A 56,709-nucleotide genomic window follows, 5' to 3' on the forward strand; every position below is an offset into this window, starting at 1 on the left:
GAGCGTTCTTGCAATCCATCATGCCGACGCCGGTGGTTTCGCGGAGGTCCTTGACCATCGCTGCAGTAATCGTTGCCATCGTTGAACCCTTTGCCTGTCAGGGCGCCTGCGAGCCAGCCGGTGCTGGTCAATCGCGTTACGCCGCAGGAACTATCATCGAGAGAAGTGTAGAGATGGAAAGTGCGGCCGGGATGACGGCCGCACAATAGTTTCTTGGCTGTCGCATCGGCATGATTTTGTCCGGAACCGGGACACCGGTTCCGGATCACGCCTGCGCGTTACTCAGCTTCCGCCGTCAGACCCTTGGCCTGGGCGACCCAGCCGTCGGCACGGGCCGGAAGACCAACTTCTTCGCCAATCTTGTGGGCGGTGTCGTGATCGAGTTCGGCCAGCTGCCAATAGTGGAAGATGCCGAGGTCGTTGAATTTCTTCTCGATCGCACCGGACACGCCGGTGAGCTTCTTGAGATCGTCGGCGGTGCCGCGCGGACCGGCCAGGCCCTGGAAGCCTGCTTCCGGAGCCGGGATGGCCTCAGCCACCGGGGCAGCCGATGCGCCGATATCGAAGCCCGAGTCGCCCTGGGCGCGCGAGATGCCGTCGATGACAGCGCGTGCGATCAGGTCGCAATACAGCGACAGCGCACGGCCGGCGTCGTCGTTGCCCGGGACCACATAGGTGATGCCCTTCGGATCCGAGTTGGTGTCGACGATCGCCGCGACAGGGATACCCAGACGCTGGGCTTCCTGGATCGCGATGTCTTCCTTGTTGGTGTCGATCACGAAGATCAGGTCGGGCAGACCGCCCATGTCCTTGATGCCGCCCAGCGAGCGATCGAGCTTGTCGCGCTCGCGCTGCAGCGTCAGACGCTCCTTCTTGGTGTAGGCCGACGCGTCGCCGGAGTTCAGCACTTCGTCGAGGTGGCGCAGACGCTTGATCGAACCGGAGATGGTCTTCCAGTTGGTCAGCGTGCCGCCGAGCCAGCGCGAATTGACGAAGTACATCGCCGAGCGCTTCGCAGCTTCGGCAACGACGTCCTGCGCCTGGCGCTTGGTGCCGACGAACAGGATGCGACCGCCCTTGGCGACGGTGTCGCTCACAGCCTTCAGCGCGGTGTGCAGCAACGGCACGGTCTGCGCGAGATCGATGATGTGGATGTTGTTGCGTGCGCCGAAGATGTAATTCGCCATCTTCGGATTCCAGCGGTGCGACTGGTGGCCAAAGTGGACGCCAGCTTCGAGCAGTTGACGCATAGAAAATTCGGGTAGTGCCATAGTATCAATTCTCCGGTTGTTTCCTCCGGAAGCGTGTGAGCAAACGAGCGTTCGGGCAGAGGATTCTGCCGTGCAGCCCGGATGCCACCGGACGGCGATTAAGCCATGCTTCCGTGTGAGATGGGCCGGTTTATAGCCGGATTCCCGGGATAAGCAAGGAAATCCGGTGGCTTCGGCCGGTTTACCGCGCGGGTCGCCAGCTCAAAGCGTTTCGACCATTTCCACGCCCGAAACCGCTTTAATGGCGCCGGCGATCTGCGGGGACACCTGGAACCGGCCTTCGAGCTTGAATTCGACCTCAGTTTGCAGGTCGAGGCGCAGGATCAGCGAGACGTCGCCTCCGCCGGCGGCATTGCTCGGCTGCGGTTGGAGGCGTTTTACCAGCGAATCCAGTGCCTTGGTGTCCTTCATGGTCACCCTGAGCCCCTTCTGGGTCTTGGCAGCGGCGGCATCCAAAGGCTCCGCGTGGAGAACCCGGGCCCGAACGTCCTCGCCCTGGAGTTCGGCACCGAGTTGCAGCAGCACCGCGGTACCCGGTTCCAGTACGTCGCGGTATTGGGCAAGTCCTTCGGAGAACAGCACCGCCTCGAAATGGCCGGTTGGGTCGGACAGACCCATGATGCCCATCTTGTTGCCGGTCTTGGTCCTCCGCTCCATGCGCGACACGACCGTTGCCGCCACCCTGCCCGCCGTAGCGCCAGTTTTGACGGCGCGGCAGAACTCGGCCCAGCTCTGCACCCGCAGCCGCTTCAGTGCGGTGGCGTAATCGTCAAGCGGATGGCCGGACAGGAAGAAGCCAATAGCGTCGTATTCCTTGCGCAGCTTCTCCGCCGCTAGCCAGTTGTCGATCTGCGGCAGCATGATGGTCGGCGCATCGGCCGCGCCGCCAAACATGTTTCCCTGACCGATTGTCGTATCCACGTGGGCGCTCTGGCAGGCGGCCAAAATAGCATCCGCTCCGCCATGCACGCGGGCACGATGTGGATCGAGCGTATCAAAGGCGCCGGCCGCAGCGAGTGTTTCGATGATGCGCTTGTTGACCGCGCGTGGGCTCACGCGCGACGCAAAGTCGGCAAGCGACGTGAACAAACCATTCTTGTTGCGCTCGGCGACGATCAGCTCGACGGCGCCAGCGCCGACGCCTTTCAACGCGGCCAGCGCATAATAGATCGTGTTGTCGCTGACCTCGAAGGTGACGCCCGAACGATTGATATTCGGCGCCTCGACCTTGATACCGAGCCGCTGCGCCTCGGCGCGAAATTCCGACAGCTTGTCGGTGTTGCCCATGTCGAGCGTCATCGACGCCGCAATGAACTCCACCGGATAATGCGCCTTCATATAGGCGGTGTGATACGACACCAGCGCATAGGCCGCCGCGTGGCTCTTGTTGAAGCCATAGTCGGCGAATTTTGCCAGCAGATCGAAGATCGTATCGGCCTGCCCCTTCGGCACGCCGTTCTTGACAGAGCCTGCAACGAAGATCTCGCGCTGCTTTTCCATTTCGGCGCGGATCTTCTTGCCCATCGCGCGGCGCAGCAGGTCGGCGTCGCCGAGCGAATAGCCCGCCATGACCTGTGCGATCTGCATCACCTGTTCCTGATAGATGATAACGCCGAAAGTTTCCTTCAGGATCGGCTCGATGATCGGATGCAGATATTCCGGCTCTTCATCGCCATGCTTGCGCGCGCAATAGGTCGGGATGTTCGCCATCGGGCCCGGACGATACAACGCGACGAGCGCGATGATGTCCTCGAAACGGTCGGGGCGCATGTCCACGAGCGCGCGCCGCATGCCCTGGCTTTCCACCTGGAACACGCCGACCACTTCACCGCGCGCCAGCATCTCGTAGCTCTTGGCGTCGGTAATCGGCGTGGTCGCAAGATTGACGTCAATATTGCGCTGCTTGAGCAGCTTCACGGCGACATCGAGCACCGTCAGTGTCTTCAGGCCGAGGAAGTCGAACTTCACGAGACCTGCTGGCTCAACCCATTTCATGTTGAACTGGGTGACCGGCATGTCCGATTTCGGATCGCGATACATCGGCACGAGCTGCGACAGCGGCCGGTCGCCGATCACGATGCCTGCGGCGTGGGTCGAAGCGTGGCGTGTCAGGCCCTCGAGACGCTGCGCAATATCGAAGGCTTTGGCGACGATCGGATCCTCGTCGCGGAGCGCCTGGAGTTTCGGCTCGCCCTCGATCGCGGCTGCAAGTGTCACCGGTGCGGCCGGATTTTGCGGCACCAGCTTGGTCAGCTTGTCGACCTGGCCATAGGGCATCTGCAGCACACGGCCGACGTCGCGCAACACGCCGCGCGCCTGCAGCGTACCGAAGGTGATGATCTGCGCGACCTGATCGCGGCCGTAGCGCTGCTGCACATAGGAGATCACCTCGCCGCGACGATCCTGGCAGAAGTCGATGTCGAAGTCCGGCATCGAGACGCGTTCCGGATTGAGGAAGCGTTCGAACAGAAGATTGAACTGCAAGGGATCGAGATCGGTGATGGTCAACACCCAGGCGACCAGCGAGCCGGCGCCCGAACCGCGACCCGGCCCCACCGGAATGCCCTGTGCCTTCGCCCATTTGATGAAATCGGACACGATCAGGAAGTAACCCGCATAGTTCATGCGGGAGATGACGTTGAGTTCGAAGTCGAGCCGCGCGTGGTATTCCTCCTCGCTCTTGCCCTGTGACACGCCGTGGATCTCGAGACGCTTGCGCAGCCCCTCCTCGGCCTGACGGCGCAACTCGTCGGATTCCTCCTGGGCCGCACCTTCGGCGTTACTGCCGGCGCCCACCGTGAAGCGCGGCAGGATCGGCTTGCGCGTCTTTGGCCGGAACGAGCAGCGCTCGGCGATTTCGACGGTTGACGCCAATGCCTCAGGAATATCGGCAAACAGAACCGCCATTTCGGCGCGGGTCTTGAAGCGATGATCGGTGGTGAGCTGCTCGCGGTCCGTTTCGGCAATGATCCTGCCACCGGCGATGCATAGCAGCGCATCATGGGCCTCATAGTCATCCGCGGCGGCAAAATACGGCTCGTTAGTTGCCACCAACGGCAGGCCCTTGGCGTAAGCCAAGTCTATCAAACCGGCTTCGGCGCGGCGCTCCTTCTCGGCGCCATGACGCTGCAGTTCGATGTAGAGCCGATCGCCAAACAGCGACGCGAGCCGGTCGCAACGCGCAGCGGCAAGCGCGGATTGATCGGCAAGCAGCGCCTGATTGATCGGACCGTCCGGACCGCCGCTCAACGCGATCAGGTCTTCGGTTTCCTCCAGCAGCCATTCCAGCTTGATGTGAGGCGCGTGATTGACCGGGGTTTCCAGAAACGCGCGCGAGTTGAGTTTCATCAGGCTCTGATAGCCACGCTCCTTGGCAGCCAGCAGCACGATTCGCGGCATCACGGCGTTCAGCGCATTACGGGCGTTGGGATCCTGGTCGCCGAAATCGATGGCGACCTCGCAGCCGGTGATTGGCTGGATGCCGTAGCCCACCAGCTTCTCGGAGAATTCCAGCGCGCCAAACATGTTGTCGCTGTCGGTCAGCGCCAGCGCCGGCTGATGGTCGGCCTTCGCCAGTTCCGCCAGTTTTTGGATCTTGATCGAGCCCTTCAGCAGCGAATAGGCCGAATGCACGTGCAGATGGACAAATCCGGCATTCGACGCGGCGGCGGGCTTCTGACTCATGGCGTGGGGCGTTCCGGACTTTGCAGCGCCCGATCTGGGCAGTCATCGACACTGGGGATCGCGGCAGCCTGTTCAGACCGACTCGCTGCCCCATGGTGATGCCTGCCCCCGGCCAAGTCCATGTGAAACCCGCTCGGGCCCGGAAGCGTCCCCGCATTCCCTAGGGAATGCCTGTCATTCCCTAGGGAATGCTTGTCATTCCCCGGGAGCGTTCCCGTATCCACCGGAGAGTGCTTCCCCGGTGTTCCGGCGCCAGCTTCGCAGCCAGCGTCCGGGAGCAGGATCACAGCTGGGGGATCAGTTGCGCCCAAACCGCAATCATGCCGACGAACAGAACGATCGATGCCAGCGCAGCGGCTTCTTCAACAAAGGTCTTCAACATGGTGGCCTCCGTGATCTCTGGAACATATGAAGAACATTGTTCTCATTCTGTTCCTGAGTCAAGCAGCCGATCCGGGCGCGTCGCGCCTCATATTCGGGATGGTTAAAATGGCAGGCCGGCACGCTTTACGCCCAGCCAGCCAAGGCCATCCCTCGCCGGCGATCACCTACGCCGTATTGCGTCGCTTGTGCCGAACAAGCCCTGTTACGGCATGTTTCCGGCGCCAGATGCGGAGCGGAATCCGGCTTTGTGAGTTGACGAATACCTCTCGGACCGGCTTTGTGCCGGTCAGAGATCACACGCAGCCGGCCATCTGAGTCGGCAGGAGAATTCGATGCGCGCAGCCCTGCTTGCTCTGGTCGCCTTCGGCGCCCTCTCGGCCCTCACCGTCACGCCCGCCGCAGCACAGCGCACCGATCCCGGCCCGTTCTCGTTCAACACGCCGAGCGGTTATCCGTTCTGCATGCGCTCGCTCTATGACGACGACGACTGCAGCTACCGCACCTATGCGCAGTGCGCCGCGACGGCATCGGGCATCGGCCTGACCTGCTTTGCCAATCCGGCGCTGGCCTATGCGCAGACCTACGCGCCGCAGCAGCCGCGCGTGAAGCGCAAGCGTAAGAGCAGCTACTGAGCGACGCGCCGTCCGCGGCGCCCCGCTTTTTCTCTCTCAAATGAAACGAGTGGCGGGGTCAGTCGAGTTCGACGACCTTGCCGTTTTCCAGCGACACCCGCCGATCCATGCGGCCAGCCAGTTCCATGTTATGGGTCGCGATCAACATCGCCACCTTGGTCGCCTTCACCAGCTGCATCAGCGCCTTGAAGACATGATCCGCGGTATGTGGATCGAGATTGCCCGTCGGCTCGTCGGCAAACAACACGCGCGGTGCATTGGCCACCGCGCGGGCAATCGCAACGCGTTGCTGCTCGCCGCCCGACAGCTCCGCAGGGCGATGGGTGATGCGTTCGGCCAGACCCAGATAGGCCAGGATTTCCTTGGCGCGAGCGACCGTCTCGGAGCGCTTCAGGCCGCGGATCATCTGCGGCAGCATGACGTTTTCCAGCGCGGTGAATTCCGGCAGCAGCCGATGTGACTGGTAGACGAAACCGATATCGGTGCGGCGGATCTGGGTACGCTCGGTGTCCGACAGGCCCGAGGTCGCGGTGCCGCCGACATAGACCTCGCCGTCATCCGGGCTCTCGAGTAGGCCGGCAATATGCAGCAGCGTCGACTTGCCCGAGCCGGACGGCGCCACCAGCGCGACCGACTGCCCCGCCCACAATGCCAGCTTGGCATTGTCGAGAATGGTCAGAACGCTTTCGCCCTGGGTGTATTGCCGCTTGATGTCGTGGAGATAGACCACCGGTACATCATCTGCCCCTTGCGCCATATCAGTCACTCACTCGTATCTTAGCGCATCGACGGGATCGAGGCGCGCGGCGCGCCACGACGGGTAGAGGGTCGCCAGGAACGACAGCGTCAACGCCATGATGACCACCGCGCTGGTTTCGCCGACGTCGACCTCGGCCGGCAGCTTGGACAGGAAATACAGTTCCGGCGAGAACAGCTCAGTGGATGTCATCCAGGAGATGAATTGCCGGATCGTCTCGATGTTGAAGCAGACCAGCAGTCCAACGAAGAAGCCGACCAGCGTGCCGACCACGCCGATCGCAGCACCCGTGATCAGGAACACCCGCATGATCGAGCCTTGAGAGGCGCCCATGGTGCGCAGGATCGCGATGTCGCTGCCCTTGTCCTTTACCAGCATGATCAGGCCGGAGACGATGTTCAGCGCCGCCACCAGCACGATCAGCGTCAGGATCAGGAACATGACGTTACGCTCGACCTGCAGCGCATTGAAGAAGGTCGAGTTGCGCTGCCGCCAATCGACGATGAAGATCGGCCGCCCGGCCGCCTCGGTCACGAGCTTGCGATACTCGTCGATCCTGTCGGGATTGTTGGTGTAGACCTCGATCGAGGTCACGTCAGAGGGGCGATTGAAGTAAGTCTGCGCCTCGGCCAATGGCATGAACACGAAGGTCGAGTCATATTCCGACATGCCGATCTCGAAGACGGCAGCAACCTTGTAGGGCTTGATGCGCGGCGTCGTGCCCATCGGGGTCACCGCCCCCTTCGGCGAGATCAACGTGATCATGTCGCCGGCGTGGATCGAGAGTTGATCTGCCAGCCGCCGACCGATCGCCACACCCTGCCCGTCATCGAAGCCTTCGAGCGTGCCCTGCTTGATGTTCTTGGCGATCGACGTGAGGTTATTGAGATCGCCAGAGCGAATACCGCGGATAAAGATGCCGGCAGCACCGAACGCGGATGATCCCAATCCCTGGCCATCCACGACCGGCGCCGCGAGACGAATGCCATTCACGCCGCTGATGCGGTCGGCGACATCCTTCCAGTCGGTCAGAGGACTTTCCAGCGGCTGCACCAGCAGATGCCCGTTGAGACCCAGGATCTTGTCGAGCAGCTCCTTGCGGAAGCCGTTCATCACGGCCATCACGATGATCAGCGTGGCAACGCCGAGCATGATGCCGAGGAACGAGAAGCCGGCAATGACGGAGATGAATCCCTCTTTACGGCGCGCGCGGAGATAGCGTCCGGACAGCAGCCATTCGAAGGCGGCGAAGGGTGGGGTTCGAACTGGCTCGCTCATGGCATCATCCATCGCCCGACTCCCATACGAATCGGGCTTATTCTAGCCGCATCGTGAGTGATGCGGCGACCACACAGTGGATAAGTCGTCAGGACGTCAGCTTTGCGACGACCTCAGCGGCACTGATATTCTCACGCGAACCGTCATCGCGCCGCTTCAGCTCGACCTTGCCTTCGGCCAGCCCCTTCGGGCCAACGAGGATCTGCCAAGGCACACCGATCAGGTCAGCGGTGGCAAACTTGCCGCCGGCGCGCTGGTCGGTGTCGTCATAGAGCACATCGACGCCCTTGGCCGAGAGCTCCTTGTAGAGCGCCTCGCAGGCCGCATCCGTATCGGGCGAGCCCTGCTTCAGGTTGAGGATCGCAGCACGGAACGGCGCCACTTCCTCGGGCCACTTGATGCCGTTCTCGTCGTGGCAGGCCTCGATGATCGCGCCCAGCAGCCGCGACACGCCGACGCCATAGGAGCCGCCATGGATCGGCGTCTCCGCGCCATCGGCGCCCGCAACGGTCGCCTTCATCGCGTCGGAATATTTGGTGCCGAAATAGAAGATCTGGCCGACTTCGATACCGCGGGTGTTGAGCCGCCGCTCGGCCGGCACTTCGCTCTCGAACCGCGCGGCGTCGTGGACGTCTTCGGTTGCCGCATAGATCGAGGTCCACTGATTGATGATGCCCGTGAGATCACCGCTATAATCGACATCGGCCGGCGGGATCGGCAGATCGAGCACGTTCTTGTCGCAGAACACGCCGGACTCGCCGGTCTCGGCGAGCACGATGAATTCGTGGGAGTGATCGCCGCCGATCGGTCCGGTCTCGGCGCGCATCGGGATCGCTTTGAGGCCCATGCGCGCGAAGGTGCGCAGATAAGCGACGAACATCTGATTGTAGGAATGTTTCGCCGCGGCTTCGTCGATGTCGAACGAATAGCCATCCTTCATCAGGAATTCGCGGCCGCGCATCACGCCGAAACGCGGACGCTGCTCGTCGCGGAACTTCCACTGGATGTGGTACAGGTTCAGCGGGAGGCTCTTGTAGGACTTCACATAGCCGCGGAAGATCTCGGTGATCATTTCCTCGTTGGTCGGCCCGTAGAGAAGCTCCCGCTTGTGGCGGTCGACGATGCGCAGCATCTCCGGCCCATAGGCGTCGTAGCGCCCACTTTCGCGCCAGAGATCGGCGAGCTGCAATGTCGGCATCAGGAGCTCGATGGCGCCCGCCCGGTTCTGCTCCTCGCGGACGATCGCCTCGATCTTCTTCAGCACCCGCAGGCCCAGCGGCAACCAGGCATAGATGCCGGCGGCCTCCTGCCGGATCATGCCCGCGCGCAGCATCAGCCGGTGCGAGACGATCTCGGCTTCCTTCGGCGTTTCCTTGAGAATGGGCAGAAAATAGCGCGACAATCGCATGGTTAGGCCTGGGAATCGGAGGGACACGGGAGAACGGGAGTGAAACCGGATCGGCCGCCAAAATACAAGGGCGACGGGTCGGACGCCGGGCAGTCTAGGACATGGAGCCGGCAATCGGGGCTTAATTCCGTTCGCCTGGCGAATTGCTTCCCAGGCTGTCAAATATCTCCATTTCCGATGCCGGCCAGGCGACCCCAGCGTGACCGGAAATAGCGTGAAAGGCCGCGATTCTACCCTTGGCCTAAATTTTGAACACACATTGCCGAAATTGGTGACAAACAAAAAAAGTTAAGCTACGACTCACAGCTCAGGCGGTTCGTAAGGACAGAGTCTGGTGGTCCAAGTCTCGGGAGGAGCCCTGACGCGCTCAAGCAGCGTCAACCCGCTAAGCAAGGATAAAATCCAAAGTTTGGGGTAATAGGGTCGACACAATTTTCCGAGCAGGGCTGCGGCCCTGCTCTTTTTTTTCGGCAGATTCCCGACAACGATAGCGACGCTTCATATCGTCCGAGACGCAAAAAAGGCCGGCATCCATGCCGGCCTTTTTTCGGAGATGCAAAGCGCCGCGTATTACAGCGCACCACCCTTCGGCTTGATGCCCGACAGCCACGAACAGACCAGGCCCTGTACCGCGCCGACGATCCCGAATGTAAGAATCTGACGCAGCGGAATCGACACCGACGTCCAGATCAACATCATCCCGATACTCACGACATAGCCAGTAAGCGCCGAGGTCAGCACCTTCGGCCACAGCTGCATCTTGTCTTCAAGGAACCAGTCCTCAAGCCACATCACCAGCGACGGGATCAGCCCGAACCAGTAGGCAAAGGGCAATCCCATAATGAAGCCGGGAAAGCCGCCGATGATCCTGCCGCTGGCAATTTCGCGCAGCTCGAAAACCGCGAAACCGACAGCCGGCCCAAGCAACAGAAAAAGCAGAAAGCGCTTCATGCGTCAGCTCCGTATCGACACCTGAAAGGACAGACTCCGTAGGTTAAAGATCGCTCTCAGATCGGCACGCCCATCAGCTTCGAGAGCCTCTCGATGTTGAAGTAGCCCATGCGATACGCATACATGCCGCCCGCGAATAGCACCGCGGAAATCACCGTGGTCCAGATCAGCTTGCGCCCCATCCGCGCCAGCACCGGCGCACCGGGATCGGTGCCGTCGGTGCCCTTGCCATCCTCATGCTGGCTGCGCACGCCGAACGGCAGCGTCAGGAACAGCGTGATCCACCAGATGACGAAATAGACCGCGAGCGACGTCGAGATCGTATAGGCCATCGCGTCCTCAGGACTGTTCGATTTCGGAAGCTTGTTCGATCTCTACCAGCGCGCCCGAGAAATCCTTGGGATGCAGGAACAGCACAGGCTTGCCGTGGGCGCCGATCTTCGGCTGGCCGTCGCCAAGCACGCGCGCGCCTTCCTTGATCAGGTTGTCGCGTGCCGCGATGATATCCGGCACTTCGTAACAGATGTGATGAATGCCGCCGTCAGGATTGCGCTCGACGAATTTGGCGATCGGGGAATCCGCGCCCAACGGCTGGATGAACTCGATCTTGGTATTCGGCAGCGTCGCGAACACCGTGATCACGCCATGCTCCGGCAGCGGCACGGTCGCGGAAATCTCGGCACCGAAGGCGGTGCCGTAGATCTTCGCAGCTTTCTCCGCATCGGCGACGGCAATCGCCACATGATTGAGCCGGCCCAGCATCGTGTTTCCTCCGTAGTCTTTGTTTCTTTGCTTTTAGTCTTCGACCTGCAGGATGTGAACGTAGCACATCGTCTTCTTGCCCCATTGATCGGCGAGTGACGAGCGGACAGCGCGTCGCACCGACTCCGCCATCGCATCCGGATCGCGCTTGCGCGCCTTGGGCAGGTTTTCGACGATGTTGACGACGATGTCGAACACGACATCCTCCATCACCTCGCCCTTGAGGTTCTTTTCGGGAATGCCGATCAGATCGACCGCAGGATCGTCGACCAGTTCGCCCTTCATGGTCACGGCCAATGCCACGAACGCACAGCCGGCAAAGGACAGCCGGCGCCGCTCGCTTACGGCGCGGGACTTGGAATCCTCGAGAATGAGGCCGTCCTTGAACATGCGGCCCGACGGCAGTTCGTCGATGACGGCAGCATCGCCGGGCGCAAGGCGCACCAGGTCGCCGTTCTTGACGATCATGGTCCGCGGCACGCCGCAGGCGCGCGCCAGCTTGGCATGCTCGTGCAGATGCAGCGCCTCGCCATGGACGGGGATCAACAATTGCGGCCGCACCCAGGAAATCATGTCGCGCAATTCGTCGCGGCGCGGATGGCCGGACACATGCACCAGCGCATCGCGATCGGTGATCACCTCGATGCCCTGCGTGACAAGACCGTTGATGATGGTGCCGACCGCCTTCTCGTTGCCCGGAATGGTCCGCGACGAGAAGATCACCGTATCGCCCTTGTTGAGGGTCACCATCGGATGATCGTCGCTGGCGATACGCGCCAGCGCCGCGCGCGCTTCGCCCTGGCTGCCCGTGCACAGCGCCACCACCTTGTCCGGCGGGAAATGGCCGTAATAGTCGGCGTTGCGGAACGCCGGCAGTCCATCGAGATAGCCGCATTCGCGGGCCACCTGCACGACGCGCTCCATGGCGCGGCCGACCAGCACCACTTCGCGGCCCGCGGCCTGCGCCGCTTCGGCAACGGCCCGCAACCGCGCCACGTTCGATGCGAAGGTCGTAACGGCGACGCGGCCCTTGGCAGCCTTCACCAGTTTGGTGAGCGTGGCGGCAACCTCCGTTTCGGAAGGTGAGCGGCCATCGCGCACCGCATTCGTGGAGTCGCCGATGATGGCCAGCACGCCGGCATCGCCGAGTTCGCGCAGCCGCTTTTCGTCGGTTGGCAGGCCGATGATCGGCGTCGGATCGATCTTCCAGTCACCGGTATGCAGCACGGTGCCGAGCGGCGTGTGCAGCGCGATCGCATGGGATTCCGGAATCGAATGCGCAACCGGAATGAACTCGATATCGAACGGGCCGAGATTGATGCGGCCGCCCGATGGCACCACGGTGACGGGGATCTTCGGCGGATTGCGCTCGCTGGCGCATTTGGCTTCGAACAATGCGGCGCTGAACTGCGTCGCATAGATCGGGCATTTCAGCTTGGGCCACAGATCGATGATGGCGCCGAAATGGTCCTCATGGGCGTGGGTGAGCACGAGACCAACGAGATTCTTCTTTTCCTTTTCCAGGAAGCGCACGTCGGGCATCACCAGATCGATGCCGGGCAGATGTTCCTCGTCGCCGAAGTAGACGCCGAGGTCGATCGCCAGCCACTTCCCGGCTAGGCCATAGATCGACAGGTTCATGCCAATCTGGCCGACGCCTCCCAGCGGTGCGAAGGTCAATTCGTTGGGTCGCGTCATTTGCGTGCTGTCCTTGTCGACGCGGCCGATCCGAAATGAACGTCGCCGGCGGTAATAGGGATTCGCCGGCGATCCGCTGTCGCGACAATCATACAACCGGCCTCATCAATGGTGTCGAAAATTCCCGAAATCGTCTGTACCCCGTTGTCCACGGACACCGGCTGACCGATCCCTGCTGCGCGCTCCAGCCACTGTCGCCGGATCTCGGCAAACCCGCGGCCGGAATCCCAGATGCTGCGCATCTCCTGCCAAGTGTCCGAAAGCGCCGCAAACAGGTCTTCGGCGCTGGCGCTGACACCCATCGCATGCAGGCAAGCAACCGGATAAGGCATATTGTCGGGGGCCGCCACCACATTGGTGCCGATGCCGACGACAACAGCAAGCTGGCCGTTCGGCGCTGCCTCCGCCTCCAGATTCATTCCGACCAGCTTGTGCCCGCCTGCCAGAACGTCGTTCGGCCATTTCAGCCGATAATCATTCGCGGCCGACTGCGGCGCCCGCATCGCGGCTTCGACGCTGATCTGTCGGAGCGCCTTCTCAACGGCGACGCCGGCCGCAAAGCCCAGCGTCGCCGCAACTGAGGGCGTCACATCAAGAACTTCCAGCACCGAACTGGCGAGGTTCCCGCGGGGAGCGACCCACGGCCGATGCCGCCGCCCACGTCCCGCGGTCTGTTCTGTTGTGACAAACCACATCGGACCGCGCTCGCCTGCGCGCGCGCGGTCCATGGCTTCCGTATTGGTCGAACCGGTTGTGTCGAATGCGGCGAGCTTCGTGCCCGCCGCGAGGGCTCGGGGACCGAGCGAAAATACCATCTAGAACAGCGACTTCGCTGCGAATGCCGCCGCGCTGACCAGAGGCGCCGGATAGACGAAGAACAACACGTTGAAGAGACCCGCCACTGCCAGCACCGTGCGCAGTTCAACGCGCATCGGATCGAGCTTCCCGACCGGCTCGTCGAAATACATCAGCTTCACGATGGACAGATAGTAGAACGCGCCCACCACGCTGGCCAAGACACCGACCACGGCCAGTACGAACAGGCCCGACTTGATGGCCGCCATGAAGACGTAGAACTTGCCGAAGAAGCCGGCCAGCGGCGGGACGCCTGCTAGCGAGAACAGGAACATCGCGAAGAAGAAGGCGATGATCGGATTGGTGCGCGACAGGCCAGCGAAATCCTTGATCGTCTCAACGGGCTGGCCACCCCGCTTCATGGTCAGGATGATGGCGAAGGTGCCGAGGGTCATCGCGACATAGATGGCGATATAGACCAGCACGCCCTGCGCACCCTCCTGCGTGCCGGCGGCAAGGCCGACCAGCGCGAAGCCCATATGGCCGATCGACGAATAGGCCATCAGGCGCTTGATGTTGGTCTGGCCGATGGCGGCGAACGAGCCCAGCACCATCGAGGCCAGCGACACGAACACCACGACCTGCTGCCATTGCACCACGATGCCCGGGAACGCGGTCAGCGTGACGCGGGTGAACACGGCGAGTGCTGCAACCTTCGGGGCCGAGGCGAAGAAGGCGGTGACGGGCGTCGGTGCGCCTTCGTAGACATCGGGCGTCCACATGTGGAACGGCACGGCCGAAACCTTGAAACAGAGGCCAGCAAGCAGAAACACCAGGCCGAACACCAGGCCGATATTGCCGGTCTTGGCTTCGGCGGCGATGCCGGCGAAGGACACCGTGCCGGTAAAGCCGTAGATCATGGAAGCGCCGTAGAGCAGCATGCCGGACGACAGCGCGCCCAGCACGAAATACTTCAGGCCGGCTTCGGTCGACTTTGCATTGTCGCGGTTGGAGGCAGCGACGACATAGAGCGCAAGACTCATCAGTTCGAGGCCGAGATACAGCATGATCAGGTCGCCGGCCGAGATCAGCACCATCATGCCGAGCGTCGAGAGCAGCACCAGAATGGCGTATTCGAAAATGCGACGGGACTGGTCCGCGAGGAATTCCCGCGACAGGATCAGCGTCACGGCCGATGCGATGATCGCCAGCACCTTCAGGAAGCGCGCATAATCGTCGACGATGAAGCTACCGCCGAAAGTGACATGCTTGCCCGCAGGCAGCATGATTTCAGCCGCACCGACCACCACCAGCAGGCAGACGGCGAGCGTGGTGACGAGACCCGTGACCTTCGGTCCGTTGAAGGCACCGATCATCAGCAGCACCATGGCGCCAACCGCGAGCATCAGCTCCGGCAGTACGGGCAGCAGGGAATATCCGGCGGTCGTAATCGTCATTGCGCGTTATCCTGATCTGCTGCGGTCATTGCAGCAGCGCGGCTGCCTTCACGGCAGACGTTGCAGCAGCGTAATTGTTAACGAGGAGCTGGATCGAAGCCGCCGACATGTCGAGCACCGGCTTCGGATAGACTCCGAACAGAATGGTGAGAATGACCAGCGGCACCAGCACCAGGCCTTCCCGGAACGTGATGTCCTTGATGCCCTGCAACGCAGGCTTGGTCAGTTCACCGAACACGACCTTGCGGTACAGCCACAGTGCATAGGCCGCCGACAGGATCACGCCGATGCTGGCGAATGTCGCCGTCGGGATCGAGACCTTGAAGGTGCCGATGAGCGTCAGGAATTCACCGACGAAGCCGGAGGTGCCGGGCAGACCGACATTGGCCATGGTGAAGACCATGAACAGCGCCGCATAGATCGGCATCCGGTTGACGAGGCCACCATAGGCCGCGATCTCGCGGGTATGCAGCCGGTCGTAGACGACGCCGACGCAGAGGAACAGCGCGCCCGACACGATGCCATGCGACACCATCTGGAACACCGCGCCGGAGACGCCCTGCGTCGTGCCGGCGAAGATACCCATAGTGACGTAGCCCATATGCGCGACCGACGAGTAGGCGATCAGCTTCTTGATGTCTTCCTGCATCAGCGCGACCAGCGACGTGTAGACGATCGCGATCACGGAGAGCGTCCAGACCATCGGCGCGAAATAGAGAGAGGCATCCGGGAACATCGGCAGCGAGAAGCGCAGGAAGCCGTAACCGCCCATCTTCAGCATGATCGCGGCCAGCACGACCGAACCTGCCGTCGGCGCTTCCACGTGTGCGTCAGGCAGCCAGGTGTGTACCGGCCACATCGGCATCTTGACCGCGAAGGATGCGAAGAATGCCAACCACGCCCATGTCTGCAGGCTGCGCGGCACGGCCGTGTGCATCAGCGTCGGAATGTCGGTCGTGCCCGCATTCCAGTACAGCGCCATGATGGCCAGCAGCATCAGTACCGAGCCGAGGAACGTGTAGAGGAAGAACTTGAACGAGGCGTAGACGCGGCGCGGGCCGCCCCAGATGCCGATGATCAGAAACATCGGGATCAGGCCGCCTTCGAAGAACAGATAGAACAGCACCAGATCCAGCGCCGAGAAGGTGCCGATCATCAGCGTTTCCAGGAACAGGAACGCGATCATGTATTCGCGAACGCGCTTGGTGACCGACTTCCAGCTGCACAGGATGCAGAACGGCATCAGGGCTGTTGTCAAGATCACGAAGGGCAGCGAAATGCCGTCCACGCCCATGTGGTAGTTGATGGTCGCGGCCAGCCACGGCGCCTTTTCGACGAACTGAAAGTCGCCGTTCGACGGGTCGAAGCGCATCACCAGGATCAGCGAGACCGCAAAAGTGATCAGCGTGGTCCAGAGCGCGATCCAGCGCGCATTGCCCTGCGCAGCCTCGTCGTCGCCGCGGCTGAGATAAATCAGGATCGCACCGACGATCGGCAGGAAGGTGACGACCGAAAGAACCGGCCATGTCATGACGGACGCCATTGTTACTGGCCCCCCAGGCCGAAGATAAACCAGGTGATCAACCCGGCGACGCCGATCAGCATCGCGAAGGCATAGTGATAGAGGTAGCCGGTCTGCAGCTTGACCACGCCGCGCGTGATATTGAGCACGCGGGCCGAGACACCATCAGGCCCGAGGCCGTCGATGATCATGCCGTCGCCCTTCTTCCACAGGAAGTGGCCGATCCACTTGGCCGGACGAACGAAGATGATCTCGTAGAGCTCGTCGAAGTACCACTTGTTGAGCAGGAACTTGTAGAGCAGCGGATGCTGGTTTGCGAGCTCGACAGGCAAATACGGCTTGCGAACATAGAACAGGTACGAAATCAGGAAACCGAGCACCATCATCACAGTCGGCACATAGGGCACCCAGCCCGGTATGTGATGCATCTCCTCGATGATGTGCGGGTTCATCTTCAGCGATTCCCGGAAGAACTCGCCGACGTGATGACCAGCAAACAGCTCCTTGAACGGGAAGCCTGCGGCGAATGATCCGATGCCCAGCACGGCAAGCGGGACCAGCATCCACAGCGGCGCTTCATGCGCTGCATCGTAATGCTTCTTGTCGTGCGGCTCGCCATGGAACGTCTTGAACACCAGACGCCATGAATAGAATGAGGTCAGCAGCGCCGCGACCACGGTCATCAGGAAGCCGTAGAAGGCGAACTGGGTGTGCGAGGCGTAAGCCGCTTCGATGATCGCGTCCTTCGAGAAGTAGCCGGCCGTGAACGGGAATCCGGTCAGCGCCAGCGTGCCGATGGTCATCATCGCGTAAGTGAACGGGATCTTGTTCCACAGGCCACCCATCTTGCGGATGTCCTGTTCGTGATGCATCGCGTAGATCACCGAGCCTGAGCCCAGGAACAGCAGCGCCTTGAAGAAGGCGTGCGTGAACAGGTGGAACATGGCGACCGAGTAAGCCCCCGTCCCCAGCGCTACGAACATGTAACCGAGCTGCGAACAGGTCGAGTAAGCGACGATGCGCTTGATGTCGTTCTGCACCAGACCGATGGTCGCGGCGAAGAATGCAGTGGTCGCGCCAACCAGCATCACGACGGCCTGTGCATTCGGTGCGAGTTCGAACAGCGGCGACATGCGCGCCACCATGAACACACCCGCGGTGACCATGGTCGCCGCATGGATCAGCGCCGACACAGGCGTCGGGCCTTCCATCGCGTCCGGCAACCAGGTGTGCAGCAGAAACTGGGCTGACTTGCCCATCGCGCCGACGAACAGCAGCAGACAGGTCAGTGTCAGCGCATCGGCGTGCCAGCCGAAGAAGTTGATCGTCTTGCCGGTCAGTCCGGGCGCGCTGGCGAAGATGGTGTCGAGATCGGTCGAGCCGACCAGCATGAACAGCGCGAAGATGCCGAGCAGGAAGCCGAAGTCGCCGACGCGGTTGACCACGAAGGCCTTGATCGCCGCCGCATTGGCCGAGGGCTTCTTGAACCAGAAACCGATCAGCAGGTAGCTGGCCAGACCCACGCCTTCCCAGCCGAAGAACAGCTGCAGCAGGTTATCCGCCGTCACCAGCATCAGCATCATGAAAGTGAACAGCGACAGATACGCCATGAAGCGCGGCCGGTTCGGATCATCTTCCATATAGCCGAGCGAATAGATGTGCACGAGCGACGACACCGTGGTGACGACGACCAGCATCACGGCGGTCAGCGTATCGACGCGCAGCGTCCACGATAGCTGCAGGTCGCCCGAATTGATCCAGTTCAGCAGCACGATACGGGCATCGTGATGCATGAAGGCGACGTCCACGAAGGTCATCCAGGACAGCACCGCCGACACCACCAGCAGACCGGCGGTGATCAGCTCGGCTGCACGCGAGCCGAGCGCGGCCGGCTCGGCAACGTGGTGATGGTCGTCGTGATCATCGTGACCATGATCGTCATGCCCATGCGCAGCATGTGCATGCGCGCTGGCATCGCCGTGACCGTGGTCGTCATGCGCATGGTCCATCTCGTCGCCGCTCGGGTTACGCCCATGCGCCCCCAGAATGGCGATGAAGCCTGCGATCAGCGCGCCGATCAGCGGCAGGAATACAAGAGCCTGGATCATAACTGGCTCAGCCCTTCATCAGATTGACGTCTTCAACCGCGATCGAGCCGCGGTTGCGGAAATAGACCACCAGCACGGCGAGACCGATCGCTGCTTCCGCAGCGGCCACGGTCAGCACAAGCAGCGCGAACACCTGCCCGACGATGTCGCCGAGGAAGGTCGAGAACGCCACCATGTTGATGTTGACGGCGAGCAGGATCAGCTCGATCGACATCAGGATGACGATGATGTTCTTGCGGTTCAGGAAGATGCCGAGAATGCCCAGCGTGAACAGGATCGCTGCGACCGCCAGATAGTGTCCGAGACCGATCGTCATTTGACCCAGCTCCCCGCGTCGGCGTCCTGCAGGCCCTGCCCGGTCGCGACCTTGCGCACTTCCATCGCCAGTTCCGGATTGCGCGCGTTCTGAACATTGATGTCCTGGCGCCGGACTTTGACCTTGTGACGCAGCGTCAGCACGATCGCGCCGATCATCGCCACCAGCAGCACCATGCCGGCCAGCTGGAAGTAATGGATGTACTTCGTATAGAGCACGAGGCCGAGCGCCTCGGTATTGCTCACATTGGTCGGGATGGCCGCCGTGATCGACTTGGTGACGTTCGGGTTCATCACCCAGCCACCTGCGACCAGCAGCAATTCGGCGAGGAAGATCGCGCCGATCACGAGACCAAACGGCAGATACTGAATGAAGCCTTCGCGCAGCTGCGTGAAGTCCACGTCGAGCATCATGATGACGAACAGGAAGAGCACCGCGACGGCGCCGACATAGACGACGATCAGCAGCATCGCCAGGAATTCGGCGCCCATCAGCACGAACAGGCCCGAGGCGTTGACGAAGGCCAGGATCAGGAACAGCACGGAATGCACAGGATTGCGCGAGGCAATCACCATGACCGCGGAAGCCACGCAGATGCTGGCGAACAGATAGAAGAACAGTGCGGGAAGGATCATCTGGTCACCTTACCGGTACGGCGCGTCGAGTTCGATTGACTTCGCAATCTCGCGCTCCCAGCGGTCGCCGTTGGCGAGCAATTTCGCCTTGTCATAATAGAGTTCCTCACGCGTCTCGGTGGCGAACTCGAAGTTCGGTCCCTCGACGATCGCATCCACCGGACAGGCCTCCTGGCACAGTCCGCAATAGATGCATTTCACCATGTCGATGTCGTAGCGCACGGTGCGGCGCGTACCATCGTTGCGGCGCGGGCCGGCTTCGATGGTGATGGCCTGCGCCGGACACACCGCTTCGCAGAGCTTGCAGGCAATGCAGCGTTCTTCACCGTTCGGATAGCGGCGCAGCGCATGCTCACCGCGGAAACGCGGCGAGATCGGCCCCTTCTCGAACGGATAGTTCAGCGTCGGCTTCGGCTTGAAGAAATACCGCATGGCGAGGACGAACGCCGAAACGAACTCCGCCAGCAGAAGCGAGTGAGCTGTTGCCCTGATATTCATAGTGACCTCATTTCGGAGCAAGGCCCCCGAATTGCAGCACGGCAGCGACGATGATGACGTACGCCAACGACAGCGGCAGAAACACCTTCCAGCCCAGACGCATCAGCTGGTCGTAGCGGTAGCGCGGCACGATCGCCTTCGCCATCGCAATCAGGAAGAACATGAACATCACCTTGATGGCGAACCAGATGATGCCTGGCACCCAGGTGAATGGCGCGAACGGGATCGGCGACAGCCAACCGCCGAGAAACAGGATCGTTGCCAGCGCGCACATCGTGACGATGGCAACATATTCGCCGAGCATGAACAGCAGATACGGGGTCGAGCCATATTCGGTCATGAAACCCGCGACCAGTTCCGATTCCGCTTCGACGAGGTCGAAGGGCGGACGGTTGGTTTCAGCTAGCGCCGAGACGTAAAAGATCACGAACATCGGGAACAGCGGGATCCAGTACCAGCCGAGGATGCCCCACTTCGAGTCCTGCGCGGCGACGATGGCCGTCAGGTTCAGCGAACCGACGCAGAGCAGGACGGTGATGATGACGAAGCCGATCGAGACTTCATAGGACACCATCTGCGCGGCGGCGCGCAGCGCCGACAGGAACGGATATTTCGAATTCGACGACCAGCCGGCCATGATGATGCCGTAGACCGACAGCGACGAGATCGCGAAGATATAGAGCACGCCGACATTGATGTCGGAGATCACCCAGCCGAGATCCATCGGGATCACCGCCCAGGCCGCCAGCGCGAGCACGCAGGACACCAGCGGCGCCAGCAGGAACACGCCCTTGTTGGAGCTGGAAGGAACCACCGGCTCCTTCAGCACGAATTTCAACAAGTCCGCGAAGGATTGCAGCAGGCCGAATGGCCCGACCACGTTGGGGCCACGGCGGATCTGTACCGCCGCCCAGATCTTGCGATCAGCCAGCAGGATGTAGGCAATCGCAATCAAGAGCACCACGAGCACAAGGAGGCTCTGCGCGACCATGATGATCAGCGGCCACAGGGTGCTTGTCCAGAATTCAGCCATCGGTTTACTCCGCCGCCGTCAGCATCTGGCCGGAGGCCAGGCGGGAGCATTCCGCCATGATGGCTGACGCACGCGCGATCGGGTTGGTCAGGTAGAAGTCCTCAACGGAGGCCTTGAACGGTGTCTTGTCGACGGTGCCGCCCTTGCCCGCAAGGGTCTTGATCGCACCGGCATCGCCGGCCTCGATCTGATCGATGCGCATCAGGTGCGGTGCAGCCTTGAAGATCGCCTGTCGCAAGGCAGCCAGCGAATCGTAAGGCAGCTTGTGGCCGAGCACGTCGGACAATGCGCGGATCACCGCCCAGTCCTCGCGGGCATCGCCCGGCGGGAAACCGGCGCGTTCCGCCATCTGCACGCGGCCTTCGGTGTTGACGAAGATGCCGGACTTCTCGGTATAGGCCGCACCCGGCAAGATCACGTCAGCGCGATGCGCGCCGCGATCACCATGGGTGCCGATATAGACGACGAAGGTGCCGTCGGCGACTTTCACGTCGTCGGCGCCGAGCGAGAACAACACGTCGAGCGAACCGGCCGACGTCATCTGCGCGAGGCTCAGGCTTCCTGCGGTCGGTGCGAAGCCGATATCGAGCGCGCCGACCGTCGAGGCCGCCGTCTGCAGCACCGCAAAACCGTTCCAGCCGTCCTTGATAACACCGAAGTCCGAAGCGAGCTTGGCAGCGGCCGCGAGTACCGCAGCGCCATCGGCACGTGCGGCTACGCCGGCGCCCACCAGCACGATCGGATGCTTGGCGTTCTTCAGCACATCGGCGAAGGCGTTCTTGCCGGCGGCGAGCTCGGCCAGCGAGTCCGTGCCGGCGCCGAGATAGTCGTAGCGATAGGTCAGATCGGCCTTCTCGCCGATCACGCCGACCTTCAACGCACCGGTGCGCCATGCCTTGCGGATGCGCGCGTTGAGAACGGCGGCTTCCTTGCGCGGATTGGCGCCCACGATCAGCAGCGCGTCGGCCTGCTCGATGCCGGCGATGGTCGGGTTGAAGATATAGGACGCGCGGCCGGCGGCCGCATCGAAAGCGCCTGCGCTCTGGGTCGCCAGATTGGTCGAGCCCATGCTTGCGAGCAGTTGCTTCAGCGCGAACATTTCCTCGACGGCGGCGAGATCGCCAGCGATGGCGCCGATCTTCTTGGTGCCGGCAACCTTCGCAGCGATGGCACTGAACGCTTCAGCCCAGGTCGCAGCGCGCAGCTTGCCGTTGTCGCGGATATACGGACGATCGAGGCGCTGCGTGCGCAGGCCGTCGACGATGTGGCGCGTCTTGTCGGAGATCCATTCCTCGTTCACGGCCTCATTGACGCGCGGCAGGATGCGCATCACTTCGCGGCCACGGGTATCGACGCGGATCGCCGAACCGACGGCATCCATGACGTCGATGGACTGGGTCTTGCCGAGCTCCCATGGACGCGCGGCGAAAGCGTAAGGCTTCGAGGTCAGCGCACCGACCGGGCAGATATCGACCAGGTTGCCCTGCAGTTCCGAGGTCAGCGCCGTTTCGAGGAACGAGGTGATTTCCATGTCCTCGCCGCGACCGGTGGCGCCCATTTCCGGCACGCCGCAGATTTCTGCAGCGAAGCGGACGCAGCGCGTGCACTGGATGCAGCGGTTCATCGAGGTCTTGACCAGCGCGCCGAGATACTTGTCCTCGACGGCACGCTTGTTTTCGGCAAAGCGCGACGTGTCGACGCCATAGCCCATCGCCTGGTCTTGCAGATCGCACTCGCCGCCCTGATCGCAGATCGGGCAATCCAGCGGGTGGTTGATCAGCAGGAATTCCATCACGCCTTCGCGTGCCTTCTTGACCATCGGCGAACGGGTCGAGATTTCCGGCGGCTCGCCCTTCGGACCCGGACGACAATCGCGCACGCCCCAGGCGCAGCTCGCGACCGGCTTCGGTCCGCCCTTCACTTCCACCAGACACATGCGACAGTTGCCGGCGATCGACAGGCGCTCGTGGTAGCAGAAGCGCGGGATTTCGGCGCCGGCGGCTTCACACGCCTGCAGCAGCGTGAACTCCGCGGGAACCTCGATCTCTTTGCCGTCGATGATCAGTTTCGTCATAGCCATGCGCCCTACTCCGCCGCGACCAGATGCGCGGGATCGAGGATGCCCTGATCGTCGAGCGTCGCCTTGCGGCTAAACTCTTCGATGCGGCGTTCGATCTCCGGGCGGAAGGCGCGGATCAGGCCCTGCACCGGCCACGCGGCGGCATCGCCGAGCGCGCAGATGGTGTGGCCTTCAACCTGCTTGGTGACTTCGAGCAGCATGTCGATCTCGCGCTTGTGGGCGCGGCCTTCGACCATGCGGCTCAGCACGCGCCACATCCAGCCGGTGCCTTCGCGGCACGGCGTGCACTGGCCGCAGCTCTCATGCTTGAAGAAGTAGCTGATGCGGGCAATCGCCGCGACGACGTCGGTGGACTTGTCCATGACGATGACGCCGGCGGTGCCGAATGACGACTTCACCGCGCGGGTACCGTCGAAATCCATGATGAGTTCTTCGCAATCCGCAGCCGGGATCAACGGGCACGATGCGCCGCCCGGGATGATCGCGAGCAGATTGTCCCAGCCGCCGCGAATGCCGCCGCCATGCTTCTCGATCAGCTCACGGAACGGAATGCTCATCGCGTCTTCGACGACGCAGGGCGTGTTGACGTGGCCGGAGATGCCGTAAAGCTTGGTGCCGACATTGTTCGGACGACCAATGCTGGCGAACCACGCCGCGCCGCGACGCAGAATGTCCGGCGCAACCGCGATCGACTCCACATTGTTCACCGTGGTCGGGCAGCCGTAGAGACCGACATTGGCCGGGAATGGCGGCTTCAGGCGCGGCTGGCCCTTCTTGCCTTCAAGGCTTTCGAGCAGTGCCGTCTCTTCGCCGCAGATATAGGCGCCGGCACCGTGCGCGACATAGAGGTCGAACGGGAAGCCGTGAATGTTGTTCTTGCCGATCAGATTGGCCTCATAGGCCTGATCGATCGCCGCCTGCAAATGCTCGCGTTCGCGAATGAATTCGCCGCGCACATAGATGTAACCGACATGGGCGCCCATGGCGCAGCCCGCGATCAGGCAACCTTCGACCAGCGTATGCGGATCGTGCCGCATGATCTCGCGGTCCTTGCAGGTGCCGGGCTCGGACTCGTCAGCATTGACGACGAGATAGCTCGGACGGCCGTCAGCATTGTCCTTCGGCATAAAGGACCACTTCATGCCGGTCGGGAAACCTGCACCGCCACGGCCACGGAGGCCCGACGCCTTCATCTCGTTGACGATCCAGTCGCGGCCCTTGTCGATGATGGCCTTCGTGCCATCCCAGCCGCCGCGACGGCGTGCGCCGGCGAGGCCCCAGTCGTCGAGGCCGTAGAGATTGCGGAAGATGCGGTCGTTGTCGTCGAGCATGGCTTCCTCGATCAGCGATTGGATTGCTTGTAGGCGAGCATCGCGGCGCAACCGCCGAACACAACGGCCCACAACAGACTGGATTCAAGCGTGGCGTTCAAAAAGAAACGCTGCAGCGAGAAAATGAACGCAGCTGCGACCATCGTATGCAGTGCGATGTAGAGCCACTTGTTCATTGCCGCGTCCCCCGACAGCGTTGCAAATTTCATCGACAGCACGCGCGTCATTTCTTCGGCTCCTTGGGAGCACCACCCTTCGGCGGATTAGCCTTGGTCGCGTCGGCCGCCGGCGGCTTCGGCGCCGGGCGCTCCTGCACATTGGCCGACTCGGTCTGCTTCTTCGGCTCGGCATCGGCGAGCGCGGGTTCCTTCGGCATATCCAGAACCTTGGTGTAACTGGCGGCGCCACCGCTCGTCATCACGCGCGCGCCGCCTTCGGGCGCTGCAAACTGACGGCCGATCTGCGAACCCGGCTTCGGCGGCGTGCCGGCAGCGAAACCGTCGATCAGCTTGTTCATGCTTTCTTTGGTGAGGTCTTCGTAAGTGTCGCTCCAGATCATCGCCATCGGGGCGTTGACGCAGGCGCCGAGGCACTCGACCTCTTCCCACGAGAAATCGCCATCTGCGGACAGATGGAACGGGTCGTGATGGATGCGATGCTGACAGACGTCGATCAGATCGCCGGCGCCGCGCAGCATGCAAGGCGTGGTACCGCAGACCTGAATGTGAGCCTTCTTGCCGACCGGCTGCAGCTGGAACTGGGTATAGAAGGTCGCGACTTCGAGCACGCGGATATAGGGCATTTCCAGCATGTCGGCGACGACGCGGATCGCGGCTTCCGAGACCCAGCCGGCCTGTTGCTCCTGTGCGCGCCACAGGATCGCGATCGCGGCTGATGCCTGACGGCCGGGCGGATAATGCGTGATCTGCTCTTTCGCCCACGCCAGATTCTCGGGCGTGAATTCAAACGAAGCGGGCTGAACTTCTTTCGGAGCCAAACGGCGGACGGACATGTCTAGTCTCTCAATGAGTGCGGCGCGCCGCGCTCGCATTCAGGCTGTTGATGCGGTCGAGCCAGAACGCACTCGATGTGCCAAACACGTTGTAGCCAACATGTGTGGACACCTTGATGCGATCGAGGATCGACAACTCGGTCACGGTTTCGAAACGGTTGGTGGCGGGATCATGCACGATCAGCTTGAGCGGCGTTTGATCCAGGATAAAGCGTGAGACGGTGTGATGCGGGTCATTGCCGTGCTCTTCGCACATGATGACCGAGTCGCCCTGCAGCAATCGTGCGCCGCCCTTGATAGCCTCGATCTCGACGCCTTCGACGTCGAGCTTGATCAGATATTTACCCGACATCGACACCTTGCCGTCGTCGAGCAGATTGTCGAGCGCGATCACCGGCACTTCCTCGCCGCCGGCATTCGGATCGCCGGCGATGCTGAAAGCTTCGTGCTTGGTGCCCGACAGATGGGCCGTGCCACGCTGCGAGCCGATCGCGCATTTGATGACGTCGAACCGATCACCATTAATCCTGGCGTTAGTGGCGAGTTTGGCGAAATTGTCGAACGACGGCTCGATGGCGATCGCCTTGTGCGAGCCGAACGGCGCGCTCGACACCAGCACCGACCAGTATCCGTAATTCGCGCCACAATCGAGCAGCGTGTAATCGACATCGATCGAGTTCCGGAACAACACCTCAAGCTCGTCTTCATAGGAGAACGTGCGGTTGAGCAACTTGCTCCAGTAGCCATCGCCGAACGGGAACGCGAACAGCGCATCCGCATTCAGCTTAACCACGAGATCGCGCGCCGGCAGCACAGTCCTGCGCATCAGATTGGCGCACATGTTGTAGCCGCGATGCGAGAACGACGACGAGATCTTCGAGCCAACCACCAGCGCACAGGCCATCGCACGTTCCCAGAGATTCACGCTCTGGAGAACGCCGGACGCCCGGTCAAACTGTATGGGAGGCGTCAGCGTCACCGATCGACCTCTCCGAACACGATGTCGAGCGAACCGAGAATGGCGGAGACGTCGGCGAGCAGATGGCCGCGGCACATGAAGTCCATGGCCTGCAGATGCGCAAAGCCCGGCGCGCGGATCTTGCACTTGTACGGCTTGTTGCTGCCGTCGGAGACAAGATAGACGCCGAACTCACCCTTCGGCGCTTCGACGGCCGCATAGACCTCGCCTTCCGGCACGCGAAAACCTTCGGTGTAGAGCTTGAAGTGATGGATCAGCGATTCCATCGAGCGCTTCATCTCGCCGCGGCGCGGCGGGAAAATCTTGTTGTCTTCGACAGCAACGGCACCCTGCCCGTCCGGCGCGCGCATCTTGGCGATGCACTGCTTCATGATCTTGGTCGACTGCCGCATCTCTTCGACACGAATACAGTAGCGATCGTAGCAGTCGCCGTTCTTGCCGATCGGAACGTCGAAGTCCATTTCGGCGTAGCACTCATAAGGCTGCGACTTGCGCAGATCCCAGGCAGCGCCGGAGCCACGCACCATCACGCCGGAGAAGCCCCACTTCCAGGCGTCTTCCAGCGAGACCACGCCGATATCGACGTTACGCTGTTTGAAAATACGATTGCCGGTGAGCAGCGTTTCGAGATCGTCGAGCACCTGCGGGAAGGCATCGCACCAGGCATCGATATCGTTGATCAGTTTGGGCGGCAGGTCCTGATGTACGCCGCCGATGCGGAAGAACGCGGCATGCATGCGCGAGCCCGAGGCGCGCTCATAGAACACCATCAGTTTTTCGCGCTCTTCGAAGCCCCACAGCGGCGGGGTCAGCGCGCCGACGTCCATCGCCTGCGTGGTGATGTTGAGAAGATGCGACAGGATGCGGCCGATTTCGGAATACAGCACGCGGATCAACTGGCCGCGGCGCGGCACGGTGACGCCGAGCAGCTTTTCGGCGGCCAGACAGAATGCGTGTTCCTGGTTCATCGGCGCGACGTAATCGAGCCGGTCGAAATACGGGATCGCCTGCAGATAGGTCTTCTGCTCGATCAGCTTCTCGGTGCCGCGGTGAAGCAGGCCGATATGCGGATCGACGCGCTCGACGACTTCACCGTCGAGTTCCAGCACAAGGCGGAGCACGCCGTGCGCGGCCGGATGCTGCGGTCCGAAGTTGATCGTGAAATTGCGAACGTTGGGTTGTTCGGTCATGGCTTGACCTCTGCCTTCTCGTCACCGGGCAGCACGGGATAATCCGCGCCTTCCCAGGGCGAGAGGAAATCGAACTTACGGAATTCCTGATTGAGCCGGACCGGCTCATACACCACCCGCTTCTCCTGGTCGTCGTAGCGAACCTCAACGAAACCGGTGAGCGGGAAGTCCTTGCGCAGCGGATGGCCGTCGAAACCGTAATCGGTCAGCAGACGGCGCATGTCGGGATGGCCGACAAAGATCACGCCATAGAGGTCATAGGCTTCGCGCTCGAACCAGTCAGCGCCGGGAAACACCGAAATGATCGACGGCACCTGAGTTGTTTCGGATGCCAGACCTTTCAGACGGATGCGGGTGTTCAGCGTCGGCGACATCAGGTGATAGACAACGTCGAAGCGCTTTTCGCGACCGGGATAGTCGACGGCGGTCGCATCGGTGAAATTGACGAAGCGGCAGCGCGGATCGTCACGCAGGAACTGCGCGACCTCGACGATCTTCGATGTTTCCACCGCAATCGTCAGCTGGCCGAACGCCACCTCATGCGCGAGCGCGGCACCCGGCAGGGCGCCGACAATCGTCTGACCCAGTGTGTCGAGCCTCACATCGTCCATGACAAAGCCTTAAGCGTTCGCGAGTCTTAGCGTTCAATCGTGCCGGTGCGGCGGATCTTCTTCTGCAGCAGCAGCACGCCGTAGAGAAGCGCTTCTGCGGTGGGCGGGCAGCCCGGGACATAAATGTCGATCGGCACGATACGGTCGCAGCCCCGAACCACCGAATACGAGTAGTGATAGTAGCCGCCGCCATTGGCGCAGGAGCCCATCGAGATGACGTAACGCGGCTCCGGCATCTGGTCATAGACCTTGCGCAGTGCCGGGGCCATCTTGTTGGTCAGCGTGCCGGCGACGATCATCACGTCGGACTGACGCGGCGACGCGCGCGGCGCGAAGCCGAAGCGCTCGACGTCGTAACGCGGCATCGACACCTGCATCATCTCGACCGCGCAGCAGGCGAGACCGAAGGTCATCCACATCAGCGAGCCGGTGCGCGCCCAAGTGATCAGGTCGTCGGTCGCGGCGACGAAGAAGCCCTTGTCGGACAGCTCGGCATTGACCTCGAGAAAATACGGATCGTTCGCGCCGACCGGCTTGCCGGTGGACGGATCGATGATGCCTTTCGGCGCCTGCGCGATCGCGGGGGCCGAGGCTATGACTGGGCTCAATCCCATTCGAGCGCGCCTTTCTTCCATTCGTAGGCGAAACCGATGGTGAGCACGCCGAGAAACACGATCATCGACCAGAAGCCGGTTGCGCCAAGCTTGCCGAAGGCCACTGCCCACGGAAACAGAAAGGCGACTTCCAGATCGAAGATGATGAAGAGAATCGCCACCAGATAGAACCGCACATCGAACTTCATGCGCGCATCGTCAAAAGCGTTGAATCCGCATTCATAGGCGGACAGCTTTTCCGGATCTGGCTGCTGGTAGGCGACGAGAAATGGCGCGATGAGCAAGGCCAGACCGATGACGGATGCGATGCCGATAAAGACCACAAGTGGGAGATAATTATGCAAGATGCCGTTCATCGGCGAGCCTTACTCCTGCGGCCCTGACTTTGCCACAGATTCGAACATTGGAATGGTTCTGAGGCTTAGCGCAGCGCAACAAGCCATGCAAGACAAGGGATGTTGACAGTTTCATGCTCTGCCATGCGCGGCGCGACGATTGAAACGCAACCTTACCGATGCATCGCCGGCTGCGACAAACCTTCCGCAGATTCTCAAAAATCCGGCATGACTTCTCAACCGCCGGGACCGTCAGACCTCGCCCGTCGGCGGGTCGGACCTGACGTTCCTTCCCTGCCACAACATGCCATCCAGTTCGGCGCGTTTCCGTACCAGCAGCAACTCCGCGGCGGCGTTGTCCATGCCCGCCTGTCGCAACAGGCGGATCGCCGCGCCGAGCTCGGCGATCTGCGCCCGCAATGTAATGATCCTGAGCTGCGGCGGCTCGCTCACGCCAGACATGCCAGCGCCTCACGCTCCGCAATGAGCGCCAGCAGATCGGCCTGCATCCGCCGCAGGCGCATGGAGGCATTGGCACAGTCCAGCCCGGCATTGGTCAGCAGCCGGATATCCGACTGCACCCCTTTCATCTGGTAGCGCAGCCGGGCGATTCTGAAATTCAGGTTGGCGAGCTTGGTCATTTGCGATATAGAACAAAAAGAGAACAAAATGACAAGCCATTGTTTCGACCCAGATCGGATTTTTGGAGGTTCCCATGCCCCTTGCTTTGAAGGCCCTGGCTTTGAAGACCCCGGCTTTGAACACCCGCGGTGAGATCGTCGTCCCCGCGATTGCCGCATCGGTATCGTCGTATGAGAGCCTGCCGGATCGCCTCTCCGGCCCGATGACCCGCGGCCAGGCGCTGACGCTGAAATCGCTGGCGATCGAGGCCTATCAGCCCAAACAATTCGAAAAGGACCTGACGCGCGCTGAAGCCGCGCGGCGAATCGAGGCGCTGAAGCAGGAAATCGCGCTCGCAGATTCGTTCTGAGCGCTGGCACATCAAATGCCGCGCGTGACGTCTGCAACTCTATAGTTCTCTTGAGGAAATTTGTGGGGACGACCGCGGATGGACCTGAATCCCGCCATTCCCGATGGAATGGCGCGAGAGACGGGACTCGAACCCGCGACCTCTGCCGTGACAGGGCAGCGCTCTAACCAACTGAGCTACTCCCGCGTGGATCGTCTGCAATCCCGCAGTGGGGCTGGACATAAAGGGACGTCCTTTTGAAGTCAAGGACGTTGCAGAACCATTCCGGGGGACATCACAAGAGAGCGTCGCTGCAGGCTTTGCGAGAAGGCCGTTTTAAGGCCGGAAATGCAAATAAGCCCCTGTTTGCAGGCAAAACAGCGGGGCGGCATCGCTCCGAATCGTTTAAGCCCTGCTGCGTCACAGGTTTAAGACAGACCACCAACGAGAAGGGCCAGATTCATGGCAAAAGCTGCAACCACCACCGCCGCGAAAGCGGCCACTCCTCCCACCATCACGCTGAAGCATCTCGCCGCGGCCCTGGCTGAAGATCACGAGCTGTCGAAGAAGAAGGCCGAAGAAATCCTCGGTGACATGGTGGAGCGCATCACCAACCACCTCAAGAATGGCGAGCGTATCCGTATCGTCGGCCTTGGCATCCTTCAGGTCCGCAAGCGCGCCGCCCGCATGGGTCGCAACCCGGCGACCGGCGAGCAGATCGAGATCGCGGCCAGCAAGAAGGTCGCGTTCCGGCCGGCCAAGGAACTCAAGGAAGCCGTCTGATCGACCGCTTGAACTTCTCATTCCGGGCCGCGTCCTCGTGACGGCCCGGAATGAAACTTCTAAGCTGCCAGGACTTCTGCAATCAGATGGTGACCTTTGACAGCAACTCCCACCTTGGATTTCGCCCATGACGTGACTGCGTGCTTCCTGCGCTATGTAGTGATCGACACCCAGTCCGACCCCGCCTCCCCCACCTGCCCATCGACCGAAAAGCAGAAGGATCTCGGCCGCGTGCTCGCGCAGGAGCTGCGGGACCTGGGGCTCAGGGACGCGCATCTCGACGAGCATGGCTATGTCTATGCGACGATCCCCGCGACATCGGACAAGAAAGTGCCGGTGATCTGCTTCTGCTCGCATATGGACACCTCGCCCGACTGCAGCGGCAAGAACGTCAAACCGCAGATCGTCAAGAACTATCGGGGCGGCGATATCGTGCTGCCGGTGGACACAACGCAGGTCATCCGCGTCGCCGACAATCCGGCGCTGAAGGACCAGATCGGCCATGACATCATCACCACCGACGGCACCACTTTGCTGGGTGCCGACAACAAGGCTGGCCTTGCCGAGATCATGGACGCGGCACGTTTCCTGGTTGCCAATCCACAGATCAAGCACGGCACCATCAAGATCCTCTTCACGCCCGATGAAGAGATCGGCCGCGGCGTCGACAAGATCGACCTGACAAAGCTGGGCGCCGACTTCGCCTACACCATGGATGGCGAGACCGCCGGCTATGTCGAAGACGAGACTTTCTCGGCCGACGGCGCCGTCATCACCATCGAAGGCGTCAGCGCGCATCCCGGCTTTGCCAAGGGCAAGATGGAGCACGCCATCAAGATCGCCGCCGCAATCGTCGAGCGACTGCCGAAAGACACCTGTTCGCCTGAGACCACCGACGGCAAGCAAGGCTTCCTGCATCCGATCGGCATTTCTGGCGCGCTTGAAAAAGCGACGCTCAGTCTGATCGTGCGCGACTTCACAGATGACGGCCTTGCCGAGAAGGAAGCGCTGCTGCAATCCATCGTCGACGACGTGATGACGGCCTATCCGCACTCGACGGCGACGCTCGAGATCAAGCAGCAATACCGCAACATGAAGCAGGTGATCGACCGCTATCCGCAGATGGTCGAATACGCGGTGGAAGCGATCCAGCGCGCCGGGCTCAAACCCGTCCGCAGCAGCATCCGCGGCGGCACCGACGGATCGCGGCTGTCCTTCATGGGCCTGCCCTGCCCCAATATCTTCGCCGGCGAACACGCCTTCCATGGCCGTACCGAATGGGTCAGCGTCCAGGACATGGAAAAAGCCGTGCAGACCATCGTGCATCTCGCGATGATCTGGGAAGAAAAAGCGTGATGATGGCGCGTCTCTGTCCCGCCAGTTCGTCGTCACTGATCGTGCGCTAAACCATGCGCGCTCCGCTCGACGTCGCGATCATCGGTGCGGGCGTCGCGGGACTTGCGGCCGCGACGCTGCTGACGCGTGCCGGTCATCGCGTGGTCGTTCATGAGCGCTTCGAGACGTCGCGGCCGCTCGGTTCGGGCCTGATGCAGCCAACCGGTCTGGCGGCTCTGGACCGGCTCGGACTTCGCGGTTCGATCGAGGCGCTAGGCGCGCGCATCGGGCGCCTACACGGCATCACCGAACGCGGTGGCACGATCTTCGATCTGCTCTATGCCGACCTTGCGCCGGAATTCTACGCAATCGGCATTCACCGTGCCGCGCTGCACGGTGAATTGTGGGCTGCCTTCGCGCGATCGGGCGCGGCGCTGGAAACCGGCAGGCTTATCGTCGATATCGAGGCGCGCGCCGACGGGCGCTCGTCGCTACAAGACGAAGATGGCCGCAGCGGACCAGGCTTCGATCTTGTCATCGACGCATCAGGGGCGCGGTCGCGTTTCCGTCCGCTGGTGTCGCAAGCGGCCGCGCAGGATTTCAGCTACGGCGCTGTATGGGCTGCAGTCCCCGATATCGGCATCGCCGACGGCCAACTGGCGCAGCGTTACGTCGCTGCACGGATCATGATCGGCTATCTGCCGGTCGGCCGCGCGTTGCCCGGCGGGCCGCCGCTGGCGGCATTGTTCTGGAGTCTAAAACCCGGAGATTATCCGCAATGGCGCGATGGTTTCGAACCATGGCGCGAACAGATCGTAAAATTGTGGCCTGCGCTTGCGCCGGTCGTTGCCGGCTTAACCAGTCCAGATGACCTCACGCTGGCGACTTATGTGCACTACACGGCACGAAAGCCGTTCAAGGGCGCGCTGGCCCTGATCGGCGATTCAGCGCACGCCACGTCGCCGCAACTCGGCCAGGGCGCCAACAACGGATTGCTCGACGCACTGGCGCTGGCCGATGCGCTTGCGTCTTGCACCGATGTGCCATCGGCACTCGCGCGTTACGCACAGGTTCGACGCGCTCATGTCCGTTTCTATCAGCTGGCGAGCCGAGTGATGACACCGTTCTTTCAATCGGATTCCGGCACGCTGGCTTTGGTGCGTGACCTCACCTTTGATCGCGCCGCGAAGTCGCCTTATCTACGCCGACACATGCTGCACACACTTGCGGGTCTCAAGACCGGTATTTTAACGCACCGCTTACCCAGTGATCTGGCCGGCGATTCCGCTGTCGGCTTCGACCAGGCTGCCAATGCAGCCATTTGAACGCAGCGTGTTGCTGGTCGGAGCCACAGGCGCTTTCGGCGAGCGGCTTGCGGCAGGTCTCATCCGGTCCGGCATCGCCGTGATCGCGGTCGCGCGCAACACCGCGCGGTTGGAAAAACTCGCTCAGCAGCTCGGCACGCAAATATCAATCGAGGCCTGCGAGCGCAGCCGCATCGACACGCCGTTCTTGAATGCCCTCCGTAGCCGCTATCCCGGTGTCTATGCCGTCGCAGACTCGTCCGGCCCGTTTCAGGCCAGCGACGATCGCTTGCCTCGCGCGGCCATCGGTGCCGGCCTTCACTATGTCGACCTTGCTGATGCCCGCGATTTCGTAGGCCATATCGGCAACCTCGACCAGGATGCCCGCTCGGCGGGGGTTGCCGTATTGTCAGGCGCAAGTTCGACGCCCGCACTGTCGCATGCGGCCCTTGACAGGTTGTTGGCCGACGCGCGCGCGGTCATCTCGATCGACGTCAGCATTGCGCCGGGCAACCGGGCTCCACGCGGGCTGAGCGTGGTCAAGGCCATCCTCTCCACGGTAGGCCAACCGGTCCGCGTGTTTCGCAGCGGTCGCTGGAGTGAATATGCCGGCTGGAGCCTTGGCAAAAAGGTGACGTTGCCTGGCATTGGCAGTCGTCCTGTCGCATTATGCGAAACGCCTGATCTCGATCTCCTCGTCTCGCGCTATCATCCCAAGGCAGATGCCATCTTTCGCGCCGGTCTTGAACTCGGTCTATTGCACTACGGCGTTGCCGCTCTCGGACTGTTCGTCCGTCTCGGCCTTATCAAGACGCTCACCCCATTGGCACGACCGCTGCGCGCTATCGCCGATCTTCTAAAGCCCTTCGGCTCCGACCGCGGCGGCATGCGGATCGATGCACTCCTCATCAACGACAAAGGCGATCTTGCACGTCGGGTCTGGACGCTATCGGCAAATGCAGGCGTCGGCCCCTATATCCCGACGTTACCGGCGCTCGCGGCGCTGAAGATGCTCGCTGATAACAGTCTATCGTGGCGCGGCGCTGCGGCATGTGCCGGCATCATTCCGTACGACGTCATTGCTGCTGAGTTTGCCCATCACGGCATCACGGCAGAGCAATCCGAGACGGCGGCGCCACCGCCTCTAATGAAACGACTGCTCGGCGCCGACTATGACACTTTGCCTGCCGCCATCCGCGATAGCCACGACGTGAGTGGCGTTCTCGTGCTCGAAGGCCGTGCCGATGCGACCAGTCCTGATGGGATCATCACTGCTATGTTTTCACGTGTATTTCGCTTTCCGCGCGGCGGCACGAACATGCCGCTGCGCGTAGAAATGCGCAGCGAGAACGACGGGTCGGAAACCTGGACCCGGATCTATCCCGATGTGACGATGCGCTCGAACTTGCGCAACGTCGATCCGTTCACGCATTGTCTGGACGAGGTGTTCGGGCCAGTCGCCATCAGACTGGAATGGAAAGCGACGGATTCGAATCTGACGCTGCACATCGTCGGTGCACGGCTTCTCGGACTTCCCTTGCCGTCCATCCTGCAACCCCGCTCCAGCGCCCGCGAAAGCGTGGACAACAACGGCCGTTTCCATTTCGATGTGGATATCGCGATGCCATTGGTTGGCTCGATCGTCAGATACAAAGGGTATTTGACCCCCGCTGCGCTAAGCTAGGCAGCCTTTCCGGTAACTGGGAACCACTAAACATAACTATCATGAGGCCGCCCAAGCCGCATCATTCGTGACGGAACGGTGTATAGTTGTGGTGTCAATCGAATGGCGAATTGCGCGCCGTGACGGCGACGATATCCTCCCCAGTACATATTATGAATTATAACAAGAATAATTTCCCAAAAACATAGCTCCATTTCAGCTGATATGCAGGCGCGCCATGGGGTCATTCAAAGGCAAGCATTTTCAGACCGCTTTATCGGCCATCGAAAGCATTGCCAATGCCGCCTCCATGTCTGCGGTTGGCGATGTCGTGGCCGCTACGGCCAAGTCGTTCGGCTACAACCACATCTGCTTTCTGGCCTCGACCGGCGTCAACCAACCGTTCGAAGATCGCGTGTTGCTGAAAGTATGGCCCAAGCCATGGGCCGAACAATATAGCGCGTCCAATTTCTATGCCTCGGATCCCGTTGCGCCGCGGATCCGCCGGCAACCCGAGCTGTTCACCTGGTCCGACATCCGGCTCGATGAGGTCAGCCCGATATCACGGACCATCATGGAGATCGCGTCTGTCGATTACGGATTGAAGTTCGGCCTCTGCGCACCGGTGCACGGCATGAACGGCTATCAGGCCGGCCTCTCGCTGGCAGGCTACGAAGTCGAAAATACCGAAGACGCGCACGGCGCCATCGAGCTCGTCACGATGTATGCGTTCAACCGCTTTGCAACGCTTCGCTCTCATCAGCGTGCGAAGTTGATCGCCCTCACCTTGCGGGAGCGCGAGGTCGTCAGCTGGGTCGCTGCCGGAAAGACCGCCTGGGATACGAGCGTCATTCTCGGTATCTCCGAGGATACGGTGAACAAGACTGTCACCGCTGCCATGCACAAGTTGAATGCGCATACGCGCGCGCAGGCCGTGGCCGAAGCGATCACACAAGGACTGATCGCTTTCTGAATTGTCAATCCCCTGCCCACGGAATATCGCGACCAAACTCATCATGAGAACCCTCCACGCAGACGAGCGTGGAGAGCTTTTTATGATCGAGGTCATTCACAGCGGTAATGCTGGGCAGTTCGGCGATCTCCTGGACAAGCAATTTCGGTTACGGCACGAGGTCTTTGTCGGAGAGCGCGGTTGGACCGCCTTCGATGTCGATGGCGAGCACGAGAAAGACCAGTATGACGATGATGCCGCCGTCTATCTGGTCGCGGCCGACGACGCAGGCACTGTCGCAGGCGGCTTCCGGCTCTATCCAACCGTCTTGCCTCACATGCTCAGCGAGAATTTTGCGCAGCTTGTCGATGGCGCGCTGATCCAGCGCCGCGATGTGTTCGAGCTGACACGCTTTGCCATGCGCAAATCCGAACGCCGCAGCCATCACTATTTCGAACTGCTGCTCGCGATTCAGGAATATGGCCTGATGGAAGGCCTGTCCGGTTTCACCTCGGTCATCAATCCCTTGCGCATCCCGATTCTTCAGGGCTTCGGACTGGAGATCGAGCCGCTGGGATTGCCAGCCATGATCGATGGCGAGGCCACCATCGCCGTGCTGTTTCATGTCAGCGAAAAGTGTCTCGCCCGCGTCAGCAAGAGTGTCGCCATCAAAGACAGCGTCTTTGCACTGCCTCAGACATCCCGGCGGATCGCCTGATGCCGATGTCCCCCAATCAGTTCCAGGTCATTCAGGGCGGCAAGGACAGCGACGAGCTGATCGTCACGATGCTGCAAGCTTTGCGGCTGGCGAACGCATGCGGGTCCGAGACGACCTATGATCTGCTGCGCATGGCGCTGTTGAACGAAGGCGTTCAACTCGCCAAGGTGCTGGCGGCGCGCTAGGCGAAACACCTGAGGGCGAGATCGGAATATCCGCGCGGGAACGCCTTGCCGCGACGGAGTGCTGGCGTTAAAGAGAGGCCGTGAGGGTGATTGCCCGAGGGCGGCTAGCTCAGCTGGTTAGAGCATCTCGTTTACACCGAGAGGGTCGGGAGTTCGAATCTCTCGCCGCCTACCACCTCCCCTGGCCCTCTATGGATCGTTCGATCCCTTTGGCCGCGCTGGCAGTTCCGCAAGATCATAAACCCAGGGCGCGGCTGACCGGCACCAGATCTGTCGTCGTGGCGGCAGCTCGGTGCGCTGGCGGATACTGCCCCAGCGAATCCCCCACTCGTTATCCTCAGCCTCCTCGCCACTGGCGAATATCGGCGTGCCGCAGTCCCCGCAAAAGTGCTGCAGCCGATTGAGACCGTTGTCGCCGCGCTTGACATAGATCTTCGGCGCACCGCCCGTCATCTCGATCGTGTCGGCCGGCGTCAGTACCGTGACGCGATAGGGCGAACCCGTCAGCATCTGGCAATCCGTGCAGTGACAGATCGACACCCGCTGCGGATCGATCGTCGCGCGATAGCTGATGAAGCCGCAGTGGCATTGGCCGTCGATCTGCATCGTCCCGTCTCCCGAACATCTCAAGCAACTGCGATCTTGCCATAAAAAAAACGGCGCCCCGAAGGGCGCCGCTGATTGTTGTCGAGGATATCAGCCTTAGTGGGCCGTCAGACCGCTGCCGGCCTCTTCCGCGCCGTCGGCCTTCACCGGCAGCTTGGTATCCTCTTCCCAGACGATCGCCTTCGGCGCCCGCACCAGGGCGTTGGCGATCACCTCGTCCATCCGGGCGACCGGGATGATGTTCAGCCCGCCCTTGATGGCGTCGGAAATCTCGGTGAGATCCTTGGCATTGTCCTCGGGGATCAGCACCGTCTTGATGCCGCCGCGGGCCGCTGCCAACAACTTCTCCTTCAGACCGCCGATCGGCAGGATCCTGCCGCGCAGCGTGATCTCGCCGGTCATGGCGACATCGTGACGGATCGGAATGCCCGTGAGCACGGACACGATCGTCGTCGCCATCGCCACGCCTGCGGACGGACCGTCCTTCGGCGTTGCACCCTCGGGCACGTGGACGTGGATGTCGCGCCGCTCGAACAGCGGCGGCTCGATCCCGAAGTTGATCGCACGCGAGCGGACGTAGGATGCCGCCGCCGAGATCGATTCCTTCATCACGTCACGCAGGTTGCCGGTAACAGTCATGCGGCCCTTGCCGGGCATCATGACGCCTTCAATGGTGAGCAATTCACCACCGACATCCGTCCATGCCAGACCGGTGACGACACCGACCTGATCGTCGCTCTCGATCTCGCCGTAGCGATACTTGGGCACGCCCAGGAACTCTTCGAGATTCTTCTCGGTGACCTTCACCACCTTCTTCTTCGAGAGCATCAGCTCCTTCACGGCCTTGCGGGCCAGTGTGGAGAGCTCGCGCTCCAGATTACGCACGCCCGCTTCGCGGGTGTAGCGGCGGATCATCAAGAGCAAGGCGTCGTCGTCGACCGACCATTCCTTGGCATCCAGACCGTGCTTCGAGAGCGCGATCGGAATGAGATGCTTGCGGGCGATCTCGACCTTCTCGTTCTCCGTGTAGCCGGCGATCCGGATGATCTCCATACGATCCATCAGCGGGCCCGGAATATTCAGGGTGTTCGCCGTGGTGATGAACATCACGTTCGACAGATCGTAGTCGACCTCCAGATAGTGATCGGCAAAGGTGCCGTTCTGCTCGGGGTCGAGGACCTCAAGCAGAGCCGACGACGGATCGCCGCGGAAATCGGCGCCCATTTTGTCGATCTCATCCAGCAGGAAGAGCGGATTCGTCGTCTTGGCCTTGCGCATCGACTGGATGATCTTGCCGGGCATCGAACCGATATAGGTCCGGCGATGTCCGCGAATCTCCGCCTCGTCACGCACGCCGCCGAGCGACACGCGCACGAACTCACGTCCGGTCGCCTTCGCGATCGACTTGCCGAGCGAGGTCTTGCCGACGCCGGGAGGACCGACGAGGCACAGGATCGGCCCGCTCAGCTTGTTGGCGCGGGTCTGCACCGCGAGATACTCGACGATGCGGTCCTTGACCTTCTCGAGCCCGTAGTGATCGTCGTCCAGCACGGCCTGCGCCGCGGCGAGGTCCTTCTTGACCTTGGACTTCTTGCCCCACGGAATCGACAGCAGCCAATCGAGATAGTTGCGCACGACGGTCGCTTCCGCGGACATCGGCGACATCTGGCGCAGCTTCTTCAGCTCATGCTGTGCCTTCTCGCGGGCTTCCTTCGACAGCTTGGTCTTGGCGATCTTCTCTTCGATGTCGGCCAGCTCGTCGCGACCTTCGTCGTCGCCGAGCTCCTTCTGGATCGCCTTCATCTGCTCGTTGAGATAGTATTCGCGCTGGGTCTTCTCCATCTGGCGCTTGACGCGCGAGCGGATGCGCTTCTCGACCTGCAGCACCGAGATCTCGCTCTCCATCAGGCCGAGCACCTTCTCCAGGCGCGCGGTGACGGACAGCGTTTCCAGGATGCCCTGGCGATCCGCGATCTTGACGGCGAGATGAGACGCGACAGTATCGCCGAGCTTGGCGAAGTCAGTGATCGCCTGCACGACGCCGACGACTTCGGCGGAGATCTTCTTGTTGAGCTTCACATAGCTCTCGAAGTCCGAGACCACCGAACGCGACAGTGCTTCCGCCTCGACGCTCTTGGCATCGGTATCGGCCAGCGCGACTGCGGTCGCTTCGTAATATTCAGTGCGATCGGAATACTTCTCGACCTTGGCGCGCTCGAGCCCTTCCACCAGCACCTTCACGGTGCCGTCGGGAAGCTTCAAAAGCTGCAGCACGCTGGCAAGCGTACCGATCTCGTAAATCGAGTCCGGCGATGGATCATCGTCCGACGCATTCTTCTGCGTGGCGAGCATGATGAGCGCATCATTCTTCATCACCTCTTCGAGCGCGCGGATCGATTTCTCGCGGCCAACGAAGAGAGGCACGATCATGTGCGGGAAGACGACAATGTCGCGCAGCGGCAACACCGGATAGGAGTGGCTTTCGCCGTGAACAATGGTTGGCCGGGGTTTGGAGGCAGTCATGGCCCATTCCTTTTGCTGTGCCCCCTTGCAAGCAGTCCGCCCGATGGCGCAACCGCACAAGGTGCCGATTTTCCGTCTTTGCTCGGCCGTCTCAGGCTCTACGTGTCCGGATCGTTATGGCGAATCTTGAGGGAGATTTTGTGTTCGCCGAGAGCATTAGGTGGCTATGGGCCGGGGGGGTGTCAAGTCGCGGAAATACCCATGAACAAGGGCGGTTTACAGAGCGTAGCAGCAATAAAATAGGCGGCTGCCGATCACCGGCAGCCGCCTATTGAACTTAAGTCGATGGGCCCGAAAGCCGCGCCGATCAGGCGCTTGCGCTGCTCTCCGCGGTCCGGTCCGAACGGTCGGCGTAGATGTAGAGCGGGCGAGCCGTCCCATCCACAACCTCCTTGGAGATGACGACTTCCTCGACACCTTCCAGACCGGGCAGATCGAACATGGTTTCGAGCAGAATGCTCTCCAGGATCGACCGCAGACCACGTGCACCGGTCTTGCGTTCGATAGCCCGGCGGGCCACCGCACCCAGCGCCTCGTCGGCGAAGGTCAGCTCGATGTTCTCCATCTCGAACAGGCGCTGGTACTGCTTGACCAGCGCGTTCTTCGGCTCGATCAGAATCTTCTTCAGCGAGGTCTCGTCGAGATCCTCGAGTGTCGCGACCACTGGCAGACGGCCGACGAATTCGGGGATCAGGCCGTACTTCAGCAGATCTTCCGGCTCGACATGACGGAAGATTTCACCGGTGCGGCGATCTTCGGGTGCCAGAACCTGCGCTGCGAAGCCGATCGACGTGGTCCGTCCGCGCGACGAGATGATCTTCTCGAGGCCCGAGAACGCACCGCCGCAGATGAACAGGATGTTCGTCGTATCCACCTGCAGGAATTCCTGCTGCGGATGCTTGCGGCCGCCCTGCGGAGGTACAGAGGCAACGGTGCCTTCCATGATCTTCAGCAGAGCCTGCTGCACGCCCTCACCCGACACGTCACGGGTGATCGACGGATTGTCCGACTTGCGCGAGATCTTGTCGATTTCGTCGATATAGACGATGCCGCGCTGCGCACGCTCGACATTGTAGTCGGCCGCCTGCAGCAGCTTCAGGATGATGTTCTCGACGTCCTCACCAACATAACCGGCTTCGGTCAGCGTCGTCGCGTCGGCCATCGTGAACGGCACATCCAGAATGCGGGCGAGCGTCTGCGCGAGCAGCGTCTTGCCCGAACCGGTCGGACCGATCAGCAGAATATTCGACTTCGCGAGTTCGACGTCGTTGTGCTTGGTCTGGTGGTTGAGGCGCTTGTAGTGGTTATGCACCGCGACCGAGAGAACCTTCTTCGCATGGAACTGACCGATGACGTAGTCATCGAGCACCTTGCAGATTTCCTTCGGCGTCGGAATGCCGTCGCGCGACTTGACCAGCGAGGACTTGTTCTCCTCGCGGATGATGTCCATGCAGAGTTCAACGCATTCGTCGCAGATGAAGACGGTAGGACCCGCGATCAGTTTGCGAACTTCGTGCTGGCTCTTGCCGCAGAACGAACAATACAGCGTGTTCTTGGAGTCGCTGGTACCGACCTTACTCATTCCTATCTCCGTCCGCCGTTCGATCTTTGTCTGCCGGTCGCCCAGTTACGGGACATATCCCGTAGATAGAGCAAAATCCGTACCAAAAAAGACCTCGTTCCAGAATGCCGCTCGAATCACGGCTCACTCGAATCCCCGCGATACTAACCGATCCGCATCAGCGAACCATGCTGACAGCCGATGATCAAGAATTCGCTAATCGGCTCCATCGACTGGAGCGTGACAATAGCGTGATTTGCGGCATTTGCGCGGGAGAACCCCGAAAATTGGGGAACGTTGCGTGAATGACACCACCCGACCAGCACGAAAGCGGAACTCTCGCGTCTGCTGGCGTCGGCACATAGTACCAATTCGGGAATAACTTGATCGATATGGCTGGCTTGGGACAGGCGGCGCGCGGGCGCCGTCTGTCTCGGTCTCGATATGTTCGCCGAAACGGCGTCGTTTAGGCCGGCTTCGCCGGGGTCGATTCTTCAGCGCGCTTGTCGATGACCTTGTCGATCAGCCCGAAATCCTTCGCCTGATCCGCAGTCATGAAGTTATCGCGCTCGAGCGCGTTGTGAATGTCCTCGTAAGCACGTCCCGTGTGCTTCACATAGATCTCGTTGAGCCGGCGCTTCAGGCTCTCGACTTCCTTGGCATGAATCAGGATGTCGGTGGCCTGCCCCTGGAAGCCGCCTGACGGCTGATGAACCATGATGCGGGCGTTCGGCAGCGCGAAGCGCATGTCCTTTGCGCCAGCCGTCAGCAACAGCGAGCCCATCGACGCGGCCTGACCGACGCACAGCGTCGACACCGGCGGACGGATGAACTGCATCGTGTCGTAGATCGCGAGGCCCGACGTCACCACGCCACCGGGCGAGTTGATGTACATCGAGATTTCCTTCTTCGGATTCTCGGCTTCGAGAAACAGAAGCTGGGCAACGGTCAGCGTCGACATGCCATCCTCGACCGGACCGGTCACGAAGATGATGCGCTCCTTCAGAAGGCGCGAAAAGATATCGTAAGCCCGTTCGCCGCGGTTGGTCTGTTCGACCACCATCGGGACGAGGTTCATGTAGGTTTCTACCGGATCGCGCATTGATCACCCGAAAGGTTGGAGGAGACACACGTCCATCGGCAAGACTGGAACCGGTTACGGTTTGCCGGGAGAGGACGAACGTCCCGTGATGCAGGAACAACAAACAGAGCCCACAGATATGGACCAATCGAGCAGCAACAAGACCACCGGTCCACATGCCGCCCTGAACCTCAGTTCAAGCCGATTCGGACGGCCACCGCAAAGCACTGGAGCCCTTTTGGAACCTGTTTCGGGCGGTATCCTTAACGTCAAAACGCCGGCCGGAGGACCCGGCCGGCGTTTCTTTTAACGTCTTCTAAGAAGAAGCAGCTCAGGCTGCGGTCTTCTCGTCCTCGTCCTTGTACAGGTCGTCCTTGGACACCTTCTTCTCGGTCACATTGGCCAGTTCGAGGATGAAGTCGACGACCTTGTCCTCGTAGATCGGTGCACGAAGCTGGGCCAGCGCGTTGGGATTGCTGCGGTAAAAGTCCCACACTTCCTTCTCGCGGCCCGGCATCGAACGGGCGCGCTCAATCACGGCGCGGCTGACCTCGTCATCGCTGACGGTGATCTTGTTCTTCTCGCCGATCTCCGAGAGCACGAGACCGAGACGCACGCGGCGATCGGCGATCTTGCGGTACTCTTCCTGAGCGGCTTCTTCGGTGGTGTCCTCATCGGCGAAGGTCTTGCCCGACGACGCCATCTCCTGCTGGATCGAATTCCACATCAGCTTGAACTCTTCGTCGACCAGCGACGGAGGCGCATCGAACTTGTGGGTCTCGTCGAGACGGTCGAGCAGCAGGCGCTTGACGCGCTGGCGGGTCGCACCGGCGAATTCGGCAACCAGACGCTCGCGTGCAGCTTCCTTCAGCTTGTCGAGGGACTCGAGGCCGAGGGTCTTGGCGAACTCGTCGTCAATCACGGTGTCGACCGGCGATTCCACCTTGGCTGCGGTGGTCTCGAACTCGGCGGCCTTACCGGCCAGCGTCTCGCTCGCATAGTTGACCGGGAACGACACCTTGAGGGTGCGGGTCTCGCCGGCGGCGATGCCGATCAGCTGGTCCTCGAAGCCCGGGATGAAGGTGTTGGAGCCGATCGCAACCGGGATCTCCTCGCCGGCGCCGCCCTCGAAGGCGACGCCGTCGATGGTGCCCTTGAAGTTGACCGTAACGCGGTCGCCTGACTCGGCCTTGCCGGTCTTCGCGGTGAACGAACGGTTCTGGTCGGCGACGCGCTTGATGGCTTCATCGACGTCCGCATCGGTCACTTCGGCCACCGGCTTCTCGACGGTGAAGCTCTTGAAGTCGGCGAGCGCGATCGGCGGCACGACTTCGATGGCGACGGTGTAATTGAGGTCCGACTTGCCCGACAGGATGTCTTCGACTTCCTTCTGCTCGGTCGGCATGGTGATCTTCGGCTCGGAAGCGAGCTTGAAGCCACGCTCGGTGAAAATCTGCGTGTTGGTGTCGCGGATCAATTCATCGACGGTCTCGGCGGCAACCGAGCGACCATAGAGACGCTTCAGGTGACCGACGGGAACCTTGCCCGGACGGAAGCCGTTGAGCTTGACCTTGCCCTTCATGTCATCGAGGCGCGCATCGACCTTGGCTTCGATGTCGGCAGCCGGCACGTTGACCGAGAACTCGCGCTTCAATCCCTCGGAGAGGGTTTCATTCACCTGCATGGCGTCAATCTTCTTCCCGCTTGGTCCGGCCCAATGGCCCGGACATTGTAAATCTGTGCGGCATCAGGCCAGAGCCTGCGCCGGTGGTGCGAACTGTCTCTGCAAGGCCAACCTTGCGGAAACACGTCCGAAAATCGTCATGGTCAAACGCTATGTGCGCTTGGTGCGGGCGGAGGGACTCGAACCCCCACAACTTTCGTCACTGGAACCTAAATCCAGCGCGTCTACCAATTCCGCCACGCCCGCGAAAAACATCATGTCCGGCCGCGATGTCGCGAGCGGCGGGCTTATAACATGGGGACCGTGGTTCGCAGCAAAAAAATGGTCACATAACGGCTTACTTGCCGCAGCCCCGGCAACTGGACTTTGGCGCGGCAAAATGGTCGGGATTTGGGCATGACGAACCGCTTTCTCCCCCTTACGCGCCGGACCCTGCTTGCAGGCGCCGGGAGCGCGTTGATCGCCCCGATTCTGTCCCGGGTCAGCCTCGCGCAAGCCGTCGCCGCGCTGGAGCTACAGGCCAAGGCTGATCCCTTCCCGGTGAAGCCCGGTGCCTCCACCGAGGCCTGGACGCTCCATTCGCCCCAGAGGGGTCCGCTGCGTTTCAACCGCGGTGACGAGATTACAGTTCAACTCGCCAATCAGCTGCCTATCCCTATCGTCTTGAACTGCCGAGGCATTAACGGCTCGTCCGGGATCGGGCCGCTGCTCGACCGCAAGCCGGTCGCGGCCGGGGCCAAGGACGCGTTCAAGCTTCAGATGCGCAGCGCCGGGACGTCGTATCTGGACATGCGCCTGCTCGGCGACGGTCAGGCACTGCCGTCCCAGGTTCGCAGCTTGGTCGTCCAGGAGAGCGATCCGGTCGAGGTGGACCGCGACGAGGTGCTGCTGATCGAGGACTTCCGCCTCAGGCCGGACGGCAGTCTGCTCGCCCCCGCCAGCGATCCGAAAGACGCCGCCGCACTGTTCCTGATCAACCGGAAATCCACGCTGGAGCTGTCGGCACGCGTCAATGAACGGTTCAGGCTCCGTCTCATCAATGGCTGCCAACGTAATGTGGTTGCTCTGAAATTTGACGATCACGAGGTGCGGGTGTTGGCCATCGACGGTCAGCCCTCCGAGCCGTTCCCTGCCCGCAACAATCAGGTGGGGCTGGCGCCCGGAACCCGGGTCGACGTCTTCCTCGACGCCGTCAGGCCGGCTGGATCGACCTCGGCGATCCTGCTCCATGACGGCAAGACAGCCCGGCCGATCGGCCAGATCCAAATGTCCAACGATCCGCCGCTACGGGCCACGCCCCTGCCGGCCGCCGCGCCGCTGCCCTCCAACGGTTTGCCAGCTCAGCTCGATCTCAAGGGCGCGCTGCGCGTCGATATGGCCCTGAGCGCCGTCAGTCCCGAATGGGTGAAGCCGGTCGATCTGTCCGCCAGCACGCCGCCGGCATTCCGAACCAAGCCCGGCCGCACCATAGTGCTTGCGCTGACCAACCGGGCCACCAGCCCGATGGTGTTCCAGATCCACGGCCATCACGTCCGCCTGCTCGACAGGCTCGATGATGGCTGGAAGCCGTTCTGGCTCGACACCCTGGCGCTCGACGCCGGTCAGACCCAGCGCATCGCCTTTGCCGCCAACAATGTCGGGCGCTGGCTGATGGAGGCCTTCGTCGCCGACTGGGCCGCGCCGCGGCAGGTCCGCTGGTACGGCGTCGACTAGGCCTTCTCAGTACTGGATACCGAGCTGGTCGTAGAGCCGACGGAACACCGCCGGCAGCACCTCGGTCAGATCCTCGGCGATCAGCCCCGGCCCAGCTTCGCTGCCGGCCTCGCCATGCATCCAGACGCCGATACAGGCGGCCTCATAGGCCGGAACGCCTTGCGCCAGCAGCGCGCCGATAATCCCGGCCAGCACGTCGCCGGAACCGGCAGTCGCCAGCCATGGCGGCGCATTGGCCGATATGGCGGCCCGGCCGTCAGGCGATGCCACGACCGTATCCGGCCCCTTCAACAGCACGATAGCACCTGACTCTTGCGCCGCCAGACGAACCCGCTCCAATTTAGACAACGCTGGATGTTCCACGTCCACCTTACTGAAGATGCGTAAAAATTCACCTTCGTGAGGCGTCAACACGACACCGGATTCCGGGCTGGCCTTGATCAGACCGAACAGCTGTTCGGGCGCCCCCGCGAAGCTGGTCAGCGCATCGGCGTCGAGCACCGTATGTCGCTTCGTGGCCAGGATGGCCTCCACGAACATGCGCGTCCGTTCGCCAACACCTGCGCCCGGCCCGATCACGCAGGCCGACACCTTGCCGCCGATCAGCGCGGCGAATTCCGCCGCCGTATCCACCGGCCGCACCATCACCGCAGTCAGCGCGGCGGCATTGACCGCCAGCGCATCGCGCGGCGACGCCACCGTCACCAGCCCTGCCCCACCTCGCAAGGCGGCGCGGGCGGACAGCCGGGCAGCGCCCGTGGACGCGATGTCGCCGGAGACAACCACGGCATGGCCGCGCGAGAATTTGTGGCTGTTGATTTTCGGCACCGGAAACGCGTCGGCCCACAGGTCCGGATTGTTCTCGAAGGTCTGCGGGCGGATTTCCGCCAGCACATCCTCGTCGATGCCGATGTCGATCACCCGGAGCCGGCCACAATGCACCCGGCCCGGCACCAGCAGATGGCCCGGCTTGGGTCTGAAGAACGTCACGGTCTCGGTCGCCCTGATAGCGCCGCCCATCACGGCCCCTGAATCCCCGTTGATACCGCTCGGCAGATCGACAGCCAGCACGGGCACGCCGGCCGCATTGATGGCGTCGATCATGATCAGCGGATCGCCCTTGACCGGACGATTGAGCCCGGCGCCGAACAACGCATCGATGATCAAAGCCGGCTGCCCGATCAAGGAGGGATCACAGGGCAGCACCTCACCCTTCCATCCCTTGGCAGCCAGCGCCGCATCGCCCTTCAGCGTTGCCCGGTCGCAGAGCAGGATCACCGAAACGTCACGCCCCTGCGCCGCGAGCTCGGCCGCCGCGACGAAGCCATCACCGCCATTGTTGCCACGACCGGCAACGACCAGGATCGCCCCCTCCTCGGCCAGCTCGCCCGCCACATCCGCGACCGCCCGTCCGGCGGCGCGCATGAGTTTGAAGCCTGGCGTGCCCGCCGCAATCGTGAGTTGATCGGCGCGCACCATCTCGTCCGTCGTTAGAATATCCATCTCGCTTCTCATTACGCCTTTTTGGAAGGCACTCGCGTCACACGCGAACGCAGCAGAGTAAAACTGCACATCATGCGATCACTTTGATCACTATGTAGGCAAAAGTAATCGAATACTCTTGATGCGAACCTCGTCAGGTGCGATGTAATAACCTGATAATGCTTCAAAAATAGCCGAGGAGCGAACTTGGCACGGACCCTGCTTTTAGGGAAGCCAGCTTCGGGTCCGTCGCGCTCACCGGCAAATGTTGAAAGACACCTGTTTAAGAGACAGGGGTGGCCGACCGTCTACCGCATCGGGCGAGATTTCGTCTGTGCGGCGTGGCGGCAGCGTAATAACGCCCGAAATTGGGTATCGAACAGTGTGCGCACAACGCGCAATGGTCAAAGCTACTTGAGGCAAATAACTTGCGGCCTGATTGGAAGTGCCGGGGAGACGTTCAGTGAAAAAGATCGAAGCCATCATCAAGCCCTTCAAGCTGGACGAGGTGAAAGAGGCTCTTCAGGAAGTCGGGTTGCAAGGCATTACCGTCACGGAAGCCAAGGGCTTCGGCCGTCAGAAGGGCCACGCCGAACTTTATCGCGGCGCTGAATACATCGTCGACTTTCTACCCAAGGTGAAGATCGAGATCGTGATTGGCGACGACCTCGTCGAAAAGGCGATCGATGCCATCCGTCGCGCCGCACAAACCGGCCGCATTGGTGACGGCAAGATCTTTGTGTCGAACATCGAGGAAGCCGTGCGCATCCGTACCGGCGAGTCCGGACTCGACGCGATCTGACGGCAAGGATCTGCGACGCAGGACCTGCAATGCAGGACCTGACGGACTGGACGCTCTCCAAGCCGGGTGCTATCCGACATTCAACGCTTCAAGGCGTCACCAAAAAGGCTGCTTCGGCAGCCTTCTGTTGTTGACGGTTTGTCTTGTTGAAAACATGCCGTTGTGACCTGATCGTCACGACAGATTGTTACGTCCCGGAAATCGGCCCGCAAAAAAGGTAGGGAGCCCCATGACGACCGCCAAAGAAGTCCTGCAGTCCATCAAGGACAATGACGTCAAATACGTCGACCTGCGTTTCACCGATCCCCGCGGCAAGTGGCAGCACGTGACCTTCGACGTCTCGATGGTCGATGAAGAAATGTTTGCCGAAGGCACCATGTTCGACGGTTCCTCGATCGCCGGCTGGAAGGCGATCAACGAGTCCGACATGATGCTGATGCTGGATCCGGCAACGGCGACGATCGATCCGTTCTTCGCAGAGACCACCATGGTCATCACCTGCGACATTCTCGAGCCCTCCACCGGCGAGCCCTATAACCGCGACCCGCGCGGCATCGCCAAGAAGGCCGAAGCCATGGTCAAGTCCATGGGCATCGGCGACACCGTGTTCGTCGGTCCGGAAGCCGAATTCTTCGTGTTCGACGACGTCCGCTTCTCGAGCGACCCCTACAACACCGGCTTCAAGCTCGACTCGTCCGAATTGCCGACCAACTCCGGCACCGAATATGAAGGCGGCAATCTCGGCCACCGCATCCGCACCAAGGGCGGTTACTTCCCCGTCCCGCCGCAGGACTCGGTGCAGGACATGCGCTCGGAAATGCTCGGCGCAATGGCGCGCATGGGCGTCAAGGTCGAGAAGCATCACCACGAAGTGGCGTCCGCCCAGCACGAACTCGGTATGAAGTTCGACACGCTGACCTACATGGCCGACCAGATGCAGATCTATAAGTATTGCATCCATCAGGTCGCGCACATCTACGGCAAGACCGCCACCTTCATGCCGAAGCCCGTCTTCGGCGACAACGGCTCGGGCATGCATGTGCACCAGTCGATCTGGAAGGACGGCAAGCCGACCTTCGCCGGCAACAAATATGCCGACCTCTCCGAGACCTGCCTCCACTACATCGGCGGCATCATCAAGCACGCCAAGGCGATCAACGCCTTCACCAATCCGTCGACCAACTCCTACAAGCGTCTGGTCCCCGGCTACGAAGCCCCGGTGCTGCTCGCCTACTCCGCGCGCAACCGTTCGGCCTCCTGCCGCATCCCCTACACCACCAACCCGAAGGCCAAGCGCGTCGAAGTCCGCTTCCCGGATCCGATGGCCAATCCGTATCTCGCTTTCGCCGCGATGCTGATGGCCGGTCTCGACGGCATCAAGAACAAGATCGATCCGGGTCCGGCCATGGACAAGGACCTCTACGATCTGCCGAAGGAAGAGCTGAAGTCGATCCCGACGGTGTGCGGTTCGCTCCGCGAGGCCCTCGAGAACCTCGACAAGGATCGCGGCTTCCTCAAGAACGGCGGCGTATTCGATGACGACTTCATCGACAGCTATATCGAACTGAAGATGACCGAAGTGATGCGTTACGAAATGACGCCGCACCCGGTCGAATTCGACATGTACTACTCGCTGTAATTCCCTTTCGGGATTACATCGAAACGATCGAGGCGCTCCGGCAACGGGGCGCCTTTTTCGTTGCGCTTCTCCTGTCGCCTATTTCCGGGCGAGAGCCATCGCTGGTTCAGGCGCGTTCGGGAAGCCTATCGCCGCAAGCGCCCTGGCTGCTTCGCCTTCGCTGGCGGCCCACGGCAGCTTCGCGGTGACACCGCGCGTGACGGGTTCGCCGAGACTCCCGCCGAAATCGATCGGCCACAGACCATTCGGCACCGCCTCGACCGTGACGCCGCGCAGCCGCGTGCCAGCGCCGAGGGGCGACAGATCATCCGGCTGCAGCCGCCGCGCCGTCGAAGCATCCCGGGGGTCTGTGAAACTGGCCAGCACCGGCATCAATTCGCCGGTGACCGGAACGGCGCCGGTCTGGCTGCTGACATCGCGAAAGGCGATCTTGCGCCCCGCCGCCTGATAGGCGCGCATCGCCACGAAATTGGCGCCGTCGAAATCGGCGCTGCCCTTGTCGTCGTGCAACATCAGCGCGGCGAGATTCCTGCCGCCGCCGAGATCGACGACCACGGCATCGCCCCGTGACGTCACCTTGCCGGCAGGTTGGTAGCCCCGATAGGGATGCACGGAGACGACATTCGAGGCCGACTTCACGCCGTCCGGCGTCTCGACCTCCATGGTCAGCCGATATTTGTGCGCGGGCCGGTTGATCCGGATCTGATCGCCGATCACCAGGGCAGCGAGCAGTCCGAGCGGACCGACCCATTTCAGCATGTTCATTATTATTGGCCTCCCCCATCGGCCATGCCCGATCGCGACGGAGACGTCAAAGCGGCGATATGTCTTGATCCCCGATGCAATTGACGGAACAGTGAAAGTCCAATCGATGCAGAGGATCCACCGTGCCCGCAGAAGCCAATGTCCAGACGCGCAGCGACCTGACCTGGGCGATCACGGCGGGCGGCATCGCCACGGTGTCCTTTGCGATCCTCATAGGCTTCGCCTGGTACTTCTCGGGAACGCTATTCCTAATCTTCGCAGGCATCCTGCTTGGCGTAGCGCTCAATGCGCTGACGGAATTATTCGGGCGCTTCATGGGCGGCCCGCATCCCATGCGGCTCGTCATGATTTGCATCGTGCTCGCCGCGATGCTGGTGGGCGTGATGTATCTCGGCGGATCGACCATCGCCAATCAGGCCAAGACGCTGTCCGGCACCCTCAAGTCACAGGTCGTCAACGTAAAGACCTATCTCGAGCAACACGGCGTCGACACCAGCTATTTCGATTTCAACAGCATCACGTCGGATCCGCCCGCCGAGCCCGGCACGTCGCCCGCCACCTCAACACCGAAGTCCAGCGGCGGCTTGCCGAGCGCCGGCACCATCGCATCATCAGGTGGCGCCATTGTCAGCCAGACACTGAAGATCCTGCTTGGCACCGTCGGCGCGGTCGGCAACTTCTTCATCGTGCTGTTCTTGGGATTGTCGTTTGCCGCACAGCCCAGCGTCTATCGCAAAGGGCTGTTGCACCTGACGCCGCGAAAACATCGCGGGCCGATGACGGTTATCGTCGATCGCATCAGCGACACGCTGCAGCGCTGGCTGATCGCGCAGATGCTCACCATGGTGGTGGTCGGCGCCATTACCTGGATCGGACTGAAGCTGATCGGGATTCCCAGTGCCTTCATTCTCGGCGTTCAGGCCGGCCTGCTCGCCTTCATTCCCACCGTCGGCGCCCTGCTCGGCGGGTTGATCGTCGTGCTCGCCAGCCTTGCCTCGGGCTGGGTCGCCGCCGCGTCAGCCTTTGCGCTGTTCATGGGCGTGCATGCGCTGGAGAGCTACATCCTGACGCCGATCCTGCAGCGGCAGGCACTGGATATTCCGCCAGCCACACTGTTCGCGTTCCAGATCCTGCTCGGCGTGGTGTTCGGCGTCTGGGGCCTCGCATTGGCATTGCCGGTGCTGGCGATCGTCAAGGTCGTCATCGACTTCATGCGCGAAGAGGACGAAGCCTCCGCGCAGGATAAGGCGATGGCGGCGTAACCTGATCCCTCATCCTGAGGAGCGCGCCGAAGGCGCGCGTCTCGAAGGATGGCCACAGGCTTCGAGCCAAGTCAGCTCATGGTTCGAGACGGCGCTGAAGAAGCGCCTCCTCACCATGAGGGACTGAGTTTGGGTTACCCCTACGTGGCCAGCACAGTCTCGGTGTGCTCGACATAAGGCGGCGTTTCGAAATACGGGCCCACCAGCGCACGCCATTCGGCGAAATCGGGCGAGCCGCGGAAATCGACGGTGTGGTTTTCGAGGGTTTCCCACTTGGCGACGAGACGGTAGCGCGACGGCATCTCGACCGACTTGTGCAGCTCGAAGCCCTTGCCGCCCTTGGCGCGGAGGAACAGCGGTTTCGCCTTAGCGACGGCCGCCTCGAAATCTTTCTCGGTGCCCGGCTTGACGTCGATCTGTGCGATTTCAGTGATCATGGTTTCCCGACCCTTTGTTTTACGGTCGGTGTCTTTACCGCAAAGTCGGGGTTCGGTGAAGGAGCCGCCGAAAAGTGATCAGGCGAACAGCAGAACCGTGCCGACGACCATGACGCAGCAGCCGATGAAGGCGATGACCGGCAGTCTGCCGTGCTGCGCGCCGTAGCGCCCCTGCGCACGACGCTCGGTGATCAGCGCGGTCTCGTATTCGTCCGAGCTCGAAAACATGCAGGCAAAGCCGGCACGGGCCGAAGCGGCAGCCGCTTCGAGCGACATCAAAGCAGTATTGGAAGTCGAGTCAGGCGAGGTCATCATGCAATGACCATAGGGATCGAATGGTAAACGGATCCTTTATCGTGCGCCGCTTGCCGTCATCGTGACCGCAGCCCGCACGACGCTCGGCTTCGCCGTTTGCCCGATCGCCGCAGCGCGGCGCCCCTGCTCCAGTGACAGCGGTTCTTCTTCCGCGGCCTGCACGCGGTTGCGTCCGCTGCGCTTGGCCTGGTAGAGCGCAGTGTCCGCGGCAGCCAGCAGGACGTCGAGTTCAGTGCCGGCCGGTCCGCCGGCCACACCGATACTCACGGTGGTCGCGACCGGCGCCTCGTCGACCTGGATACCGCAGGTCGCAAACGCCTCGCGCACGCGCTCGGCCGCCTGCATCGCCTCGTCCAGGCTGCAGGGCAACATCGCCGCAAACTCCTCGCCGCCGATGCGGCCCGACAGGTCGGTGATCCGCAGCGTATGCGTGATGACCGTGGCGAATAGTTTCAGCACCTCGTCGCCGGCGGGATGGCCGAAGCGATCGTTGATCGACTTGAAATGATCGATGTCGAAGATCATGACCGTGACTGGGCGGCCTGCCTTCGCTTCGCGCTCGATCATCCGCGCCGTCGCCTCGGAGAAGCCGCGGCGGTTGAACAGGCCGGTGAGCGGATCGCAGGACGCCGCGACCTTGTGCGCCGTGACCGCACGCTCGGACACCAGCATGAAGATCAGGAACACCGTGCCGACCGCATAGAGCACGAGCTCGACGGCAAAGGCCGTGACCCAGATGCTGTTGCCGAAATTGCTGTGATCGCCATGCAGCAGATCGCCGAGCAGGATCGGCAGCATCAGGACGAAACCATGCAGCATCGGCACCAAAATGGTCGGCCACCGCCGTTGCACCGCCTTGCGACGCTCGTTCCACAATTCATGCGCCGTCAACATCGCATAAAGCGCGACGATGCCGGCGCCGATGGTCATGCGCAGCGACGCAGCCTCAGCCGGCAGGGTGAAGATGACAGCGATCCAGGCGATGGCGCCGAGAAACAGGCCGGCCCAGCTCGGCCTGCGGCCATGGAACACGCGCGCAGCGTTCCACACCATGCCGCAGGCCACGAAGCCCACGGCATTGAATGCCAGCGACAGCACGTCGCCCAGGAGCGACGCGGCAAGTGTCCACAATGCGACCGATACGGCGCCGAGCAGGTAAGCCAGCCCCCACCAGTTGAGGGCCGCGATCTTTTCCTGTCGTCCGAAGAACAGCAGCATCCCGCCCAACATCGCCGCAACCAGGGTTGCCACCAAATAGAGCGTGGAAGAATCGAGCGACATATTTGAGCACCGGCAATTGTTGCGAGATTTCCGGACCATCATGATTCGGAGTGGCCTCTTCGCCATCATCGAACATACGAGTGTACCGATTGGAAATCCGTTTGCGCGCCTGCACAAGTTTTCACGAAAAACTGCATCAATCTGTCGATATCCGGAATGTCCTGGAACGCAAAAAGGGCGCCCGAAGGCGCCCTTTTCAAAATTGTATTCACCGCATTTGCAGCAAATTTTATCGAAGCAGAAATTAGCGCTTCGAGAACTGGAAGGACTTGCGGGCTTTCGCCTTGCCGTACTTCTTGCGCTCGACGACACGCGAGTCGCGGGTCAGGAAGCCGCCCTTCTTGAGGACGCCGCGCAGATCCGGCTCGAAGCAGGTCAGAGCCTTGGAGATGCCGTGGCGCACGGCACCGGCCTGGCCCGACAGACCGCCACCGGCAACGGTGCAGATCACGTCGTACTGGCCAGCGCGGGCTGCAGCGACCAGCGGCTGCTGGATGAGCATGCGCAGCACCGGACGAGCGAAGTACACTTCGACTTCACGGGTGTTGACGACAACCTTGCCGGCGCCCGGCTTGATCCAGACACGAGCGACAGCGTCCTTACGCTTGCCGGTCGCATAGGCGCGGCCCTGCTTGTCGACCTTCTTGACGTACTTCGGGGCATCCGGAGCGGACACCTTCAGCGACGCCAGCTGATCGAGAGACTGCATGGTATCCGACATTATGCGGCCCTCTTGTTCTTGCGGTTCAAAGCGCCGACATCGAATGCTTCCGGCTGCTGGGCCTCGTGCGGGTGCTCTGCACCGGCATAAACACGCAGATTGCCGAACTGGACGCGACCGAGCGGACCGCGCGGGATCATGCGCTCAACAGCCTTCTCGACAACGCGCTCCGGGAAACGACCTTCGAGGATCGACTTCGCAGTGCGTTCCTTGATGCCGCCGATGAAGCCGGTGTGGTGATAGTAGACCTTGTCGTCGCGCTTGCGGCCGGTGAAAACCACCTTGTCCGCGTTGACGATGATGACATGGTCGCCGCAATCAACATGCGGGGTGTAGGTCGGGAGGTGCTTGCCGCGCAGCCGCATTGCGACCAGCGTGGCCAGCCGGCCCACCACGAGACCAGTGGCGTCGATGACGATCCACTTCTTCGTGATCTCGGCGGGCTTTGCCGAAAACGTCTTCATTGTGAATATCCATGAAAAGGGGATATCGGCGGTGATCCGCCGAACTGAGCGCGTTTCTAGATAGACAACCGGATTCCGTCAATGCCAAATATGGCAGAATTCGTCAGTTAAATCATTACGTTATAATTATGGTTCTATAATACCCTATAAATTACCCAACGTTCGGAATGGAATAGGTCGACGTCACATGGGCGATCGGATCGGCGGAAGTGCCTGATAACAGGGTCACTTCCCCCACTGCGAGGCGTTTTCCGAGCTTCAGCAGCTTGGCGGCTGCCAGGACGTCCTGGCCCGGCAGGCCCTTGCGCAGGAAATTGATGTTCAGGCTGGTGGTCACCGCGAGACCGACCGGACCGATGGCCGACAGTAGCACGACGTACATGGCAAAATCGGCCAGGGCCATCAGTGTCGGACCCGATACCGTGCCGCCCGGCCGCAGCATGCGTTCGCCATAGGTCTGCCGCAGCAGGCAAGTGGTACCATCAGCGCTTTCAATCGCGATATCGCCGGCGCCAAAGGCCTGCGGGAACTCGCGCTTCAGAAACGCCTCGAGTTCAGCCACGCTCATTTTCGCAGTCGCCATGTCTCCACCCTGCTCTCGCTTGTGCCGTCCTGTTACAATATGGTGACGGTCCTGCCCAGCGATGGAATCTCAAGTCATGGTTCAACCAGCACGCGCGGAAACAGCGCGGCCATCCATTCTTCTGCGTGAAACGGTCGGCAGCATCGGCGTGTTGACGCTGAATCGTCCGGCCGCCCGCAACAGTTTCTCCGAAGGACTGATCGGCGAATTGCACGCCGCCCTCGATGACATGGCCGGCGACAAGACCGTGCGCGCCGTGGTGATCGCCGCCAGCGGCTCGGTCTTCTCCGCCGGACACGACCTGAAAGAACTCACCGCGCGCCGCACTGATGCCGATCGCGGCCGCGCCTATTTCGCGCATATGATGACGATCTGCAGCGCCATGATGCAGACCATCGTGCGGCTGCCGAAGCCGGTGATCGCCGCCGTGCAAGGCGTCGCCACTGCTGCAGGTTGCCAACTCGTGGCGAGCTGCGATCTCGCTATCGCCTCCGAGCACGCAAAATTCGCGACGCCCGGCGTCGATATCGGCCTGTTCT

Annotated in this window: 56 protein-coding genes and 3 tRNA genes (2 of these 59 only partly in view); 15 read left to right on the top strand and 44 right to left on the bottom strand. The window is 61.6% G+C overall.

Features of this window, described 5'->3' with window-relative positions:
* From tsf to dnaE, 3 genes are all read right to left on the bottom strand, one after another.
* A protein-coding gene (tsf, locus tag CHC01_RS12470; RefSeq protein ID WP_089264547.1) for a translation elongation factor Ts crosses the window boundary here: on the bottom strand, window positions 1-79 show its 5' end (the start). Its footprint begins 845 nt before the window's first position; only the first 79 of its 924 coding nucleotides appear in the window; the start codon lies at window positions 77-79; the stop codon falls past the left edge of the window.
* 199 nt (window positions 80-278) lie between these two features.
* Entirely contained in the window at window positions 279-1,271 is a 993-nt protein-coding gene (locus CHC01_RS12475; protein WP_068730869.1) for a 30S ribosomal protein S2, read from the bottom strand.
* Window positions 1,272-1,472: 201 nt separating this feature from the next.
* Window positions 1,473-4,955 (bottom strand): DNA polymerase III subunit alpha, encoded by a 3,483-nt coding sequence (gene dnaE, locus CHC01_RS12480; RefSeq protein WP_089264548.1) that lies wholly within the window; start codon window positions 4,953-4,955, stop codon window positions 1,473-1,475.
* A 716-nt stretch (window positions 4,956-5,671) separates the two neighbouring features.
* Here dnaE and CHC01_RS12485 point away from each other — a divergent pair.
* Entirely contained in the window at window positions 5,672-5,971 is a 300-nt protein-coding gene (locus CHC01_RS12485) for a DUF3551 domain-containing protein (protein ID WP_089264549.1), read from the top strand.
* 58 nt (window positions 5,972-6,029) lie between these two features.
* Here CHC01_RS12485 and CHC01_RS12490 read toward each other — a convergent pair whose 3' ends face one another.
* The 26 genes from CHC01_RS12490 to CHC01_RS12615 form a co-directional block, all read right to left on the bottom strand.
* Window positions 6,030-6,728 (bottom strand): ABC transporter ATP-binding protein, encoded by a 699-nt coding sequence (locus CHC01_RS12490; RefSeq protein WP_068730961.1) that lies wholly within the window; start codon window positions 6,726-6,728, stop codon window positions 6,030-6,032.
* 9 nt (window positions 6,729-6,737) lie between these two features.
* Entirely contained in the window at window positions 6,738-8,018 is a 1,281-nt protein-coding gene (locus CHC01_RS12495; RefSeq protein ID WP_068730873.1) for a lipoprotein-releasing ABC transporter permease subunit, read from the bottom strand.
* 76 nt (window positions 8,019-8,094) lie between these two features.
* Window positions 8,095-9,414, bottom strand: coding sequence for a proline--tRNA ligase (gene proS / locus CHC01_RS12500; RefSeq protein WP_089264550.1), 1,320 nt, complete (start codon window positions 9,412-9,414; stop codon window positions 8,095-8,097).
* Window positions 9,415-9,984: 570 nt separating this feature from the next.
* On the bottom strand, window positions 9,985-10,365 hold the full coding sequence (locus tag CHC01_RS12505; protein ID WP_089264551.1) for a hypothetical protein: 381 nt from the start codon (window positions 10,363-10,365) through the stop codon (window positions 9,985-9,987).
* A 56-nt stretch (window positions 10,366-10,421) separates the two neighbouring features.
* A complete protein-coding gene (locus tag CHC01_RS12510; protein WP_089264552.1) occupies window positions 10,422-10,697 on the bottom strand; it encodes a DUF1467 family protein in 276 nt (91 codons plus the stop codon).
* Window positions 10,698-10,704: 7 nt separating this feature from the next.
* Window positions 10,705-11,127 carry a methylmalonyl-CoA epimerase gene (mce, locus tag CHC01_RS12515; RefSeq protein ID WP_068730877.1) on the bottom strand — a complete coding sequence of 141 codons (423 nt, stop codon included), beginning with the start codon at window positions 11,125-11,127 and terminating at the stop codon, window positions 10,705-10,707.
* Window positions 11,128-11,160: 33 nt separating this feature from the next.
* Entirely contained in the window at window positions 11,161-12,825 is a 1,665-nt protein-coding gene (locus CHC01_RS12520; protein ID WP_089264553.1) for a ribonuclease J, read from the bottom strand.
* The gene (locus tag CHC01_RS12525) at window positions 12,822-13,640 is read right to left on the bottom strand and encodes a biotin--[acetyl-CoA-carboxylase] ligase (protein ID WP_089264554.1); all 819 of its coding nucleotides are present in this window, start codon (window positions 13,638-13,640) and stop codon (window positions 12,822-12,824) included. Before CHC01_RS12525 ends, CHC01_RS12520 begins: the two co-directional genes overlap by 4 nt.
* Complete coding sequence (nuoN, locus tag CHC01_RS12530) at window positions 13,641-15,077, bottom strand: NADH-quinone oxidoreductase subunit NuoN (protein ID WP_089264555.1); 1,437 nt, start codon at window positions 15,075-15,077, stop codon at window positions 13,641-13,643.
* A gap of 25 nt (window positions 15,078-15,102) precedes the next feature.
* Window positions 15,103-16,608 (bottom strand): NADH-quinone oxidoreductase subunit M, encoded by a 1,506-nt coding sequence (locus CHC01_RS12535; RefSeq protein WP_414716891.1) that lies wholly within the window; start codon window positions 16,606-16,608, stop codon window positions 15,103-15,105.
* 14 nt (window positions 16,609-16,622) lie between these two features.
* The gene (gene nuoL, locus CHC01_RS12540) at window positions 16,623-18,707 is read right to left on the bottom strand and encodes an NADH-quinone oxidoreductase subunit L (protein ID WP_089264556.1); all 2,085 of its coding nucleotides are present in this window, start codon (window positions 18,705-18,707) and stop codon (window positions 16,623-16,625) included.
* Between the two features lie 7 nt (window positions 18,708-18,714).
* On the bottom strand, window positions 18,715-19,023 hold the full coding sequence (nuoK, locus tag CHC01_RS12545) for an NADH-quinone oxidoreductase subunit NuoK (RefSeq protein ID WP_068730883.1): 309 nt from the start codon (window positions 19,021-19,023) through the stop codon (window positions 18,715-18,717).
* Complete coding sequence (locus tag CHC01_RS12550) at window positions 19,020-19,658, bottom strand: NADH-quinone oxidoreductase subunit J (RefSeq protein ID WP_068730884.1); 639 nt, start codon at window positions 19,656-19,658, stop codon at window positions 19,020-19,022. The genes nuoK and CHC01_RS12550 overlap by 4 nt, the downstream gene beginning before the upstream one ends.
* Window positions 19,659-19,667: 9 nt before the next feature.
* Window positions 19,668-20,156 (bottom strand): NADH-quinone oxidoreductase subunit NuoI, encoded by a 489-nt coding sequence (gene nuoI, locus CHC01_RS12555; RefSeq protein WP_089264557.1) that lies wholly within the window; start codon window positions 20,154-20,156, stop codon window positions 19,668-19,670.
* A gap of 7 nt (window positions 20,157-20,163) precedes the next feature.
* Complete coding sequence (nuoH, locus tag CHC01_RS12560) at window positions 20,164-21,189, bottom strand: NADH-quinone oxidoreductase subunit NuoH (protein ID WP_089264558.1); 1,026 nt, start codon at window positions 21,187-21,189, stop codon at window positions 20,164-20,166.
* A 4-nt stretch (window positions 21,190-21,193) separates the two neighbouring features.
* Window positions 21,194-23,263 (bottom strand): NADH-quinone oxidoreductase subunit NuoG, encoded by a 2,070-nt coding sequence (nuoG, locus tag CHC01_RS12565; RefSeq protein ID WP_089264559.1) that lies wholly within the window; start codon window positions 23,261-23,263, stop codon window positions 21,194-21,196.
* Window positions 23,264-23,274: 11 nt separating this feature from the next.
* Complete coding sequence (gene nuoF, locus CHC01_RS12570; protein WP_068730888.1) at window positions 23,275-24,600, bottom strand: NADH-quinone oxidoreductase subunit NuoF; 1,326 nt, start codon at window positions 24,598-24,600, stop codon at window positions 23,275-23,277.
* Window positions 24,601-24,611: 11 nt separating this feature from the next.
* Complete coding sequence (locus CHC01_RS12575) at window positions 24,612-24,827, bottom strand: hypothetical protein (protein ID WP_089264560.1); 216 nt, start codon at window positions 24,825-24,827, stop codon at window positions 24,612-24,614.
* Window positions 24,824-25,612 carry an NADH-quinone oxidoreductase subunit NuoE gene (gene nuoE / locus CHC01_RS12580; RefSeq protein ID WP_089264561.1) on the bottom strand — a complete coding sequence of 263 codons (789 nt, stop codon included), beginning with the start codon at window positions 25,610-25,612 and terminating at the stop codon, window positions 24,824-24,826. Before nuoE ends, CHC01_RS12575 begins: the two co-directional genes overlap by 4 nt.
* A 10-nt stretch (window positions 25,613-25,622) precedes the next feature.
* The gene (locus tag CHC01_RS12585; protein ID WP_244558316.1) at window positions 25,623-26,591 is read right to left on the bottom strand and encodes an FkbM family methyltransferase; all 969 of its coding nucleotides are present in this window, start codon (window positions 26,589-26,591) and stop codon (window positions 25,623-25,625) included.
* Window positions 26,588-27,781: an NADH-quinone oxidoreductase subunit D gene (locus CHC01_RS12590; RefSeq protein ID WP_089264562.1), complete on the bottom strand. Its 1,194-nt coding sequence runs from the start codon at window positions 27,779-27,781 to the stop codon at window positions 26,588-26,590. Before CHC01_RS12590 ends, CHC01_RS12585 begins: the two co-directional genes overlap by 4 nt.
* Window positions 27,778-28,392 (bottom strand): NADH-quinone oxidoreductase subunit C, encoded by a 615-nt coding sequence (locus tag CHC01_RS12595; RefSeq protein WP_089264563.1) that lies wholly within the window; start codon window positions 28,390-28,392, stop codon window positions 27,778-27,780. Before CHC01_RS12595 ends, CHC01_RS12590 begins: the two co-directional genes overlap by 4 nt.
* Window positions 28,393-28,418: 26 nt before the next feature.
* Window positions 28,419-29,006, bottom strand: coding sequence for a NuoB/complex I 20 kDa subunit family protein (locus CHC01_RS12600; protein ID WP_089264564.1), 588 nt, complete (start codon window positions 29,004-29,006; stop codon window positions 28,419-28,421).
* The gene (locus CHC01_RS12605; protein WP_068730894.1) at window positions 28,997-29,362 is read right to left on the bottom strand and encodes an NADH-quinone oxidoreductase subunit A; all 366 of its coding nucleotides are present in this window, start codon (window positions 29,360-29,362) and stop codon (window positions 28,997-28,999) included. The genes CHC01_RS12600 and CHC01_RS12605 overlap by 10 nt, the downstream gene beginning before the upstream one ends.
* Window positions 29,363-29,593: 231 nt before the next feature.
* On the bottom strand, window positions 29,594-29,803 hold the full coding sequence (locus CHC01_RS12610) for a hypothetical protein (RefSeq protein ID WP_089264565.1): 210 nt from the start codon (window positions 29,801-29,803) through the stop codon (window positions 29,594-29,596).
* Window positions 29,791-29,982 (bottom strand): hypothetical protein, encoded by a 192-nt coding sequence (locus tag CHC01_RS12615; RefSeq protein WP_089264566.1) that lies wholly within the window; start codon window positions 29,980-29,982, stop codon window positions 29,791-29,793. Before CHC01_RS12615 ends, CHC01_RS12610 begins: the two co-directional genes overlap by 13 nt.
* 74 nt (window positions 29,983-30,056) lie before the next feature.
* On the opposite strand from CHC01_RS12615, the gene CHC01_RS33055 reads away from it, so the two are divergent.
* Window positions 30,057-30,332, top strand: a complete 276-nt coding sequence (locus tag CHC01_RS33055; RefSeq protein WP_244558317.1) for a DUF3072 domain-containing protein — start codon at window positions 30,057-30,059, stop codon at window positions 30,330-30,332.
* A 109-nt stretch (window positions 30,333-30,441) separates the two neighbouring features.
* On the opposite strand, the gene CHC01_RS12625 is transcribed toward CHC01_RS33055, so the two are convergent.
* A tRNA-Asp gene (locus CHC01_RS12625) sits at window positions 30,442-30,518 on the bottom strand.
* Window positions 30,519-30,773: 255 nt separating this feature from the next.
* Between CHC01_RS12625 and CHC01_RS12630 the strand changes: the two genes are divergently transcribed.
* The 8 genes from CHC01_RS12630 to CHC01_RS12665 all read left to right on the top strand — a co-directional run bounded on the left by CHC01_RS12630 (window position 30,774) and on the right by CHC01_RS12665 (window position 37,426).
* The gene (locus CHC01_RS12630; protein WP_068730898.1) at window positions 30,774-31,094 is read left to right on the top strand and encodes an HU family DNA-binding protein; all 321 of its coding nucleotides are present in this window, start codon (window positions 30,774-30,776) and stop codon (window positions 31,092-31,094) included.
* Window positions 31,095-31,190: 96 nt separating this feature from the next.
* Entirely contained in the window at window positions 31,191-32,450 is a 1,260-nt protein-coding gene (gene pepT, locus CHC01_RS12635) for a peptidase T (RefSeq protein ID WP_089264567.1), read from the top strand.
* 53 nt (window positions 32,451-32,503) lie between these two features.
* Window positions 32,504-33,754 (top strand): FAD-dependent oxidoreductase, encoded by a 1,251-nt coding sequence (locus CHC01_RS12640; protein ID WP_089264568.1) that lies wholly within the window; start codon window positions 32,504-32,506, stop codon window positions 33,752-33,754.
* Entirely contained in the window at window positions 33,741-35,417 is a 1,677-nt protein-coding gene (locus CHC01_RS12645) for a saccharopine dehydrogenase family protein (protein ID WP_089264569.1), read from the top strand. Before CHC01_RS12640 ends, CHC01_RS12645 begins: the two co-directional genes overlap by 14 nt.
* Window positions 35,418-35,634: 217 nt before the next feature.
* Window positions 35,635-36,369, top strand: coding sequence for a helix-turn-helix transcriptional regulator (locus CHC01_RS12650; RefSeq protein ID WP_089264570.1), 735 nt, complete (start codon window positions 35,635-35,637; stop codon window positions 36,367-36,369).
* A gap of 82 nt (window positions 36,370-36,451) precedes the next feature.
* Window positions 36,452-37,066 carry an acyl-homoserine-lactone synthase gene (locus tag CHC01_RS12655; RefSeq protein ID WP_158596803.1) on the top strand — a complete coding sequence of 205 codons (615 nt, stop codon included), beginning with the start codon at window positions 36,452-36,454 and terminating at the stop codon, window positions 37,064-37,066.
* On the top strand, window positions 37,066-37,251 hold the full coding sequence (locus CHC01_RS12660; RefSeq protein WP_089264572.1) for a hypothetical protein: 186 nt from the start codon (window positions 37,066-37,068) through the stop codon (window positions 37,249-37,251). The genes CHC01_RS12655 and CHC01_RS12660 overlap by 1 nt, the downstream gene beginning before the upstream one ends.
* Window positions 37,252-37,349: 98 nt before the next feature.
* A tRNA-Val gene (locus tag CHC01_RS12665) sits at window positions 37,350-37,426 on the top strand.
* 14 nt (window positions 37,427-37,440) lie between these two features.
* Here CHC01_RS12665 and CHC01_RS12670 read toward each other — a convergent pair.
* From CHC01_RS12670 to CHC01_RS12695, 6 genes are all read right to left on the bottom strand, one after another.
* Complete coding sequence (locus tag CHC01_RS12670) at window positions 37,441-37,857, bottom strand: GFA family protein (protein ID WP_089264573.1); 417 nt, start codon at window positions 37,855-37,857, stop codon at window positions 37,441-37,443.
* Window positions 37,858-37,953: 96 nt separating this feature from the next.
* Window positions 37,954-40,380: an endopeptidase La gene (lon, locus tag CHC01_RS12675; RefSeq protein ID WP_089264574.1), complete on the bottom strand. Its 2,427-nt coding sequence runs from the start codon at window positions 40,378-40,380 to the stop codon at window positions 37,954-37,956.
* Between the two features lie 307 nt (window positions 40,381-40,687).
* Window positions 40,688-41,962, bottom strand: a complete 1,275-nt coding sequence (gene clpX / locus CHC01_RS12680) for an ATP-dependent Clp protease ATP-binding subunit ClpX (RefSeq protein WP_089264575.1) — start codon at window positions 41,960-41,962, stop codon at window positions 40,688-40,690.
* A 445-nt stretch (window positions 41,963-42,407) separates the two neighbouring features.
* Window positions 42,408-43,043: an ATP-dependent Clp protease proteolytic subunit gene (locus tag CHC01_RS12685; protein ID WP_089264576.1), complete on the bottom strand. Its 636-nt coding sequence runs from the start codon at window positions 43,041-43,043 to the stop codon at window positions 42,408-42,410.
* Window positions 43,044-43,353: 310 nt separating this feature from the next.
* Window positions 43,354-44,706, bottom strand: coding sequence for a trigger factor (tig, locus tag CHC01_RS12690; RefSeq protein WP_089264577.1), 1,353 nt, complete (start codon window positions 44,704-44,706; stop codon window positions 43,354-43,356).
* Between the two features lie 161 nt (window positions 44,707-44,867).
* Window positions 44,868-44,952 (bottom strand) — tRNA-Leu (locus CHC01_RS12695).
* Window positions 44,953-45,102: 150 nt separating this feature from the next.
* Between CHC01_RS12695 and CHC01_RS12700 the strand changes: the two genes are divergently transcribed.
* The gene (locus CHC01_RS12700; protein WP_089264578.1) at window positions 45,103-46,419 is read left to right on the top strand and encodes a multicopper oxidase family protein; all 1,317 of its coding nucleotides are present in this window, start codon (window positions 45,103-45,105) and stop codon (window positions 46,417-46,419) included.
* Between the two features lie 6 nt (window positions 46,420-46,425).
* On the opposite strand, the gene CHC01_RS12705 is transcribed toward CHC01_RS12700, so the two are convergent.
* Window positions 46,426-47,922 (bottom strand): NAD(P)H-hydrate dehydratase, encoded by a 1,497-nt coding sequence (locus tag CHC01_RS12705; RefSeq protein ID WP_089264579.1) that lies wholly within the window; start codon window positions 47,920-47,922, stop codon window positions 46,426-46,428.
* A 442-nt stretch (window positions 47,923-48,364) separates the two neighbouring features.
* Here CHC01_RS12705 and CHC01_RS12710 point away from each other — a divergent pair, with 442 nt between their 5' ends.
* A complete protein-coding gene (locus CHC01_RS12710) occupies window positions 48,365-48,703 on the top strand; it encodes a P-II family nitrogen regulator (protein WP_068730910.1) in 339 nt (112 codons plus the stop codon).
* Window positions 48,704-48,932: 229 nt separating this feature from the next.
* Window positions 48,933-50,342 (top strand): type I glutamate--ammonia ligase, encoded by a 1,410-nt coding sequence (gene glnA, locus CHC01_RS12715; RefSeq protein WP_068730911.1) that lies wholly within the window; start codon window positions 48,933-48,935, stop codon window positions 50,340-50,342.
* A 78-nt stretch (window positions 50,343-50,420) separates the two neighbouring features.
* On the opposite strand, the gene CHC01_RS12720 is transcribed toward glnA, so the two are convergent.
* The gene (locus CHC01_RS12720; protein ID WP_089264580.1) at window positions 50,421-51,107 is read right to left on the bottom strand and encodes a hypothetical protein; all 687 of its coding nucleotides are present in this window, start codon (window positions 51,105-51,107) and stop codon (window positions 50,421-50,423) included.
* A gap of 122 nt (window positions 51,108-51,229) precedes the next feature.
* On the opposite strand from CHC01_RS12720, the gene CHC01_RS12725 reads away from it, so the two are divergent.
* Window positions 51,230-52,369: an AI-2E family transporter gene (locus CHC01_RS12725; protein WP_089264581.1), complete on the top strand. Its 1,140-nt coding sequence runs from the start codon at window positions 51,230-51,232 to the stop codon at window positions 52,367-52,369.
* Window positions 52,370-52,509: 140 nt separating this feature from the next.
* On the opposite strand, the gene CHC01_RS12730 is transcribed toward CHC01_RS12725, so the two are convergent.
* The 6 genes from CHC01_RS12730 to CHC01_RS12755 all read right to left on the bottom strand — a co-directional run bounded on the left by CHC01_RS12730 (window position 52,510) and on the right by CHC01_RS12755 (window position 56,170).
* Window positions 52,510-52,806 (bottom strand): antibiotic biosynthesis monooxygenase family protein, encoded by a 297-nt coding sequence (locus CHC01_RS12730; RefSeq protein ID WP_089264582.1) that lies wholly within the window; start codon window positions 52,804-52,806, stop codon window positions 52,510-52,512.
* A gap of 78 nt (window positions 52,807-52,884) precedes the next feature.
* Window positions 52,885-53,118, bottom strand: coding sequence for a hypothetical protein (locus tag CHC01_RS12735; protein ID WP_502695644.1), 234 nt, complete (start codon window positions 53,116-53,118; stop codon window positions 52,885-52,887).
* Between the two features lie 39 nt (window positions 53,119-53,157).
* Window positions 53,158-54,402, bottom strand: a complete 1,245-nt coding sequence (locus CHC01_RS12740; protein ID WP_089264584.1) for a GGDEF domain-containing protein — start codon at window positions 54,400-54,402, stop codon at window positions 53,158-53,160.
* A gap of 244 nt (window positions 54,403-54,646) precedes the next feature.
* A complete protein-coding gene (gene rpsI / locus CHC01_RS12745) occupies window positions 54,647-55,123 on the bottom strand; it encodes a 30S ribosomal protein S9 (protein WP_089264585.1) in 477 nt (158 codons plus the stop codon).
* Window positions 55,123-55,587 (bottom strand): 50S ribosomal protein L13, encoded by a 465-nt coding sequence (gene rplM / locus CHC01_RS12750; RefSeq protein WP_089264586.1) that lies wholly within the window; start codon window positions 55,585-55,587, stop codon window positions 55,123-55,125. The genes rpsI and rplM overlap by 1 nt, the downstream gene beginning before the upstream one ends.
* A 151-nt stretch (window positions 55,588-55,738) precedes the next feature.
* A complete protein-coding gene (locus tag CHC01_RS12755; RefSeq protein WP_068730919.1) occupies window positions 55,739-56,170 on the bottom strand; it encodes a PaaI family thioesterase in 432 nt (143 codons plus the stop codon).
* A gap of 76 nt (window positions 56,171-56,246) precedes the next feature.
* Here CHC01_RS12755 and CHC01_RS12760 point away from each other — a divergent pair, with 76 nt between their 5' ends.
* Window positions 56,247-56,709 carry the 5' portion of an enoyl-CoA hydratase gene (locus CHC01_RS12760; RefSeq protein ID WP_244558318.1) on the top strand. It continues 359 nt past the right edge of the window, so 463 of the gene's 822 nt are visible here — the first part of the coding sequence; its start codon is at window positions 56,247-56,249; the stop codon falls past the right edge of the window.

This window comes from Tardiphaga sp. OK246 (assembly GCF_900188215.1).
GTDB classification, from domain to species: Bacteria; Pseudomonadota; Alphaproteobacteria; order Rhizobiales; family Xanthobacteraceae; genus Tardiphaga; species Tardiphaga robiniae.

Coding starts and splice junctions, on each gene's coding strand:
- CHC01_RS12475 (WP_068730869.1), bottom strand. CDS start 1,271: ATGGCACTACCCGAATTTTCTATGCGTCAACTGCTCGAAGCTGGCGTC.
- dnaE (WP_089264548.1), bottom strand. CDS start 4,955: ATGAGTCAGAAGCCCGCCGCCGCGTCGAATGCCGGATTTGTCCATCTG.
- CHC01_RS12485 (WP_089264549.1), top strand. CDS start 5,672: ATGCGCGCAGCCCTGCTTGCTCTGGTCGCCTTCGGCGCCCTCTCGGCC.
- CHC01_RS12490 (WP_068730961.1), bottom strand. CDS start 6,728: ATGGCGCAAGGGGCAGATGATGTACCGGTGGTCTATCTCCACGACATC.
- CHC01_RS12495 (WP_068730873.1), bottom strand. CDS start 8,018: ATGGATGATGCCATGAGCGAGCCAGTTCGAACCCCACCCTTCGCCGCC.
- proS (WP_089264550.1), bottom strand. CDS start 9,414: ATGCGATTGTCGCGCTATTTTCTGCCCATTCTCAAGGAAACGCCGAAG.
- CHC01_RS12505 (WP_089264551.1), bottom strand. CDS start 10,365: ATGAAGCGCTTTCTGCTTTTTCTGTTGCTTGGGCCGGCTGTCGGTTTC.
- CHC01_RS12510 (WP_089264552.1), bottom strand. CDS start 10,697: ATGGCCTATACGATCTCGACGTCGCTCGCGGTCTATTTCGTCATCTGG.
- mce (WP_068730877.1), bottom strand. CDS start 11,127: ATGCTGGGCCGGCTCAATCATGTGGCGATTGCCGTCGCCGATGCGGAG.
- CHC01_RS12520 (WP_089264553.1), bottom strand. CDS start 12,825: ATGACGCGACCCAACGAATTGACCTTCGCACCGCTGGGAGGCGTCGGC.
- CHC01_RS12525 (WP_089264554.1), bottom strand. CDS start 13,640: ATGGTATTTTCGCTCGGTCCCCGAGCCCTCGCGGCGGGCACGAAGCTC.
- nuoN (WP_089264555.1), bottom strand. CDS start 15,077: ATGACGATTACGACCGCCGGATATTCCCTGCTGCCCGTACTGCCGGAG.
- CHC01_RS12535 (WP_414716891.1), bottom strand. CDS start 16,608: ATGACATGGCCGGTTCTTTCGGTCGTCACCTTCCTGCCGATCGTCGGT.
- nuoL (WP_089264556.1), bottom strand. CDS start 18,707: ATGATCCAGGCTCTTGTATTCCTGCCGCTGATCGGCGCGCTGATCGCA.
- nuoK (WP_068730883.1), bottom strand. CDS start 19,023: ATGACGATCGGTCTCGGACACTATCTGGCGGTCGCAGCGATCCTGTTC.
- CHC01_RS12550 (WP_068730884.1), bottom strand. CDS start 19,658: ATGATCCTTCCCGCACTGTTCTTCTATCTGTTCGCCAGCATCTGCGTG.
- nuoI (WP_089264557.1), bottom strand. CDS start 20,156: ATGAATATCAGGGCAACAGCTCACTCGCTTCTGCTGGCGGAGTTCGTT.
- nuoH (WP_089264558.1), bottom strand. CDS start 21,189: ATGGCTGAATTCTGGACAAGCACCCTGTGGCCGCTGATCATCATGGTC.
- nuoG (WP_089264559.1), bottom strand. CDS start 23,263: ATGACGAAACTGATCATCGACGGCAAAGAGATCGAGGTTCCCGCGGAG.
- nuoF (WP_068730888.1), bottom strand. CDS start 24,600: ATGCTCGACGACAACGACCGCATCTTCCGCAATCTCTACGGCCTCGAC.
- CHC01_RS12575 (WP_089264560.1), bottom strand. CDS start 24,827: ATGACGCGCGTGCTGTCGATGAAATTTGCAACGCTGTCGGGGGACGCG.
- nuoE (WP_089264561.1), bottom strand. CDS start 25,612: ATGTCCGTCCGCCGTTTGGCTCCGAAAGAAGTTCAGCCCGCTTCGTTT.
- CHC01_RS12590 (WP_089264562.1), bottom strand. CDS start 27,781: ATGACCGAACAACCCAACGTTCGCAATTTCACGATCAACTTCGGACCG.
- CHC01_RS12595 (WP_089264563.1), bottom strand. CDS start 28,392: ATGGACGATGTGAGGCTCGACACACTGGGTCAGACGATTGTCGGCGCC.
- CHC01_RS12600 (WP_089264564.1), bottom strand. CDS start 29,006: ATGGGATTGAGCCCAGTCATAGCCTCGGCCCCCGCGATCGCGCAGGCG.
- CHC01_RS12605 (WP_068730894.1), bottom strand. CDS start 29,362: ATGAACGGCATCTTGCATAATTATCTCCCACTTGTGGTCTTTATCGGC.
- CHC01_RS12610 (WP_089264565.1), bottom strand. CDS start 29,803: ATGTCTGGCGTGAGCGAGCCGCCGCAGCTCAGGATCATTACATTGCGG.
- CHC01_RS12615 (WP_089264566.1), bottom strand. CDS start 29,982: ATGACCAAGCTCGCCAACCTGAATTTCAGAATCGCCCGGCTGCGCTAC.
- CHC01_RS33055 (WP_244558317.1), top strand. CDS start 30,057: ATGCCCCTTGCTTTGAAGGCCCTGGCTTTGAAGACCCCGGCTTTGAAC.
- CHC01_RS12630 (WP_068730898.1), top strand. CDS start 30,774: ATGGCAAAAGCTGCAACCACCACCGCCGCGAAAGCGGCCACTCCTCCC.
- CHC01_RS12640 (WP_089264568.1), top strand. CDS start 32,504: ATGCGCGCTCCGCTCGACGTCGCGATCATCGGTGCGGGCGTCGCGGGA.
- CHC01_RS12645 (WP_089264569.1), top strand. CDS start 33,741: ATGCAGCCATTTGAACGCAGCGTGTTGCTGGTCGGAGCCACAGGCGCT.
- CHC01_RS12650 (WP_089264570.1), top strand. CDS start 35,635: ATGGGGTCATTCAAAGGCAAGCATTTTCAGACCGCTTTATCGGCCATC.
- CHC01_RS12655 (WP_158596803.1), top strand. CDS start 36,452: ATGATCGAGGTCATTCACAGCGGTAATGCTGGGCAGTTCGGCGATCTC.
- CHC01_RS12660 (WP_089264572.1), top strand. CDS start 37,066: ATGCCGATGTCCCCCAATCAGTTCCAGGTCATTCAGGGCGGCAAGGAC.
- CHC01_RS12670 (WP_089264573.1), bottom strand. CDS start 37,857: ATGCAGATCGACGGCCAATGCCACTGCGGCTTCATCAGCTATCGCGCG.
- lon (WP_089264574.1), bottom strand. CDS start 40,380: ATGACTGCCTCCAAACCCCGGCCAACCATTGTTCACGGCGAAAGCCAC.
- clpX (WP_089264575.1), bottom strand. CDS start 41,962: ATGAGTAAGGTCGGTACCAGCGACTCCAAGAACACGCTGTATTGTTCG.
- CHC01_RS12685 (WP_089264576.1), bottom strand. CDS start 43,043: ATGCGCGATCCGGTAGAAACCTACATGAACCTCGTCCCGATGGTGGTC.
- tig (WP_089264577.1), bottom strand. CDS start 44,706: ATGCAGGTGAATGAAACCCTCTCCGAGGGATTGAAGCGCGAGTTCTCG.
- CHC01_RS12700 (WP_089264578.1), top strand. CDS start 45,103: ATGACGAACCGCTTTCTCCCCCTTACGCGCCGGACCCTGCTTGCAGGC.
- CHC01_RS12705 (WP_089264579.1), bottom strand. CDS start 47,922: ATGGATATTCTAACGACGGACGAGATGGTGCGCGCCGATCAACTCACG.
- glnA (WP_068730911.1), top strand. CDS start 48,933: ATGACGACCGCCAAAGAAGTCCTGCAGTCCATCAAGGACAATGACGTC.
- CHC01_RS12720 (WP_089264580.1), bottom strand. CDS start 51,107: ATGAACATGCTGAAATGGGTCGGTCCGCTCGGACTGCTCGCTGCCCTG.
- CHC01_RS12730 (WP_089264582.1), bottom strand. CDS start 52,806: ATGATCACTGAAATCGCACAGATCGACGTCAAGCCGGGCACCGAGAAA.
- CHC01_RS12735 (WP_502695644.1), bottom strand. CDS start 53,118: ATGACCTCGCCTGACTCGACTTCCAATACTGCTTTGATGTCGCTCGAA.
- CHC01_RS12740 (WP_089264584.1), bottom strand. CDS start 54,402: ATGTCGCTCGATTCTTCCACGCTCTATTTGGTGGCAACCCTGGTTGCG.
- rpsI (WP_089264585.1), bottom strand. CDS start 55,123: ATGTCGGATACCATGCAGTCTCTCGATCAGCTGGCGTCGCTGAAGGTG.
- rplM (WP_089264586.1), bottom strand. CDS start 55,587: ATGAAGACGTTTTCGGCAAAGCCCGCCGAGATCACGAAGAAGTGGATC.
- CHC01_RS12755 (WP_068730919.1), bottom strand. CDS start 56,170: ATGGCGACTGCGAAAATGAGCGTGGCTGAACTCGAGGCGTTTCTGAAG.